The organism is Paenibacillus ferrarius, from assembly GCF_002027705.1.
GTDB classification, from domain to species: domain Bacteria; phylum Bacillota; class Bacilli; order Paenibacillales; family NBRC-103111; genus Paenibacillus_E; species Paenibacillus_E ferrarius.
Genome location: NZ_MBTG01000012.1, coordinates 114,555 through 172,225, shown reverse-complemented (window position 1 = coordinate 172,225; position 57,671 = coordinate 114,555). Strand labels below are relative to the sequence as shown.

50 protein-coding genes (2 of these 50 cut by a window edge) are annotated in these 57,671 nt (G+C 45.1%); 4 read left to right on the top strand and 46 right to left on the bottom strand.

What is annotated here, in order from left to right; genetic code table 11:
- Positions 1 to 154 carry the 3' end of a GGDEF domain-containing protein gene (locus tag BC351_RS14085; protein ID WP_079413013.1) on the top strand. 998 nt of this gene lie to the left of the window's left edge, so 154 of the gene's 1,152 nt are visible here — the last part of the coding sequence; the start codon falls outside the window, past its left edge; it ends in the stop codon at positions 152 to 154.
- Between the two features lie 78 nt (positions 155 to 232).
- On the opposite strand, the gene rpiA is transcribed toward BC351_RS14085, so the two are convergent.
- Both rpiA and BC351_RS14075 read right to left on the bottom strand, forming a co-directional pair.
- Positions 233 to 904 (bottom strand): ribose-5-phosphate isomerase RpiA, encoded by a 672-nt coding sequence (gene rpiA, locus BC351_RS14080; protein WP_079413011.1) that lies wholly within the window; start codon positions 902 to 904, stop codon positions 233 to 235.
- 57 nt (positions 905 to 961) lie between these two features.
- Positions 962 to 1,411: a RidA family protein gene (locus BC351_RS14075; RefSeq protein WP_079413009.1), complete on the bottom strand. Its 450-nt coding sequence runs from the start codon at positions 1,409 to 1,411 to the stop codon at positions 962 to 964.
- A gap of 122 nt (positions 1,412 to 1,533) precedes the next feature.
- Between BC351_RS14075 and pdxR the strand changes: the two genes are divergently transcribed.
- Complete coding sequence (pdxR, locus tag BC351_RS14070; protein ID WP_079413007.1) at positions 1,534 to 2,976, top strand: MocR-like pyridoxine biosynthesis transcription factor PdxR; 1,443 nt, start codon at positions 1,534 to 1,536, stop codon at positions 2,974 to 2,976.
- 65 nt (positions 2,977 to 3,041) lie between these two features.
- Here pdxR and BC351_RS14065 read toward each other — a convergent pair whose 3' ends face one another.
- The 27 genes from BC351_RS14065 to BC351_RS13935 form a co-directional block, all read right to left on the bottom strand.
- The gene (locus tag BC351_RS14065) at positions 3,042 to 4,133 is read right to left on the bottom strand and encodes a toxic anion resistance protein (protein WP_079413005.1); all 1,092 of its coding nucleotides are present in this window, start codon (positions 4,131 to 4,133) and stop codon (positions 3,042 to 3,044) included.
- A gap of 14 nt (positions 4,134 to 4,147) precedes the next feature.
- Complete coding sequence (locus BC351_RS14060) at positions 4,148 to 4,810, bottom strand: hypothetical protein (RefSeq protein WP_079413003.1); 663 nt, start codon at positions 4,808 to 4,810, stop codon at positions 4,148 to 4,150.
- Positions 4,811 to 5,392: 582 nt separating this feature from the next.
- Positions 5,393 to 8,029, bottom strand: a complete 2,637-nt coding sequence (locus tag BC351_RS14050) for a discoidin domain-containing protein (RefSeq protein ID WP_079412999.1) — start codon at positions 8,027 to 8,029, stop codon at positions 5,393 to 5,395.
- Positions 8,030 to 8,067: 38 nt separating this feature from the next.
- Positions 8,068 to 9,570, bottom strand: a complete 1,503-nt coding sequence (locus tag BC351_RS14045; protein WP_158082085.1) for a glycosyl hydrolase — start codon at positions 9,568 to 9,570, stop codon at positions 8,068 to 8,070.
- A gap of 219 nt (positions 9,571 to 9,789) precedes the next feature.
- Positions 9,790 to 11,160 (bottom strand): sugar phosphate nucleotidyltransferase, encoded by a 1,371-nt coding sequence (locus BC351_RS14040; protein ID WP_079412997.1) that lies wholly within the window; start codon positions 11,158 to 11,160, stop codon positions 9,790 to 9,792.
- A 53-nt stretch (positions 11,161 to 11,213) separates the two neighbouring features.
- Entirely contained in the window at positions 11,214 to 12,542 is a 1,329-nt protein-coding gene (locus tag BC351_RS14035) for a UDP-glucose dehydrogenase family protein (RefSeq protein WP_079412995.1), read from the bottom strand.
- 4 nt (positions 12,543 to 12,546) lie between these two features.
- Positions 12,547 to 13,647 carry a glycosyltransferase gene (locus BC351_RS14030; RefSeq protein WP_079412993.1) on the bottom strand — a complete coding sequence of 367 codons (1,101 nt, stop codon included), beginning with the start codon at positions 13,645 to 13,647 and terminating at the stop codon, positions 12,547 to 12,549.
- A gap of 31 nt (positions 13,648 to 13,678) precedes the next feature.
- Positions 13,679 to 14,830 (bottom strand): glycosyltransferase, encoded by a 1,152-nt coding sequence (locus BC351_RS14025; protein WP_079412991.1) that lies wholly within the window; start codon positions 14,828 to 14,830, stop codon positions 13,679 to 13,681.
- A complete protein-coding gene (locus BC351_RS14020) occupies positions 14,796 to 16,067 on the bottom strand; it encodes a glycosyltransferase family 4 protein (RefSeq protein ID WP_079412989.1) in 1,272 nt (423 codons plus the stop codon). The genes BC351_RS14025 and BC351_RS14020 overlap by 35 nt, the downstream gene beginning before the upstream one ends.
- On the bottom strand, positions 16,051 to 16,887 hold the full coding sequence (locus tag BC351_RS14015; protein WP_079412987.1) for a glycosyltransferase family 2 protein: 837 nt from the start codon (positions 16,885 to 16,887) through the stop codon (positions 16,051 to 16,053). Before BC351_RS14015 ends, BC351_RS14020 begins: the two co-directional genes overlap by 17 nt.
- A gap of 24 nt (positions 16,888 to 16,911) precedes the next feature.
- On the bottom strand, positions 16,912 to 18,288 hold the full coding sequence (locus BC351_RS14010; RefSeq protein ID WP_079412985.1) for a lipopolysaccharide biosynthesis protein: 1,377 nt from the start codon (positions 18,286 to 18,288) through the stop codon (positions 16,912 to 16,914).
- Positions 18,251 to 19,735: an O-antigen ligase family protein gene (locus tag BC351_RS41575; protein ID WP_158082084.1), complete on the bottom strand. Its 1,485-nt coding sequence runs from the start codon at positions 19,733 to 19,735 to the stop codon at positions 18,251 to 18,253. Before BC351_RS41575 ends, BC351_RS14010 begins: the two co-directional genes overlap by 38 nt.
- 63 nt (positions 19,736 to 19,798) lie before the next feature.
- A complete protein-coding gene (locus BC351_RS14005) occupies positions 19,799 to 20,602 on the bottom strand; it encodes a WecB/TagA/CpsF family glycosyltransferase (protein WP_079412983.1) in 804 nt (267 codons plus the stop codon).
- Entirely contained in the window at positions 20,599 to 21,939 is a 1,341-nt protein-coding gene (locus BC351_RS14000) for an O-antigen ligase family protein (RefSeq protein ID WP_079412981.1), read from the bottom strand. The genes BC351_RS14005 and BC351_RS14000 overlap by 4 nt, the downstream gene beginning before the upstream one ends.
- Positions 21,940 to 21,947: 8 nt before the next feature.
- Complete coding sequence (locus BC351_RS13995; RefSeq protein WP_079412979.1) at positions 21,948 to 22,883, bottom strand: glycosyltransferase; 936 nt, start codon at positions 22,881 to 22,883, stop codon at positions 21,948 to 21,950.
- A 29-nt stretch (positions 22,884 to 22,912) separates the two neighbouring features.
- Positions 22,913 to 23,611 (bottom strand): sugar transferase, encoded by a 699-nt coding sequence (locus BC351_RS13990; protein WP_079412977.1) that lies wholly within the window; start codon positions 23,609 to 23,611, stop codon positions 22,913 to 22,915.
- Positions 23,580 to 24,518 (bottom strand): UTP--glucose-1-phosphate uridylyltransferase GalU, encoded by a 939-nt coding sequence (galU, locus tag BC351_RS13985; protein ID WP_079412975.1) that lies wholly within the window; start codon positions 24,516 to 24,518, stop codon positions 23,580 to 23,582. Before galU ends, BC351_RS13990 begins: the two co-directional genes overlap by 32 nt.
- 43 nt (positions 24,519 to 24,561) lie before the next feature.
- A complete protein-coding gene (locus BC351_RS13980; protein WP_079412973.1) occupies positions 24,562 to 25,197 on the bottom strand; it encodes a CpsD/CapB family tyrosine-protein kinase in 636 nt (211 codons plus the stop codon).
- Positions 25,181 to 25,924, bottom strand: coding sequence for a YveK family protein (locus BC351_RS13975; protein ID WP_079412971.1), 744 nt, complete (start codon positions 25,922 to 25,924; stop codon positions 25,181 to 25,183). Before BC351_RS13975 ends, BC351_RS13980 begins: the two co-directional genes overlap by 17 nt.
- Positions 25,925 to 26,308: 384 nt before the next feature.
- Positions 26,309 to 26,929, bottom strand: a complete 621-nt coding sequence (locus tag BC351_RS13970; protein WP_079412969.1) for a response regulator — start codon at positions 26,927 to 26,929, stop codon at positions 26,309 to 26,311.
- Positions 26,930 to 26,968: 39 nt separating this feature from the next.
- A complete protein-coding gene (locus tag BC351_RS13965) occupies positions 26,969 to 28,630 on the bottom strand; it encodes a sensor histidine kinase (protein WP_158082083.1) in 1,662 nt (553 codons plus the stop codon).
- Between the two features lie 592 nt (positions 28,631 to 29,222).
- Positions 29,223 to 30,095 carry a GNAT family N-acetyltransferase gene (locus BC351_RS44110; RefSeq protein ID WP_341865990.1) on the bottom strand — a complete coding sequence of 291 codons (873 nt, stop codon included), beginning with the start codon at positions 30,093 to 30,095 and terminating at the stop codon, positions 29,223 to 29,225.
- A gap of 14 nt (positions 30,096 to 30,109) precedes the next feature.
- Positions 30,110 to 30,448 carry a winged helix-turn-helix transcriptional regulator gene (locus BC351_RS13955; protein WP_079412965.1) on the bottom strand — a complete coding sequence of 113 codons (339 nt, stop codon included), beginning with the start codon at positions 30,446 to 30,448 and terminating at the stop codon, positions 30,110 to 30,112.
- A gap of 148 nt (positions 30,449 to 30,596) precedes the next feature.
- Positions 30,597 to 31,136, bottom strand: a complete 540-nt coding sequence (locus BC351_RS13950; RefSeq protein WP_079412963.1) for a DinB family protein — start codon at positions 31,134 to 31,136, stop codon at positions 30,597 to 30,599.
- A gap of 66 nt (positions 31,137 to 31,202) precedes the next feature.
- The gene (locus tag BC351_RS13945; protein ID WP_079412961.1) at positions 31,203 to 32,150 is read right to left on the bottom strand and encodes a helix-turn-helix transcriptional regulator; all 948 of its coding nucleotides are present in this window, start codon (positions 32,148 to 32,150) and stop codon (positions 31,203 to 31,205) included.
- Between the two features lie 24 nt (positions 32,151 to 32,174).
- Positions 32,175 to 32,825 carry a pyridoxamine 5'-phosphate oxidase family protein gene (locus BC351_RS13940; protein ID WP_079412959.1) on the bottom strand — a complete coding sequence of 217 codons (651 nt, stop codon included), beginning with the start codon at positions 32,823 to 32,825 and terminating at the stop codon, positions 32,175 to 32,177.
- A gap of 92 nt (positions 32,826 to 32,917) precedes the next feature.
- Entirely contained in the window at positions 32,918 to 34,030 is a 1,113-nt protein-coding gene (locus tag BC351_RS13935; RefSeq protein ID WP_079412957.1) for an S-layer homology domain-containing protein, read from the bottom strand.
- Between the two features lie 119 nt (positions 34,031 to 34,149).
- On the opposite strand from BC351_RS13935, the gene BC351_RS13930 reads away from it, so the two are divergent.
- Positions 34,150 to 35,094, top strand: a complete 945-nt coding sequence (locus BC351_RS13930) for an alpha/beta hydrolase (RefSeq protein ID WP_079412955.1) — start codon at positions 34,150 to 34,152, stop codon at positions 35,092 to 35,094.
- Between the two features lie 353 nt (positions 35,095 to 35,447).
- On the opposite strand, the gene BC351_RS13925 is transcribed toward BC351_RS13930, so the two are convergent.
- The 13 genes from BC351_RS13925 to BC351_RS13880 all read right to left on the bottom strand — a co-directional run bounded on the left by BC351_RS13925 (position 35,448) and on the right by BC351_RS13880 (position 52,570).
- Entirely contained in the window at positions 35,448 to 35,846 is a 399-nt protein-coding gene (locus BC351_RS13925; protein WP_425270924.1) for a GNAT family N-acetyltransferase, read from the bottom strand.
- Positions 35,847 to 35,885: 39 nt separating this feature from the next.
- Positions 35,886 to 37,571, bottom strand: a complete 1,686-nt coding sequence (ilvD, locus tag BC351_RS13920; protein ID WP_079412951.1) for a dihydroxy-acid dehydratase — start codon at positions 37,569 to 37,571, stop codon at positions 35,886 to 35,888.
- Positions 37,572 to 38,016: 445 nt separating this feature from the next.
- Complete coding sequence (locus BC351_RS13915; protein WP_244208993.1) at positions 38,017 to 38,283, bottom strand: helicase-associated domain-containing protein; 267 nt, start codon at positions 38,281 to 38,283, stop codon at positions 38,017 to 38,019.
- Positions 38,284 to 38,332: 49 nt separating this feature from the next.
- The gene (locus tag BC351_RS42245) at positions 38,333 to 38,503 is read right to left on the bottom strand and encodes a hypothetical protein (RefSeq protein ID WP_158082082.1); all 171 of its coding nucleotides are present in this window, start codon (positions 38,501 to 38,503) and stop codon (positions 38,333 to 38,335) included.
- Between the two features lie 11 nt (positions 38,504 to 38,514).
- Positions 38,515 to 40,017 carry an MDR family MFS transporter gene (locus BC351_RS13910; protein ID WP_079412947.1) on the bottom strand — a complete coding sequence of 501 codons (1,503 nt, stop codon included), beginning with the start codon at positions 40,015 to 40,017 and terminating at the stop codon, positions 38,515 to 38,517.
- A gap of 116 nt (positions 40,018 to 40,133) precedes the next feature.
- Positions 40,134 to 41,324, bottom strand: coding sequence for an MFS transporter (locus BC351_RS13905; protein ID WP_079412945.1), 1,191 nt, complete (start codon positions 41,322 to 41,324; stop codon positions 40,134 to 40,136).
- A gap of 243 nt (positions 41,325 to 41,567) precedes the next feature.
- A complete protein-coding gene (locus tag BC351_RS43900) occupies positions 41,568 to 47,969 on the bottom strand; it encodes a rhamnogalacturonan lyase family protein (RefSeq protein WP_279628339.1) in 6,402 nt (2,133 codons plus the stop codon).
- A 565-nt stretch (positions 47,970 to 48,534) separates the two neighbouring features.
- A complete protein-coding gene (locus tag BC351_RS42240; RefSeq protein WP_158082081.1) occupies positions 48,535 to 48,702 on the bottom strand; it encodes a hypothetical protein in 168 nt (55 codons plus the stop codon).
- A gap of 644 nt (positions 48,703 to 49,346) precedes the next feature.
- Positions 49,347 to 50,174 carry an MBL fold metallo-hydrolase gene (locus tag BC351_RS13895; protein WP_079412943.1) on the bottom strand — a complete coding sequence of 276 codons (828 nt, stop codon included), beginning with the start codon at positions 50,172 to 50,174 and terminating at the stop codon, positions 49,347 to 49,349.
- Between the two features lie 17 nt (positions 50,175 to 50,191).
- Positions 50,192 to 50,476 carry a hypothetical protein gene (locus BC351_RS13890; protein ID WP_079412942.1) on the bottom strand — a complete coding sequence of 95 codons (285 nt, stop codon included), beginning with the start codon at positions 50,474 to 50,476 and terminating at the stop codon, positions 50,192 to 50,194.
- Between the two features lie 356 nt (positions 50,477 to 50,832).
- Positions 50,833 to 51,156 (bottom strand): aminoglycoside 6-adenylyltransferase, encoded by a 324-nt coding sequence (locus tag BC351_RS13885; protein ID WP_144028388.1) that lies wholly within the window; start codon positions 51,154 to 51,156, stop codon positions 50,833 to 50,835.
- A 199-nt stretch (positions 51,157 to 51,355) separates the two neighbouring features.
- Positions 51,356 to 51,529, bottom strand: coding sequence for a hypothetical protein (locus tag BC351_RS42730; protein WP_167388023.1), 174 nt, complete (start codon positions 51,527 to 51,529; stop codon positions 51,356 to 51,358).
- Between the two features lie 132 nt (positions 51,530 to 51,661).
- Positions 51,662 to 52,570: an S-layer homology domain-containing protein gene (locus tag BC351_RS13880; RefSeq protein ID WP_079412938.1), complete on the bottom strand. Its 909-nt coding sequence runs from the start codon at positions 52,568 to 52,570 to the stop codon at positions 51,662 to 51,664.
- A gap of 365 nt (positions 52,571 to 52,935) precedes the next feature.
- Here BC351_RS13880 and BC351_RS13875 point away from each other — a divergent pair, with 365 nt between their 5' ends.
- Positions 52,936 to 53,631 (top strand): C40 family peptidase, encoded by a 696-nt coding sequence (locus BC351_RS13875; protein ID WP_079412936.1) that lies wholly within the window; start codon positions 52,936 to 52,938, stop codon positions 53,629 to 53,631.
- Positions 53,632 to 53,729: 98 nt separating this feature from the next.
- Here the strand turns inward: BC351_RS13875 and BC351_RS13870 are convergent, their stop codons facing one another.
- The 4 genes from BC351_RS13870 to BC351_RS13855 all read right to left on the bottom strand — a co-directional run.
- Entirely contained in the window at positions 53,730 to 54,281 is a 552-nt protein-coding gene (locus BC351_RS13870) for a hypothetical protein (RefSeq protein ID WP_079412934.1), read from the bottom strand.
- A gap of 36 nt (positions 54,282 to 54,317) precedes the next feature.
- Complete coding sequence (locus BC351_RS13865) at positions 54,318 to 55,853, bottom strand: hypothetical protein (protein WP_079412932.1); 1,536 nt, start codon at positions 55,851 to 55,853, stop codon at positions 54,318 to 54,320.
- A 129-nt stretch (positions 55,854 to 55,982) separates the two neighbouring features.
- Positions 55,983 to 56,657, bottom strand: a complete 675-nt coding sequence (locus tag BC351_RS13860; RefSeq protein WP_079412930.1) for a hypothetical protein — start codon at positions 56,655 to 56,657, stop codon at positions 55,983 to 55,985.
- Positions 56,658 to 56,687: 30 nt separating this feature from the next.
- Positions 56,688 to 57,671: the 3' portion of an arsenic transporter gene (locus tag BC351_RS13855; RefSeq protein WP_079412928.1), read on the bottom strand. It continues 354 nt past the right edge of the window; the window shows 984 of its 1,338 coding nt (coding positions 355–1,338); the start codon falls outside the window, past its right edge; the stop codon is at positions 56,688 to 56,690.

Below are 57,671 nucleotides of genomic sequence, written 5' to 3'. Positions count from 1 at the left end.
CATCGGGGACATTGCGGTCCGCTATTCCATAAGCATAGGTGTAGTTACGGTTATTCCTGATTCCAATACCCAATTGGAGACTCTTTACACAACCTGTGATAAAGCACTTTACGGTGCAAAAAACAACGGAAGAAACGGTGTCATTCGTCTCTAACTTCAAAGAAACACAGCCTTCATGCCAATTCGAAGGCTGTGTTTCTTTGATATACCTCTGAAAGGTCGTCAACCGTATTCACATTGATTTCTTCTTCGTATAGACGCCTTCATTGCTCCCCACAATAATCGTATTGGCCATGTTTACAAAGAGGCCATTTTCCACAACGCCAATCGTCAGATTTAAATGTTCATTCAATTCTTCCGGATTGTGAATCGTGTCGAAATGGCAATCTAAAATATAGTTCCCGTTATCGGTAATGAACGGCCCTTTAGCGGTGGTCCGCAGCACCGGCTTGCACCCAAACCTACTAAGCTTTCTGCTCGTTAGTTCCCATCCGAAAGGGACGACTTCGACAGGCAGTGGAAATTTGCCTAAGGTAGTCACAACCTTGGAATCGTCAACGACAATAAGAAGACGGCGGGAAATGGAAGCTATCATTTTCTCTCTGAATAATGCTCCTCCTCCGCCTTTGATCAGCTCCAAATTGGCGCTTACCTCATCGGCTCCATCTATGGTTAAATCAATCTCGTGGACATCAGCGAGTTGCAATAATGGAATTCCAAGCTTCAACGCCAGTGCTTCGGTTTCCTGCGACGTAGGAACTCCCTTGATGTTGAGCCCTTCCTTGACAAGTTCCCCTAACTTCTGAATCATCCAGTATACGGTTGATCCTGTTCCCAATCCAAGCACCATGCCTTCTTCGATAGAAGCAACCGCATGTTCTGCCGCAAGTTTCTTTTTATCCATCTTCCTTCCAGCCCCTTCAAATCAGCTATAACACTTAATATCATAGTAACATAAAGCCTAAATTTCAAAAATCGACTCAATAATAACTGGCAAATTCCCGCGCAGCGAGTTGGCTCCCATAACCGAACGGCTGTGAACACCTTGCTCACCGAACACTTCACACAGAAGATCTGAACAACCATTGAGCACAAGATGATGCTCCTCGTACAAATCGGTTGCGTTAACAAAACCCTGTATTTTCACAACCCGCTTCACCTGGTCCAAACGCCCCATAGCCTCTTTGATAACCGCTAATATCTCTATTCCTGCAGACCGCGCAAAGTGATAACCTGCCTCCGTTGAATAGTCCTGCCCAAGTTTCCCTCTGGGGCTGCCAGAAGGACCTTTACCAGAAACGAAGAGGTAAGAATGGCTCTTCACATAATTCGAATAATTAGCCGCTGGCTCACTTCTTGACGGCAAAACGATGCCAAGCCTCTCTAATCTTTGCTCCACATGATCTATCATATATGATACATGCCTCCTCAGTTATCAATTGATCCCTTGTCAGCATTAGCTTATACTGAATGTGACCATTTTTATATAGACAGATTCTAGTTAAATAAAAAGGTCAGATGAGGTGAGTAATCATGTTTGATATCGTGCTTCCTGACAATGAAGCTGGTCCCTTATATATGCAGCTGTATCGAACAATACGCGATTACATCCAATGCGGTGCAGTTGCCGATGGAACTAAGCTGCCGTCTGTTCGTTCTTTAAGCATGACATTGCAGATTAGCAAAACACCGATTGAGGCAGCCTATCACCTGCTCATGGAGGAAGGCTATGCTGTGAGCAAACCACGTTCCGGTCTATTTGTAGTCACTCCGGCATCGGCCCATGCCCCTTCGTTTGCAGGACACGAGCCTGCGACCCATGTGGCAAACAAGATGAGCGTGCAACGACAGCTGTCTTCAAGGCAAGACCAAGAGATGATCGACTTCAATTTGTTATCGGTCGACACCGAATCGCTTCCTATTCGAGCTTGGAAGTCAGCTTGGATGGACGCCATGTCCATGCATGGAAATTCTCTTCATCAGTACGGTGATTCTCAAGGAGAATATGGACTGCGTGCCAGCTTAGTCCACTATTTGAAAACCTCACGCGGAGTATCGTGTATACCCGAACAGATCATCATAGGAACAGGTATCTCAAGCAGCATTCGCATTCTATCCCAGCTGCTGGGTGCAGCCAAAGTGATTGCTTTCGAAGAAGGCGGCATCGCGCAGGTTAGAACTATTTTTGCACAAAATGAATTTATAATTCGGGACGTTCCCCTCGCCAGTCCAGAAACCATGAATGTTGCTTTGGACCAAAGCAATGTTCATGGCATTTACTTGACGCCTTCTCACCAGCCAAATGGCACTCCGCTCCTGTACAGCAAGCGAATGCAGCTTCTGCAATGGGCTTATGACCATGAGCGATATATCATCGAAGATGATTATGATGGCGAATTCCGCCATGGCGGCAAAACAATACCTTCCCTTCAAGGGCTCGACTACAATGGTGTCGTCATCTATTTGGGCACATTCTCCAAAGCCTTTACGCCTGCGCTTCGCATGAATTATATGGTGCTGCCTTTACCATTGGCGCAGAAGCTGAAAAGTAGTCAGCACCTGCTCGCTTGTCCTTCTCGAATTGACCAGTTGGCGATGCAATTGTTCATAGATCGCGGACATTGGTACCAGCAAATTCGTCGAATGCGGATTCTGTATCGCAAAAAAAGAAACCTGCTGGTCGAACTCATTCAGCAGCATTTATCACCACATGTGGAAGTTAGTCCGAACAGCGCGGGGCTGCATTTGGAAGTTACGGTTCTGACAAGCTGCCCAGCCGAAAAGTTACAAGCGTTAGCTGAGCAAGCAGGTGTTATCGTTTATATCTCACAGAGTATGCCGGATGGCAACACTGCCAGAATCTACTTGGGATTTGCCGGAATGAGTCTAAAAGAGATGAAGCAAGGCATTCTTTTGCTGAAAAAAGCATGGTTTGGAGAACCTGAGCCTGCTAGTTCCTACTCGACCAAGGACTGAAAAAACCCACATCCATACATTTTCATGTTGGTGTGGGTTTTCGTTCCTGATCTCTGCAAAGTCAACTACTTCAACAACTCGTTCAAGTCCGAACCATTGAGTTCTGCATTCGTTTTGTTCCCCGGCATCAGCCCTAGTCGCTGTGTCATTTGCTCGCTGATGGAACCGAGTCGTTTCGTGTGCTCAGTTGCGGACTGAATGATCGTTCGATTCGACTGTTCAAATAAATCCAGTGCCGCGAAAAGATCGGTCATTCCCCGCTCGATGGATTCCATTTGCACACCTGGTTTGCCAAGCAATTCATTCGTTCTCTGAGTCGTTTCCTTCAGCAGTCGCGAATTTTCCTCAAACATTTTGTTAAGTGTAGAATTAGCTGAATTGACCGCATCAATCGTCTGTACCTGATCTTCGATAGCCATCGAAATCATCGCAGATACCGTCAGCAAATTTTGCGTTTTGTCAATCGTAGCATCAACCGCATCAATTAATTTATCGTTGTTGTCATTGATAATGTCGGTTCCAGCAATCGCTTGCTGATACAGAATAATCATCTCTTGGAAGGATTGAATGCGTGTGACCACCTTGCGCAGTCCTCTTTCCAGATGTGTTTTCCGGCTCTCATTCTCAGGCTTGGCCATCTCTTGTTCAAACAGCTGCCTCAGGTTCTCCCCCATCGCAATCCGCATCTGCAAATTATAGACAGATTCGAGTGAATTTCGCTTCAATGTCTTCATATAAGCCATGTTTTCTTCCAGCGTTTCTTTCCCATTGCGCAGCGATTGAACAATCGCATTGACATTCGTTTTGACGGATTGATATTTGTAAATGTAATTTTTGAGCGGTGTCTTTTTCATCATTTTCTCAAAAAAGCCCAACTGCTTGCTCTTGCTTAAAGAATCAATTTCCCCGCGAAGCTTCAAAATATTATTTTGCACATCAGACCGTTTGCCAGACATCAATTCATTCACAGGTCTCTCCAGCATCGCTAAAGATTGACCTGCTTGCTCCATCGTTTTGGAACCCATTCGCCCAATCGAATCCATGAGCGTTTCAAGCTCCATTGTGTCTGTTGTCGATACTTTCTGAAGCAGTTGCTTCGCTTCTTGCTCTACTTTGACCAGATCAGCTTCTTTTAATTGCACCAATTGCGTTGACATTTCTTGCTCCTCCTTTAGTCGGCTGACCGATATCGTTGTTGAATCAGATCCATTCGCGTCTGCAATTCGATTAAATCCTTCTGTTCAATCGTTTCCACGTAGGTGGAAAGTTTGGAATTAATGTCTCTGAGGCCATTCAGCAGAAGCCGGCGATTGAGCCGCTTCGCTTCTCCCCCAAGCTTGAGGAAGGGGTTGATGGCGCCATTGAGATCCTTAAAAATAAGTCGTTGGATGTTATGATTCATGTTTCCATCATTAAGCTCTTTTAACTGGGGAATGATTCGGCTAACCCTGGAAAGTAAGCTAAGTGTCTTCTCGACAATCTCATCATCCAGCGTGTTCTTCTGACTTTCAGATATGACCATCTCTTCAATGACATGGATATATTCCATGACAGGTCCCCAGAACGTATCCTGCTCCACTTTTGCTTCTGGCTCTACTGCGGAGCTGCTGTTAGCAGCAGGAACTTCTGGTGGCCGCGTTTGATTGTTCAACCGTTCGGTGCTCCGCGGCTCGTCCAACGTATAAGAACTCCGACTAAGCACGAATATGCTGCCTAGCGAAAAGGCTGTTGGCACTAATAAATTAACACCTCCAGGCAGAAGTCCGGATGTAAACAGACTGATGAGATAGCCTAAAATGGCGAAACCTGCTGCTACTTTATATTTTTTTGGCATAAGTATGTTATACCTCCATTCCCTATTAACATTCCTTTAAAATGTAAGAAGATCAGGTACCTATGATATCATTCATTATCTTGATGATAGCTCCGATAGAGAGTCTAGTCAATTTATTGGGACAAATAAAGAGGAGCTATCCCCTAAGTAGATAGACCTGCTTAAGGCAGCTACGACGATCTGGGGTACAGAAACTGCACCTTTGAGCTCGGCGGTCCTTGGGAATCAGCGAAAACTGGAAAAGCCTGCAATTGTGCATCCTTTGCGGCTCGAGAATGAACAAATCCGGGAAAAGCCTACGATTGTGCATCCTTTTCACACGATTTTGCGATTCCAGGATGAAAATGCCGAAAAAGCCTGCATTTTCGCAGGCTTTCTCTGTTTTCACACGATTTGATCGAAAAATCCTGCACTTTCGCAGGTTTTCCGCAGGTTTTCCAGTTTGGCTGAGCCGCTTACAGGCGTGCGATGCTTTTGCTTTCCCAGCGTTGGCATGTCCTGGTGTGGATTATAGCTCCTGCGAGCAGCAGCGTTCAATCCTGCACTAGCTTGGGTCAGCCTCCACTCGCTGGTTCAATCGCTTCAATTCATTTTCTTTCCAAACACTTGCAAATTATAAATAGACCAGTAATTCCCTGCCTTTGCTGTCTGCACGATCTTCACGAATCTTGCATTTTGTGTTTCAAAAGCTATCGTCATGGTGGATGATCCGGTCCCCGACGCAATCGCTGAGGTCCAATTCACCCCATCCATAGAGGTGAATACCTCATATTTCCTCGGGTAATCGTTCGGAGAGCCTTCACTTTGAAGCTCAATCCGACTGATTTGGTAGGGTGCTTTCAGATCTACTTGATAATACTGTCCTGGTGCTTGCGCTTTTCCTGTATCCCAGCGGCTGTAAGGATTGCTGTCAATCGCGTTCTGCGGTTTCCCTGAGCTGCTGCTTACAACCCAATCTGAACGGTTCAACGGTGCTTGGTCGGAAGCTTCGGCCAGAGCTTTTGGTGATGCTTCCTGCCTGCCAGAAACTCGAATCTGATAGGTGTAGGCATGCCCGAGCACAATATCCTTATCAATGTAATGGGTCACAGGTACATCTTTGGCGATTAATATGTAATTCGCGGCTCCGCTCTCTTGCCGCCAAACTTCATAGGTCTGCGCCCCCTCAGACTCCGTCCAATTCAGCTCCATCGTTTGATTGGGCAGAATTCCAGCCTGTACCCAGCTGGGTGCTTTCAACTTAATGTCTTTAGATCGTGTCAGAATATATTGGACAGCTTCACCGGGACCAAGCGTTTCAGTGAATTCCAGCTCAGGTGCTGCATCCAATGCGGGTACATAGGTACGGGCGCTTTCATACGTATCTCCCGCTCCCACTCTTTCTCCCTCGTAACGTACGGCTTCCGGCATGGTCACTTTGGCATGGATCGTTTGGGTACTATTTTCAAAATTCACAAAATTCACGAGCAGCTTGTCCGATTTGCCGCCAGATCCTGCTAATGGCGCCAAAGTTGAGGTATCCACCGCACGAACATAAACAAGTTTATCGTAGTTGTCTGCCTCATTCATTATCGTATAAGGCAATGGTTTGCCATGTGTCGCATAAGCTAAATTCAGTCTTCTCGTAATACCGACACGGGAATCCGCATCAGGCGCATTTTTGTGGATGACCATCCGCGCTGGATTCTGAACGTTTAAATCAATACCCGACTCGAACAAAGAGTAATTCGGATAAAACGCGGCATGCTGCATAAACATATCGGCAAATCCAATATGAGCCCGCATGATCCGATCAAAAACGGCTGATTTCGGCTGCTTCGCACCATACAACTTGTTATCTGTATGGCTGTCTGACGTGCCATATTCAGTATTCAGCATTCGCTTTGGCAAGCCATCTTCGGCACCGTCAAATGTGCGCAGATTCTCCAAGAAGCTGCCGCCTTTATTGTCCGCATAAGAGGAGCCATACGCATGTCCATTGGTTAAATCCGTGACCGCTTCAAGCTCCAAGCGCTGCTCCGGGTCACCTTCCCAGCCATCCGGCTCACCACAAGCCAGCTTCCCTGATGCATCTTGATTGCGGCAAGCTCTTAACGCATAGGAAGGTGCATAAGCCCAGCCAGGAGCAACGGTTTTCAGATGTGGAGCCAACTCAGGGATATGGCCTTTCAACCAATTGGCAATCGCCAGATTAACTCCTTTGGCCCGATTAAAAAGCCCAGGTTCATTATCAATCTCGTAATATTGGAACATCGAGCCATAGGTTTTCACATAGTCCAGCAGCTTTTTCTGCGCATCTGCCGGTAAGGAGCCGTCTGGCTGCAGCTTCACATTCCCCGTATGCAGATGCAGCGCAACAGCTTGTGTGTTGTAATCTCGCAAGGTTTCATAGTATGGCTTGATCGCTGAGCAGCCCTGCTTCACATCCGTCGCACAATCTACCCTCATGATGTTGCCGCTATAGGCAATACCCAGCCATTTCAAGACATAAGGCAGATGTCGAACTGCCCCCTCATCATAATAGAAAGATAAATTGCTGACTTTCGTCCCGGATTCAATATATTTGCCATGAATCGGTTCGAGCGCAGGCTCAGACAACGCATCCAGCTCAATGAAATCCCATTTCCACCACAGATATTTATTCTCATCCTCGTTGCAATATAGACAACCAACAACGGATAGCTTCAACTCATTCTCGCCTAGCAGCAGCTGCTCCTTAGGAATGTAAAGCTCATATGTCTTTTTATAAGGATAAGCGCTGGTTGTTCCACCGACGCCGGCAATTTGAATCAGCCCCGATAATAACCGATTCGAAAATACCGCCAGCTGCGGCACAGCTTTATGAGCATCCAATATCCGTACTTTTAACAGCACACCATGCTCTGGCATTGTCCCTAAAGCAAAATGTACACGAAGGCTTGGATTCACCGATTTGTTGAGTCCTTGCGGAATCGCTCGCCAATCTGGATTCGCTTCGGTTGCCGCGGATATCGTGTAGTCCTGTATCTGGCTGTTCTCCTTGCCGAATTCCTCATACGAATCATTGGCGTTTCCAAGTCTCCAGATCTGTTCACCCGTATAGGCAGACAATGGCGTCACCTCGCTCAAGAAAGGTTTTTTTTTCGCTGCGACGCCATGGCTGTTGGATGCCGATGTTACAATCAGTAAAATCATAAAGGTAACGGGTACAATCCAATATCTGATGCTTTTCTTGTTCATCCTGTTCTCTCCATTTCCTGCAGGATGCTGTCTATTCGTTAGGGAAGAAACAGGACATTGTCAGGAATTATTTGTTTCGGTTGGGATGGACTCTCCCAGCTAACCTTAGCCACAGCTCCATTCGTATTGTCATAATACTCAACTTTGAAATCAACTGGAGTGTCCGCAGTAAGAGCAATGCTTCCTGTCCGCTCCACCCAGCTTTGATTAAACCAACTGTCAATCACCAGAACACCATTCACCCAGACTCGAATTCCGTCATCCGACAGTGTGGAAATTTTGTAAGTCTCTGTATACTTTGGCTTCAGCTTCCCTGTCCACCTGACAGAGAAGGTGTCGGCCTCCATGGATGGAAATGGCGCTGAATTGGACCAATTGAAGTCGATCTTGGCATCTTCCCTTACTTCCTTCAGAGCGGTGAAATCTTTGTTATCATAATACTCTCCTCGCAAACCATTGCGGGAAGCAACAGGTGTCGACGGTACAACGATCGGATTCTCCAAGTCACCCTGGAACATTTCCCTCGAAAGCAATCGTGGATTCGCATAGAAGCTGGCAATTTCAGCATGTGCATTGTTCTCAGACAACATCTTCCCCCAAGTCATGAGATAGGCCCATTTGGTTTGGTTCGCAAGAATGGAACTGCTGGGCAATTCCCCATTTTCGCCAACGGCAACCGGTTTGCCGTTAGCAAGCTCCACAATTTTATTATAATAATCCGAATTATAGTCATTATCATAAATATCGACAGCGAGTACATCTACTTTGTTGATCCCCGGAAACGTCAAATCATAAGCATCTGAGGAAGCATTGGGAGCATTGGGGCTCCATACCCATAAGAGATTGTTCAGCTGATGGACTTGAACGAAACGGTCATACATCAAATTCCAGAGCGCGGAGAAATTCGTTTTCTTCCCCCACCAGAACCAGTTGCCGTTCATTTCGTGATAAGGGCGCCATAATACCGGTACACCGGCATCCTTCAGCTTGCCTAGATAGACAGCCGTTTTATCCAAATCTGCAATCAACTGTTTGTACTGCGGCGTACCCGGAGTTACATATTTATCAAAGTCTGCTTGGCTCATTTCTTTCTTCACATTGGACCAGCAGAGACAGGTGCCGGGAATATTTTCATGATAGGAAATGGTGACTAGACCACCGGCCTTATGCCAAGCAATGGCACTGTTAACGACATTCTGCCGTTGAGCAGCCTGCTCGCTGTCCGTCTGATTCATAATCGCTCCCAATTCATAGCCGTGAATACCTGGATATTTACCCGTTATTCCCTTCACTCGGTTCGTCCATTCATCTGGACTTTCCAGGTAATCGTGCTGTCCGCTGATGGTCTTAACTCCTGAAATCATATACAGCTGCTGCAAGACAACTTTCGCTTCAACCGTCGCCTGTGTGTTAATCGGCACGGACGCAGCATGCGAAATATCGGGGTGAAACAAAAGCTGTGGTGATAATAATGAGAGTAGAAATAGCAAAGAAGTCACCTTAACTCGCGCACCCGCCTTTCCGTATTTCATAAACATCATCTAACCTCCAGTAAGATAAATTAACACCGTACACTGTACGCAGCTATATTGCCTGCATGCAGCTCGTGTTAGTTCTATCCTACAGATCAAGTATTAAGCTAATATCAGCTAAGTTTAAGGTAATTGCAAGTTTTTACCAAACGTACGTTTCTTGCGAAATAAATAATCGCCCTCCATTCTTATCCGAATAGAAGGCGGTTCATTATTGGAAGGCTGACCTTAAATAAACTGGTGCAGTGGAATGTCCTTCCATTCCAAACAAATTCGGATATTATCCTCTTCAACGAGTTCAGATCCACTCTGAACTTCAATGAATTCGACATCGGTTATCGCTCTTATGCTGTGTCTTGTTCCATCAGGAATTCTGACAACATCCCCCGGCTTAACCTGATATAGCTTGTCGTTAATAACAATATCCGCAACACCGCTCACAATGGTCCAGACCTCACTGCGTTTGTAATGCAATTGATAACTAATATTTTTACCGGCACGCACAAGAATACGCTTCGTCAGAACTTCATTGTCCTCCGTATATTTCACATAATCAATAACACGGTAGCGCCCCCATCTGCGTTCTTCATACATAGGACGCTGCTCAATTGTATTCATTACCTCCTTGATGCGCGGGCTTTCGGCTTTGGAGGTGACAAGAATTCCGTCAGGGCTTACTGCCACGACAGCATCGTTAATTCCAATGACCGTAACAGGAATGTCAAGCTCATTGATCAGATGGGTATTGACGGAATCTTCGGTGACGATGCCTGTCCCAATTTGTGAACGGCTCATTTCTTCCGTGAGTGTATTCCAAGTCCCCAAATCTTTCCAGTAGCCATCATAAGGGACCACAACAATACTCGTTTCTTTTTCCACAATTTCATAATCAAAGCTAATCTTCGTCAGCTTCTTATAATTTTTGAGCAATTCCTCATACTTAAGCGGAATCCCCTTTTCTACCATCAATTCGATGATATAACCCAAACGGAAAGCAAAGACTCCGCAATTCCATAAAGCTTTCTGCTCCATGAGAACAGCAGCCTGATCGCGATTAGGCTTCTCAACAAAATGATTAACTTTCAGCCCTTCGGTGCCAGCATAGCGCTGTTCGGAAGGAACGATGTACCCGTACTTCTCCGAAGGAACCGTCGGAACAACCCCCATTAACGCAAGGTTGGATTCTGTAGCATGAAGTACTTGCTCCAGTTCCTTAATTTTATGAAAAAAAGCTTCATCAACGTAAGGATCGACCGGCATAACGGTAATGACTGTATCTAGCGGCAGACTCTCCACATCATACATATAGGCAGCTGCCAGAGCGATGGCAGGGAAGGTATCTCTACGCTCAGGCTCAACGATGAGAGGCGCATCGCTGCCCAGTTGACTCATCAGCATTTCTACTTGGGAGCGATTGGTTGCCAGATAAGCGGAATTCCCAAGTCCAGCAGCTTGAAGCTGTCTCCAGACGCGCTGAACCATGGATTCACTTCTGCCATCCTTGTCTTCTAATACCTTGAGAAACTGTTTGGATCTAGAATCATTAGACAATGGCCACAAACGTTTACCTGATCCGCCGGAAAGAAGAACTATTTTCATGAAAACCACACTCCATTCGGTTTTATAAGAATTCGTTGCTAGATTCCGTTACGCTAAACGACAGCTTTATGACGCGTAGGATGCTTCTGGTCGGGTCTGCCGACCGAGTAATAGTGAATGCCCGTACCTTCAATCTGTTCACGGCTATACACATTGCGTCCATCAATAAGGATTGGTTGTTCCATGATGAAAACAAGCTGGGACAGCGGCGCTGTTTTGAACTCATCCCAGTCGGTCAAAAGACAGAGCGCATCTGCGCCGGTGGCTGCTTCCAAAGCCGACTCGCACCACTGAATGGCCGGATGATCGATATGCTCTCTGAATTTCTCCATCGCAATTGGATCGTAAAGCTTCAAGCGCGCGCCTGCCTTCAGCAGCGTTTCGACAATTTCAATAGAAGGGGCATAACGAATGTCATCTGTATTCGGCTTAAAGGATAATCCCCATATTCCGATGATTTTGCCAGATAATCGGCCAAGCGATCCTTCCAACTTAGTAATCACTTTGTACCTTTGAGACTTATTCACTTCAACGACCGACTTCAGCAGTTGAAACTCATAATCCACATTGCCGGCAATTTGGATGAGGGCATCCGTATCTTTGGGGAAACAGGAACCTCCATACCCGATCCCTGCATTCAGGAAGGAAGCGCCAATTCGGCGATCCTGGCCCATTCCTTTGGCAACCTCGGTGACATCAGCTCCCACCTTTTCACAGATATTGGAAATTTCATTGATGAAGGAGATTTTGGTTGCCAGAAAGGCATTCGAAGCGTATTTGATCATTTCTGCGCTTCGAATACTGGTAACGAAGATTTGATCGGTGAACGCACGATGAAGCTCCGTCAAAGTCTCCGTTAAATCCAAATTATCCAAACCAATCACGATGCGGTCAGGATGCAGCGTATCCTGGATAGCAGATCCTTCTCTGAGAAACTCTGGGATCGAAACAACATCAAAGGTTTCCATCGTATTCATCGCTAGAATCATCTGAATATGCTCATTAGTACCTACGGGTACGGTACTTTTGGTGGCAACAATCTTGTGCCCGTTCATGGCTTGGCCAATTTGCATAACGGCTTGCTCGATATATTGTAGATCCGCTTCCCCATTGGGTAAGGAGGGTGTGCCAACCGCGATAATAATGAGCTCTGATTGCTGTATGGCTTGCGTTAGATCAGAAGTAAATGCTAGACGGCCTGCTTTGAGATTGCGATCCATCAGTTCCTCGATACCAGGCTCGAAAATAGGTGAAATCCGATTTTGCAATTTCTCAACTTTCTGCTTGTCCTGATCGACACAGATCACATGATTGCCTTTTTCAGCAAAACAAACCCCGGATACTAACCCCACATACCCTGTTCCGATGACTGCGATTTTCATACGATCAATGCCCCTCTCTGAATTGTTGGTAGGATGTGCTCATATACGTTTTCAACTTCGTCATAAACGTCTTTTCATCAAACTGCTTCGCATGGTTCATAATTTGATTAATATCCCACGCATGGCTTTCTACGTCATGAATGGCGCCAAGCAGATCATCCACTTCCTGCCGTTTGAAAAACACGCCGTTTACATGAGGAACGATCGTGTCCAGCGCACCTCCAGCCTGATAAGCAACAACAGGCCTTCCGGCCGCATTCGCCTCCAACGGGGTAATGCCAAAATCCTCTTCTCCTGGAAAAATAAGCGCCCGGCACTCCGCCATCATTTTGGTAACTACAGCATCATCCAATCTTCCCAAGAAACGAACATTTCCCTTAGCCATGCTCTTCAAGCGCGCTGAATCGGGTCCCTCCCCAACAATATATAAAGGCAGTCCATTCTGGTTAAAAGCCTCAACAGCCAAATCAATTCGCTTGTAAGAGACAAGTCTGGAAACGATGAGATAATAATTTTCTATCGAATGCGCTCTTTGGAAGCGAGACGTATTAATTGGAGGAAAAATAACGTCGGCATCGCGCTGGTAATAATTGCGAATACGATTTTTCACAACGGAAGAATTTGCAATAAATTGATTCACATTCGCAGATGTTTTCTGATCCCAGCGCTTCAATCTATCAATATAAACCTTCAATAACCGCTTCATTACGCTGGAGTTCGTCTGTCTCTCCATATACGTATCGTAATCCCAAGCAAAACGCATCGGCGTATGACAATAACAGAGATGAAATGTCTCTTTGGGAACCTCAATGCTCTTCATAAAAGCACTGCTCGAGCTAAGAACAATATCGAATTCACGGAAGTCGAAATCCTTAATTGCAAATGGATAAAGAGGCAGCATTTCTTTGAAATGGCTCTTTCCCCCAGGCATCTTCTGCAGCCATGAAGCTCGAATATCAGCATCTCGAAGCTCATCGAGCAGTCGGTGACTGCTGAACATCGTTGTATAGATGGGGGCATTCGGAAACATTTGGTGAAAGACTTCTACGACTCTTTCAGCGCCGCCCATTTGAACCAAATAATCATGCGCGATTGCTATTTTCATTTGATCCATCCTTTATTTACTATGAGATTAGTTACGCATTGGCAATTAATCCCGCATAGTAATGAGTGATTTGGGTAACGGTTTTCTCGATGACAAAATGCTGCTCCACTCGCTTCATGCCATTCTCGCTCATGCGGATTCTTTCTTCCGGATTCTCCAAAAGGTAGCGAATCGACTCTGCAAGCAGCTTGGGATCTCCTGGCGTTATAAGGAGTCCGGTTTCACCAGGAACAACAGTCTCTTTAGGTCCTCCCTCATTGGAGGCAATGACCGGCAATCCTGCGGCCATCCCCTCTACGATCACTTGACCGAAGGGCTCAGGCGTGATGGATGTATGTACGAGAATATCTGCTTTCTGCATCAAGGCTTGGATATCATCCACATGTCCGAGTAATTTAACATTGTACAAATGATGATCGGCCATTTGTTTCAGAAGCTGTTGTTTATACGCATCTTCTCCGAAGAGCGCGTCTCCAGCCAGCCAGAACTCGACCTGCGTATCAGGCAGGAACGATTTCGCAGCTTCCAGTAGAATGTGCTGGCCCTTCCATTCCGCTAACCGACCCACTAAAAGAATGATGTACGACTTCCTCTGCTTTTTCATCGGAAGGACATTGCTGGGTGTGTTGAGCTTTTTGGCAAAAGCGGAGTAGACAACTAATGTCTTTTTGGATTTCGGCAATTGCAGCGCATCCAGTGTTGAGTTGGAGTTGGCAATAACACCATTAGGCAGCATTCGGGACATGAATCGGATTGCACTAGCAACGATAGGCTTCAAATAAGGAGCTCCGATATGATCGCGAATGTGCCAGATTAGCGGAACACCTGCCAACTTGGCTGCTACAGCACCATAAAACGCTGATTTCAGTGAATTCGTATGCACACAAGCGACCTGCTCTTTTTTCAGCAGCTTCGAAATCCGTTTCCCATACGTAAACAGTTCGAAAGCACCGAGCAATGCATCGAAGCTCACGGCATTGCGGTTTCGATTCCTCACCTTGTCACTGAGAGGAACAACACGGACATCAATTCCTTTGGCACGCAGTCGTTCGACTAATGCGCCTTCCTCTGCCACAATGACTAGCGGACTCACTTCGCTGCCCATGTTCGTAATCAGGTTATATAACGCAACCTCGCCTCCGCTCCATCTAGCGGTATGATCCAAATACGCTACTCTCAACATCCTTCTCATGACCTCCTTTTCGTTCAGCCAGAACGCGTGGATTCCGATTGCGACCGTAAGCGATGAGATGATTATCAATGACCGAACGGAATATGCCTTCAACTTGCCTGGATACCCGTGCCCATGTGTAATGCTCTAGTACATGAATTCTACATTGTTCAGCGGTTGGCCAGCTTTCCTTCTGACGCAAGCTGCGAATGAGGCCATCTGCTATATCAGCACTGCTTTTTCCAGCAAACAGCAGGTCAGGACGGAATTTCTGAAGAATTTCCCGATTCCCGCCGACAGGCGTCGCCATGACAGGAACTCCCGCTGCCATTGCTTCCACCGTGATCAGTCCGAAGCCTTCCAGTGCTTGCGAGGGAACAACGAACAGATCGGCGGCCTGATAGTAATCAGCAAGCTCGTGATCCGGCACATAGCCTAACATACGAACACGTGACTGCAGGTCATATTCCTTAATTTTACTTTCCAGCTCTTCCTTGAGCGGCCCCTTGCCGCCTAATAAAAGAACCGTATTCGGTATTTCTTTGGCTACCTCCCTCCAAGCATCAATGAGTTGAAGGAGTCCCATCCGATTGACTAGTCTTCTTAACGTCAATACAGCTGTTGTTCCTTCAGGTATATGAAGTCTTTCTCGTATTGCTGCACGTTGGGCGGAAGGCTTGAAGCGGTCGATATCCGCTGCCCCCGGTACAATATGGATCTTGGATAGCGGTACTTGATACTGCTCGTGAAGGATACTCCGGAAGGTTTCACTAAGAACAATGAATGCATCGGCATATCGATAGGCCTTCATTTCCATATTTTTAGCAATGATCGTTTTGATCCAATGCTTAAGTCCACTGCCTTCGAGTTTAATTTCCTCACTCCAAGGACCATGGAACGTCATCACGACAGGAATATTGCGCTCCTTCGCTTCTAACGCGACACCAACGCTGTAAGGAGCAAAGTGGGAATAAACAACATCCACTTCTTGATTGTCCATGAGCCAAGCGGCGTGCTGGCGAAAGGCTTCGCGCCTTTTACTCAGCTTCAACTGCGTTTTGGCAACATTCGTCACCTGCAGGCCTTCTTTGACAACTGGCTTCTCAGCACTGCTTACCAATGCTTGCAGATTGTGGTCTTCAGCTAAAGCTTCATTAATATGCTTAAAATAGGTGTTCAAACCACCTGGCTGGGCGGAAGGCCAGCCCATGCCAGTTGATAAGATCCGCAAGCTATTGTTGAATTGCATAAGCACTTCCCTCCTTCAGGGGCTCGCCCTCAATTTTCTTCGTCTTTTTTTGGATTAACAGCAGCTCATACTGCTTTATGCAAACCAGAAATTCGTACATTCCCCAGAAGAGGGAAACGGCCAAGCCAGGAATACCTTTTTTGTATAAGCCTTGAAAAATGTATTTTTGGACAATCCGCAACGGCGGACGAACCATCATTCGTACAATATTGAATCGTTTGCCCTGCGCAACAGCACCCTCTGCTTCCAGATCGGTATATTTGTTAAAGCGCTGGATATGATCATGAATGCTGCGGAACCCATAATGCCATAGGATGCCTGGCAAGTAAGCAACCTTATCCTGCGAGACATCAGGCGTTTCATGAACAAGACTGTCTCTGTACTGAATCTCAGTGCGGTTGTACAGACGAACCAATTGTTCTCCTTTTCCCATCCAACGTCCCAAAAAGTCACCGATGCGCAAGACGGAGTAGGCTCTGCTTGTATCTGACAAATCCAACTTCAGCTCTCTTATTGCAGCAGCCAATGGTTCGCTGACAACCTCATCGGTGTCGATGACAAAAATCCAATCATACGTCGCCCGATCACTGCCATATATGCGCTGTTTCGCATAACCTGGCCAAGCATTGGTGAATACCTTGCACCCTAATTGTTCGGATACTCGGACAGTTGCATCCTTGCTTCCCCCGTCAATGACTACAATTTCGTCTGCAAAAGACTTGCAGGAACTAATTGCACTTCCTATTCTCGACTCATCATTCTGAGCGATGATGACAACAGATAGGCCGTGCTTTCCCACAGTGTCACGGTGGTGACTCATTTGATTCGCCCCTCTCCCCCAATTTCAATCCGATTGTTTAACTTTATAGGCAGATACAGCTCGAAGTAACCAGCGGATATCCTCTTTGTTAATGAATAATTTCGGCAGCTTCGTCTTCAACGTGAATTTCACATTGATTAGAATGAATAAAAATCGCAATATCCCCGAGGATAAGATCGCCATTCCGGCGCCTAGCAAGCCGAATTTCGGAATAAGCACCATTAATAGCGGAATGACAATTAAGAGTCCAAGACCTTGGAGGATCGTGACAATTTTCGGCTTGCCTAACGCCATGAACGCTTGCGCCAACACCATGGTCCCACCGGATAACGATACTTCCAGCAGCAGCATTCGGAATACGCTAATGGCTTCCTTGAAATCAGGCCCATATAAAAGCGGCATCACGAATGGCGCAACGAGCATGATGATCATGGAGCATAAGAGCGCGATGCAAGTGCTTAACCGATAGACACGGAAGGTCATATCGACTACTTGGTCCTTCGGTAGCCCCGAAGCCTTCGGGAACAAGACGACGATGATCGAAGTCGAGAAGATATTGACCACCCTTGACAAACTCACCGCAACAGCGTACAAACCGAGCTCAGATGGGTTCAATAGTCCCACAATGACAATTTGATCAATATAATAAGATACATTTCCCATTAAATCGTTCCCATAGGAGCCAATCCCATACCGAATCAAAGTTCGGAAGGATTGAAATGCACCTTTTAACTCCAGGCGATACTGCGTGAGCAGGCGTATGGTTGTCCATATATAAAAGGGAATCGCAGGAGCCAGATACGCAACAGCCGATGTGAAAGGACTCATTGTTTTGGTTACAATCAGTAAACCTAATCCCACGAGCGTACTTAACGGAATCAGAAAGCGGAGTAGATTGAACAGCTTATATTCGCCTCTGACTTGCATCATTGCGTTATTGATTTGCGATAGCACAATTAAAGGAACGAGCACCATTGACCACTGTGAGAACAAAACCACGCTATCAGAATAAGTCCGAAGCCAATAAGGCAATATGAATACCCCAATGACCAGGGCAAGCACACCTGCGGTTAACCCCATCATGACGGCTGTCGTGTAAAGCTTGGCGGAATCCTTTATATTCTTTTTCACGTTGTAAATAATCGCAGAAGGAATACCGAAGGTGAAGCTGAAGGCAAGGAACTGTGACCAAAGCACCATTGCGGCTTGTTCCCCTCTGCCCGAAGGTCCAAGAAAACGCGCCGTCAAGATTCCCGTCAACATATTGATCAAAAGAATGAGTACACTGAAAAACATCGTTTTGACCGAGCTCGCCATATTGCTTTTGCTTGTGTAGAACGATTTGATCATCGTAAATAGAGGTTTAGAGCGGATTATTTTTAAATTGACTGGCTGCTGCATCCGTTCTTGGCCTCCTTTCTTGGGTGCTCTTTCGATGTGCCATGATGCCTATTCCTACAACCAACCATAGGAGAAAGCCCTTCAATCCCGTATAGCCATTCTCGAAAACAAGACAAACGATACTCCCTTCCAATGCGGACAGGGCGAGTCTGGTGTACGGAGTTAAGCCTCCTTGTTGCTTTCTTTGGGATATCAGGTATTTAATGACGAGCCATAATCCCCAGAAGAACAAGATACCGCCGATAATACCGAAAGTGAGAAAAATAGCAACAAACCCATTATCGAAAATGCCATATTCCCCAAGAGCCCCATCATTGCTTAACTTGGTTCCTACCCCAATACTGCCTAGCCCGAGCCCTTGCGGTTTGGCAAACAACATCGGGAATACGGTGTGGAAGAAATCCAAACGTTCATTGTATGAATGATCATCTTGAATCGCCGTCATCGTATCCAGCCGTGCTAACAAGCCTTGCGCACCTGGCAGCTTAGGTATAATGAAGTACATTGCAGCGATAACCGCTGTTAATTGAGCGATCAGCTTCCACTTCTGCTTCCCTGCAGAAACTGCCGTGTATATCGCAATATCAATGAAAAGCATGACCCAAGCGGATCGAACGAGTGTGATTAACAAGCCTACTGTCACTAATATGACGCCTAACCATCCGAGAGGACCCCGCCATCTCTTTTCCAAAATCATAGGAGCCAAGGCTGTCCCCATGTACATCCCGGCAGGACCAGGCGAATTCAGGAAGGAAAACACCCGAATTTCCAGTGGGTACGGATGGCCGATTGACGTCATTTCCACATGATTCATCCAAAATGCGTCCCAAGGCGGTACCATCACATATTGAATGATGCCATACACAGCAATCAGGATTGCTGTATTCGAGAAGGCAACAAGCAAGCGATCAAGATCCTTGCTTTCATAGTTCGATAATGCCGCATAGGGGATTAGCAGCATCGGGATGAGATAATTAGCCAAGTCATAGAAGGTGCCCATGCCATTCTTCGTGAAACCGATGAGGCTTCCATACAATAAAGCAATGGAGAAATAGATGAGCATGCGATAAAGCGTCGATTCAAGTTGATGTATTTTCGATAGGACCGGAATGATCAGTACAGCACTTGTCAGAAGCGGTGCAATACTTAGCAACGATACCGAATGATACGTCCCTTCCACCCAATCTTCAAATCTTCGTATTTCTGGACAAACGACCCAAACGACCAGGATGTAAGGAATTAACTTGCGCGAGTCCAGCAAAGCCAGCATAAATGCCGGAAAGAGCAGCATCGCCAATATCGCAATCTGCGATTTATTCTCATGGCCTAATGTCGCGCTCCCATAGCCGATAACCAAGGAGGCAGCCAACGCAGCGAACAACCATACCAGAGCAGCTCTTCCTTCAAACATGGATACAAAAGGATACCGCGCTTTTAACGTCCTCATACCGGATAACTCCTTACTGGCTTCCCATATAGGGTTCGTGAGCAACATACCGCTACCTGCAGCTTACTCATTTTGCTTAGATAGTCCATTGTTAACCCCCGTCCCCTCCCTTTTCAGCTTGAATTGCTTCACCCATTCCAAACCAAGCATGACGATAAACAACGAATCATGAATCAAATATCGTTTCCACAATCTTCGCGGTTCCTGCGCCAGGCGCCAGAACCACTCGAAGCCTGTTTTCTGCATGATATTCGGTGCTCGCTTCACAGAACCGGAGATGAAATCGAAGGTAGCTCCTACACCAATTGAAATCGGAACTTCATATTTCAAATAATGATCATAGATCCACTTCTCTTGCTTCGGGGCACCTACCCCTACGAAAACAATATCAGGCTGCGCTTCAATCAGCATTCGCACAATCTGCTCATTTTCTTCCTCTTTCTTCTCAAAACCGAAGGAGGGTGAATAGTGACCAACAATATTAAGCTTGGGGAAGATCATCTTCAAATTCTTGATCGCCAGCTCCGGGATTCCTTCCGCAGATCCAAGGAAGAACAATTTGTACTGCCGACTCGCGAACGCTTCGCCCAGCTTGGCAAACAAATCGGAACCGGATACTTTCTGTTTCAACGGCTTTCTTAACATCTTGGATGCCCAGATGATTGGCATGCCATCAGCAACTATGGCTCCTGCATCGGAATAGACCTTCTGAAACACAACATCCTTTCTGAGCTTGATCAAATGATCGACATTGCAAGTCAAAATGTAAGAATGGCTTCTCTGGCGAATTCTCTCGTCCATGAAGGCAAGCAGATCCAGAAAATCATAATTATCAAAATTAACATCGAACATAGTCACTCTACTCATCTAATCACTTCTTCTTTATTCGGATTTGTCGTTGATTGAATATACAAACCATTCAAGTACCAACAGAAAGGAATGATAAATTGCACCGTGGATAACGTGTTATCCGAGAAGGAATATAGAAAAAACGCCAAGATGAATGCTGCGTAGTAAATTTTAATTCTCGGTGGCACGACTCTGTAAATCATTACAAACACGATAAATAATGAAAAGAAAAGCGCTATGCAGCCGATATAGCCAGCATCATAATAGAAGCGAATATATTCATTGTGCGGAACCACAAAGCCTTCGTATAAGCTTCCGTCATTCGCTACGGTAACGGCTCCCAAGCCTCTTCCTGCCAAGGGGGAATCTTGGACACCTTTCAGAAAGTAGGTCCAGGCTTCGGTTCTTCCGGATAAATCAATACCGGTTCCTGTCTCCCGCTCGAATGAGCGTTTCGTCATATTATCCCACTGCACGTAAACGGCTCCGCTGATCAATGCCAGTGAGCAAACGAGCGGAATAATCAAAATTAATTTGCCTTTGATGTACGCTTTGACCATGTCATAGAAGTAGTAGACGACCATAGCCAACATCGCTAAGATCGGTCCTCTTGTGCCTGTTGCGATGAGAATCGCAAAATTAGACGCGAGTGTACAATAATAAAACTTGGCTCGCTCAGGCTCGCGCTTGGATTCCATCAGTGCGATCGTAATGCCTAGAAATGCCAGCATCGCTAAGTGCGGAGCAATATTCGCCCCTTGTACTCTGACAGCTCCTGTGAATTCAACATTAAGGAAAGAGTAGACATGTGCGAGCTGCAGTACGATTCCCGTTGCTACACTGATCAGTGGTAGTAAACAAAGAATTTGGATGTGCCGTTTCGCAGTCTCTCTTTTCCACTTGATCATAAGAAAGAAAAATGGAAGCGTTAATCCTATGAAAGCTTTGAATGTAAGCGACGTTGTCATTTTGGGATGCCAATCCGAGAAGAAAATAGTCAGAAATAACATGATCGTAAAAGCGGCAATGGGGTAAACGAATTTCAGTCGCAACCCATTTTGCAGCATACAGGGAATAAGAAGAATCAATATGCCCAGCTTATAAAGAGAGATAATTTCGATCCCGCCAACATTCGCCGTTATAATGTAATTAATCGAAATCGCCGTGGAGATCAACACAGGATAACTGACAATCTCCGGGTTATGAACGGATAAAGCTAACAAGAGGAGTACAACCATCCCCATTAGACTGATTATGGGCTGATAAACGGCTGCTACCCCCATAAGAATAGCTATGATGAGAAAGACGATACCGTAATATACTGGTTTTTTCACATGTATAGGAAGTTCCGTCATATGCGCCCTCACCTAGTCAATTGCATCTTTCTGCGTTTCCGCAGCGTATCAAGTGTGCCACGAATACTCTCCATGCGGCATGTGACAAGCAGCTTGCTCCCAACAGTCCGGGCAAATAAGGCCTCTACTGCAATATAAAGCACCTTAGCGGCAACCTTGCCAAGTAAAACCAACTTTGCGAAATACCCCTTATGCATAGAGCCATTCGTGACCCCTTGATAGTAATACCGTTTCTTGATCCACTCTTCGGTTAACCGACTGTCTGGGATGAAATGATCGACGATGAGCGAAGGATGATACAGGATGCCTTTGCCTGCCTTCTTCATTTCACCAAACAGCCAAGATTCCTCACCGGATAACAACAGGGACCCGATTCTGCCCAAGTGAGTTGGAAATAAGTGATTTACCAGAAACGATTTCCGGATCGCCATATTCGCACCAAATGGGTGGAGAGTAGTCGGATACGTTCTGACATTCTCTCCTAAATCAACGATCGTGTAGGGCAGTTCCAAGCCTGGAATCAGCCATGCAGGACGTTTGCTTTCGAAAATGGGGCGAATTCTGCCTCCCAAGGCATCGATATCACTCCGTGAATCAAAGGTAGTCAACATGGTACGAATCCATCCCTTGCAAGGAATGGCGTCATCATCGAGAAATGCCACGATCTCGCCTTGAGCCGTCTCAATGCCGTTATTGCGCGCAGCAGACAGCCCTTGCTTCGCTTCGAAAACGTAGTGAACGTTCAAGATGCCCACATGACGATGGATAAATGAGTTTGCAATATCCAAGGTGTGATCTGTGGAATTATTGTCCACGATCAGAATCTCCGCCTGTGCCATATCCTCAAGTTGAGTTAAGGATTCTAACGTGATGTGCAATAAGTCCGCTCGATTATACGTACAGATGACGATGGATACCCTAGGTTTGGATGGGTTGCGTACCATGGCGATCCTCCCTTCACTACTCCTTTTTCTTAAAAGGCGTCTTTGGAACCAAGCAGCACAACGACCGTTTTTAAGACGATTTTAATGTCAAACAGCAAGCTGCGTTTTCTAATATAAGTCAAATCCAATTCGACCATTTGCTGAAAGCTGACATTGCTTCTTCCACTTACTTGCCATAACCCTGTGCAGCCCGGCGTTACCGCCAGACGCTGTTTTTCATAGGGCGTGTATTCTTCAACTTCATTGGGCAAAGCAGGTCTAGGTCCCACTAAGCTCATATTACCTATGAACACATTCCACAATTGCGGCAATTCATCAATGCTTGTTTTCCGAATCAATCGACCTACACGTGTAACACGTGGGTCGTTTTTCATTTTGAACATCGCGCCTTCGACTTCATTTTGATCCATTAATTGCTTCTTCAGCTCTTCCGCGTTCGATACCATGGAGCGGAACTTGTACATAGCGAACAAAGTTTCACCTTTCCCGACCCGATTCTGCTTGAAGAAGACAGATCCTTTGGGATCCTCGACTTTAATCCAGATACCAATGAAGAGAAATAGAGGTGTTAAGAACAACATTCCGAGGAATGAGAGAATGATATCAAGTGTGCGCTTCACGAACAAATAGGATGACAGGCTCTTCCCGCGAGGGACTCTCGAAGCTTGGTAATAGCTTTGCTGCGGGCCCAAATACTCATAATCCTCCTGCAGTTCGCGCAAACTCATTATCGCCACCTCCCATAATCTCTAACAGCGGTGCATAGTTTTCTTTGATCAGAATCGCAGCCATTGCTTCCATGACATCAAAGCGCAAATCTTTGCTCTCTAAAGCAAAAGCCATCGTCGTAAGAATATAGCCAAGGCGTTCACCCACATCATAGCGAGTCCCATCGAACTGATAAGCCAGAACGCGTTCTATTTGATTAAGCTTCTGAATAGCATCGGTCAGTTGGATTTCTCCACCTGCGCCTTTCTCTTGAAGCTCCAAGAATTCGAAAATTTTAGGGGAGAAAACATATCTGCCCATGATGGCAAGATTGGATGGAGCTGTACCCAGCTTAGGTTTTTCTACAAAATCATTAACTTGATATAAGCGGTTATTCTGTACGCCCGGATCAATGATACCGTAGCGATTGGTTAATTCAGGCGGCACGGACTGTACGCCAATAACTGAATTTTCTGATAATTCATATTGCTGAATGAGCTGTTTCAGGCATGGCACCTTAGCTGTAACAATATCATCCCCCAGCAGCACAGCGAATGGCTCGTTGCCGATAAACCGTCTTGCACACCAGACGGCATGCCCCAAGCCTTTGGGTTCCTTCTGGCGAATGTAGTGAATCTCTACCTTAGCGGAGCGCTGAACTTCCTTAAGAAGCTCAAGCTTCCCCGTCTCCAACAATTTGTTTTCTAATTCAAAAGCGTTGTCAAAGTGATCCTCAATCGCACGCTTCCCTTTTCCGGTCACGATAATAATATCTTCAATACCCGATTCAATGGCTTCTTCCACGATGTATTGGATAGTGGGTTTGTTGATGATAGGGAGCATCTCTTTGGGCATCGCTTTCGTGGCAGGCAGGAATCTTGTCCCTAATCCCGCAGCCGGAATAATTGCTTTTTTCACCGTTTTCATCTAATCTCATCCTCCTATCGATTATGGAAAGTCTAGCCTCAACCTATTGACTGAACACGATGCCAAGCATTCTGGCTCCCGATTGTTCTAGCTGACTTCTGGCTTGCTTCGCCCATTCACGCTTGGTCTTGCCGTTCTTCGCTACCAAGACAACGCCATCGCTGTACTCGGTCAATAAACTAGCATCTGTATAGTCTAACGTTGATGGGGAATCCAAGAGGATCACATCATATTGCAGCTTCAACTGACTGAGCAGCTCTGACATGCCTCTTGAACCTAGAAGCTCTGACGGATTCGTAGGTTGACCGCCTGCCGCAATTAGATCAAGACCTCTGATTCCCGTTGGTGTTATCATCTCTGCCAAGCTTAATCCTTTGTTTAAGCCGTGGAGCAGACCTTTACTGCCTTTCACACCGAACAATTCATGGATGGCTGGCTGGCGTAAATTGCCGTCTATCATAACAACGGATTTGCCTTCTTGCGCATACGTGATCGCCAGATTGGCTGCTGTCGTTGTTTTGCCCTCCTGCGATTTGGGCGAGGCAATCAAGAGCACGATGCCCTTATCCGCAGGTACGATCTTCTTGTGTCTGATTGCAGTACGCAAAGCGCGAAACGCTTCTGATACCGGTGACACCGGATCAAGCTCCGTGACAAGCACGTTACTTAACTGTGGCATAGGTTTGTTCGCCTACCTCTCTACTCGCTGCTTTAGCCGGTTTACTCGTACCGTTCTTCTTTATCGTTCCAATGGAACTGAGAACCGGTAAACCAATAACATGTTCGGCTTCTTTTTCCGAGCGAATGGTATCATTGATATTTTCTAGGAAGAAGAAGACACCAATGGCTGCCATAGCGGAGAGAATGAAGCTCACGGCCAGGTTGATAACCATACTTGAATTTACAGGGAGCGGCTTCACCTTCGGATCGGAAGAAGAAAGGATTTTGACATTGTTCATGTTCATTAGTCCTGGAATTTCGGTTATGAACGTGTCAGCAAGCGCGTTGGTGATCAGCACCGCTTTGTCATAGCTCTTGTCTTCCAACTCAATTTTGATAATTTGAGTCTTATCGGTTGAGCTCACTTTGAGATTCTTCAGCAGCAGCTTCTGCGTCAGATTGAATTCAGGGTGATTCTGCAGCAGCAAGTTAATCGTGTGATCCGATTTAATAATTTCCTTGTAGCTCTCGATCAAGTTTATGTTCTTTGTTACCTCGTTTAGATCCATCGCCTCTTCACTCTTGATCATACTGCTTACCAGAACTTGCGTATTAGCCTTATACACCGGATCCACGAAAGTTTTGCTGACGTAGAAGGTTGTCAGGCAGGAGAGAAGAACGAACAAGCCAATCATCCACAGCTTTTTGCGAATGAGCATAAAGTAATCCAGAAGCGATTTCTCCATGACACCCTCCCGAAAAAAAGATTTTAAATCCCAATAAACATCATTGATTTTACAACTATTCTAAGCTATTATTACTGTAATGAAAGCGTTTCATTTGATTTACCCCCACGATCGAACAGACATTCAATCACTCCTTTATCCAGAGCATTCTTCAATCTCTTTCGACAGTATTAGCAGGTTAACATCCCAGAATTCGTATGGTGTCAGAAGGAAGAAAGAATGCCGCTTTTTGTCATTTATTTGGTTGTATATCAAGCTTATATGAATTCTCAGAATTATGATATTACTCAATATTGTGATTTTTGGGTCTATTTGGTATATGCACTATTGGCTATATGTAAGAAAGCAATGGTATACTTTCGGACCAGACGAGCTTCGGTTTGGTTATTGAAAACTACTGACCAATCCCTTGGATTGTGCTAATAAAGCCGCTTGGGTACGGTCATTTACACTTAATTTATTAAGAATTTGACTGACATGCTTCTTCACAGTAAACTCCGTAACCATCAACTTCTTGGCCATCCCTTGATTCGACAATCCTTCCCCGAGCCCGATCAATACTTCCCGTTCTTTGGGGGTCAGCTTGCTGAAGCTGTCTTCATCCTCTTTCTTGAACAACATCTCCATTAGACCTGGGTCATAATATTTCTTGCCTTTGAAAATCAACTTAATGGCTAACAGCAGCTCTTCCGGCAATGCTTCTTTCAACACATACCCGTCCGCTCCAGCAGCTTCCGCTTTCCTGACATCCTGCTCCATAGTCGATGAAGTCAGAATTATACTGCGACAGGACGACTCGCGAATCTGTTCCACCACTTCGATCCCGGAACGATTGCCTAGTTTGAGATCCACGATGGCTAAATCGGGCTTTGTTTTATGAATTAACTCCATGGCTTGCTCAACCGTCTCTGCTTCGCCTGTCACTTCCACATCCGCTTCAAGCTTTAATACGGCCGATAAACCTTTACGCACTAAAGGGTGATCATCTACGATTATGACTTTCACAGTAACACCTGCTTTCGTTAGAATGGGGGTTTACTTTGTCTAGCCCATCGCCTGAAGTTCATCCGGTACTTTCTGTTCTTGCTGTTGAATGGGTAGTGCCACTTGGATATGTGTGCCCTTCCCTTCATTGCTGGTGATGTCAATCGTTCCACCCAATGAATGGACGAGCAGCTTCATGTTATTGACACCGAGTCCGGATGACATCGGATCTGATAACCGTTCGGTTACAGAGAATCCACGTCCATTATCCAAAACAGATAAATGGATCTCACTGATTTTAATACTCAATTCCACAAAGATTTGCGTACTGCTGCCATGACGAATGGCGTTTCCTGTTGCTTCCGAAATGATACGGAACAAAGCCTTTTGATAATTAAGAGGTAAACCATGATCGTCACCGGTAACTTTAAAATTCACTTTGACTGCATGCAGCTTGGACAAGCTGTCCAAGTGGGATTTGACGGTCGTAATCCAGAAATCACCGCCATTTTTCCGTGAGCTTAGACTATAGATCGTTGAGCGGAGCTCTTGCGAAGCGGCCACCGACGATTCTTGAATCACTTGCAATTGTTCCTTAATCTGATCTGTCGAAATATCATCCCATTTGCGATTCAGAGAGTGCACAGCATAGACGATGCCGAACATGTACTGAGAGACGCTGTCATGCATCTCATCTGCAATCCGATTCTGTTCCTCAATAATCATTAATTGGTTCTCAATTCGCTCCAACTGATGCCTTTCCAAAATCACCGCACAAAGCTCTGACAGAAAATACAGCTGCTTAACGAACCAATGCCTTCCTTCTTCATAACTTGAACGCTCAATCTTCACCCCCATGACGCCCCAGAATCGAGTTGACGACTTGATCGGAATAACCAGGAACTCGCCTTGCTCAGGCAGTGTCATCACCATGCAGCTATCCAGTTGTCTTAACTCTGTGACATTGCTTTCGATGGCTGCACTGAGCGACGCTTCAACGCCTGCTTGGGTCACACCTTGCGTAATAATCCGCTCATCCCGCTCATGTCCATTCACATCCCAGAAAAATGACATTCTCAGCCGTGTTAGTTTAAGCGCAAATTCAGCAAAAATAATTTTCAGGTTCTCCGATTCGCTGTGCGTAGCAGCTTCCACAATTTGGTATAGTGATTTCATGTGCTCCATCGTTTCCGTTGTACGCGTATTTGCAATTTCTAGTCTGGTTTTCACACCGACCAATAATTGGATGGATAAGGTCATAAACAATAGGACGAGATAGAAATGGTTATCACTAATCAACATATGACCTAATGCCTGATGATTCGGATTGACGAAGATGAAGGAAAAGGCGGTGACGAATAAGAAATAACTGATCATCATAAACCAGCAATATACGGAGGAAAGATAACTGGCTGCCATCCAAGCAGGATTGAAAACACACCACAGGAATGGACTTTCCATTCCGCCGCTGAGAAGATGCAGAATCATCATACCTGCCATTTCCAAGCCAACCGTGATTTTAATAACCCTAGAAGCTTGTCCACTCTTGGTATACATGTCTGTTATCCATTTGGCAAATAAAAATAAAGAGAGGATAATACACATCTTCAGCCCTATTGGGGGCCCCCGATCTTCAATCGCATAAACTAGCGAGGTAACAGCTAAAGAAATATATCGATACAAGTAAAAGACTTGCCCCTCAGCTGAGAACATTCTTCTCATTCGTATAACCATCCTTACCTGTTATTTAATTTTTTACAGACCAATCCCGTGACTATTTAGATTACTTCTTCAACAATACCCAAGATGACAGCGAACAAAACAGTAAATTTTTTACAATTATGTCCTTGGCTTATTCCTATAGGGTTCGTGTAAAATGTATTTTTCTGTCTCAAAATATGGAAAAATGCAATTATCAGGCATTCTGATCTACATACTTTGATCACATTGGCCTACTTACGCTACAAATCGTTTTTGGGAAAGGAGGTAAGCACCAGATAAGAATTCATTCTTTTGTCTCATAACCTTTTTTTCAAAAAATTAATAAAAATGGCACCAAAAGAACTGAATATGTAATGATTCCTCACACTAAGTACATCAGAGATGCATCAAAAGCGAATATCTACTTCGCTACTTGCCAAATCTTGGTTGCACCTAGAAGGTAGCTTAACCTTACCAAATAGCAAAATTTATATAAATAGGAACCAAGATGGAATTCAAAGTGGTAGCTAAAACCTAAGAACAAAAAGAAGCTGCCTATAGAAGCAGCCCCTTCTCTGTTCATATCTAGTTCTAACTACCTTCGCCGATGCGATTATTGTTCCATGATGGGTAAACGCCAGTCGTTGCAATGCATGAAAGTTCCCGGCGGGTATTCAAACGAACATTCGGACACCAGCTGGAAATGAAGCTTGCGGCATATCGCATTGGAGGCCGGATTATCGACGGAAGGAAAAGCATGAATGGATCTCAGCCTTTGCTCAGCTTTGGCTTGTTTGATGGCTTCAGCGGTTGCCCATGCTGCAATGCCTTTGCCTTGAAACAGAGGAAGTACCCCCCACCCCATCTCGTAAACCGTTTCTCCTTGCCAACTGGTTTCCCAGTAACCTACATTTCCGACGGAAACGCCCTCAGGCATAAGAACTATGCTAAACATTCGTCCTTTACCCGCCGCACTTAGGTCGATATACCGCTTATGTCGTTTGTGCACCTGCTCATCCGTCTCAGGTCCCCCTAGATGATCCAGCATTTCGGGAATATTTAATTGATGCAGAAGGTCAAAGTCCGTCTCAGCCCATGGCACTATCTGAACCGCGGAATCCCAAAAAGTAAAACAACAAAACGCACGCGTGCTAAATGTTTCAAAAACAGTCCGATCAACGTCGTCTGCTTTATAATTTCGATGAACAACCTCTTGGTTATCTTCTTCCCCATAAGAGATTGCCCACAGTTCAATAGCAGCTTCCATTTTCATTATGGACAGCACATAGTCAGTTAGCTGATCTATGCATGTTGCATCGAAACTTCCGCCAAGCCAATAAATATAGTTCTTCTTGATGTACCGATCCAAACCGTAAGGCGGATTTTTGCAAATGGAGACTTGCATACCCTCTAAATCCGCCGCTTTTTCTGCATAATTAACTTCTGGAAGCGGATAGTCAGATGCCACGAATCGAAAAAAACTCATATCACATTTCTCCTTTATAACTGTAAACCAAATCTTTTCAACTCCACGAAAATGCCTTCCAACCGCCTGCCTTTATCCGTTAACGTATACTCCACGCGTGGCGGTACTTCTGGGTACACCTTTCTAACCAATAGGTCGTTGGCTTCCAACTCCTTAAGTCGCAGCGAGAGGGTCTTGGGACTTATGCCATCCATAGATTTCAACAGATCGCTGAAGCGCAGCGTTCCTTCAATTAATAGGTCGCGAACAATTAAAAAAGTCCATTTGGTCCCAATTACATCTAATGTCTTGGCAATTGGGCACAGCACGCCTGGTTCACCTTTGGTCAATATGACCGGCTCATGACTATTCATGTTCTTTTTCTCCTTCTTAAACTAATGATTCCTTAAGGGAAATTATAGGTAATTAGAAGCATTACGGCAACTATTCATTTGTCCATAATCAAAATAAAACCCCTGAGTACCCACTAGCTGTGGGCTCAGAGGCTTACGTCAAGCCATTCTAAATGTTGATTTCTAGCTCATGCTTCAAGCGATCAATCTGCAGGCGATGATGACGGAAATGCATTTCGATCAACTGAAACCACTCCTTCGCCTGAAGCCCGCCGAATCTAGGATGTGCAGCCGTCTGATGAACTGGAGCTGTCTCCAGTTGAGGTTGGATTTCCTTCAGCTTGCTAAGCACAGCTTGCAAACCATTCATGATCTGCTCTTTGTCGAGTGGCTGCGAAGGCGTGTATTGGGGTGACGCGGGAACAGAAATCTTGATCGGCGGAAAGCTTCCTGCTTCAAAAACAGCTTCACCAGCCTGAGTTTTTCCTGCGATTGCGTTTGCGGTCGATTCACTCGGCTGTAAGCATGTTTCGATATTGCGAATTTGCATATTCAGCGACGTTTGGATTAAATGAACATACACTTGTCCTAATGACCATTCCGTTTCACTTGGCTGGCGTGTCAACTGCTCCATGCTGAAATCAGTTAATTCTGCCTCATACAAGTGGATGATCTCTTCAAGCTTCTGTAATGTTTGAGTCGTATTCATAGGTTATAAACAGCTCCTTCTTGATTTATAGCCTTATCATACACCTTAGCTACTGACAGCATCCTGTCAGTAGCTCTTGGACATCAATTCAATTTCTTCGCGAACTCGAATGCGTAATGATTCTGGTTCTATGACTACGATATCCGAGCCCCAACTGAGTACCCATGACAGGATATCTTCAATCTGTCGGACGCGAAACGTCAGTTCCAGCTGCTCATCTTTAACCGCCATTTCTTCCAAGTAGAAATTATTTGATTCTTTGATGCGGTTCGCAATCCCCTGCTTCGCAAGCATGCGTACATGAATATTGCGATCATCAACAGTTTTGTAATTTTGAAGATTGAATTCAGCAGGAAGCAAGAAGGTTTCCGTTGTAACGATCAGATCGCTCATTCGGGACAAGCGGAAATGCCGGATCTCTTGCCGCAGCTCGCAAAATGCAATTAATACCCAAGAACCATTAATAAGAATAAGGCCATAAGGCGCAACTTTACGAACCTGATGGCGATGTGATTCGGTATCAGCCCTAATTTTGGAATATTGAAATTGCACCTTGGTAAGCGTCAAAATGACTTGTCGCAGTATGGCCAGATATTCCTTCTCCTTATAACTGACCTTAGCTAGGTTAGGATCTACAACTTTGGTTGTCTTGCGAATTCGATGTACCTCATCGAGAATACGTTCTGGTAAAATCGTTTCAATTTTGGACTGGGCTGTCTGCGCCTTCGCCCCATAGCTGGAATCGAATTTCTGTACGACAAAATCCGTCCCAATCAGCAGCGATACCGCTTCTTCAATCGTAAAGCTGAGTGGCGGCAAAAAATAACCTTCCATTAAGGAATAGCCGATTCCTGTCGACCCGACGACTGGCACTCCCGCTTCGCTTAGAGCCTGAATATCACGATAAATCGTTCTGCGACTGGTTTCAAACGTATCTGCCAAATCCTCAGCACGCAGCGTTCCTTTGCTCTGAAGTTCCAAGACGATAGCTAATAACCGATCCGTTTTGTTCATATGAACTGCCACCTATTTCAATTGTTAATATAATCGTTTGGAATATCCTTCTGCCAAACGATCTGCGATAACCTCAGCCGTTACCCCTTCAAGCTTGGCATGATCTGCCAAAATTTTGGCTGCTGATGGCAGCATCTCTCTTTGCAGCCAGGACTCTGGCTCCCACAAGCCTGAACGCTTAAACGCTTTTGCGCAGTGTAGAAAGCACTCTTCCACCTGCACCACGATGCCTAGAAGTGGATCTTTATCATTTGCCCGCATCGCTTGAAGCAGTTGTTTATCCTTCGTAATAAAGGCTCGACCGTTTATTCGCAAAGTCTCGCCGAAACCAGGAATTAGAAAAAGCAAGCCAATTTCGGAGCTGCTGATAATGTTTCGAAAGGTATCTACTCTTTTATTCCCCGGTCGATCTGGAATGATTATTGTTTTCTCATCGACAATGTGGACAAAACCAGCTGCGTCCCCCCTCGGAGAAACATCACATTTGCCATGCGCATCCGCAGTTGAGATGAATACAAACGGCGACTTGGCTATGTAATCACGGCAATGTGCATCAATGTGAGAAATGACCTTCTTGTTCACAAGCTCACTCGGATAGCCAAGTATCGAGCGAAGCTCCTCTTCCGTAGTCACCCATTCGTTCGGATTAATCTTTGACAATGACAACCCTCCCATTTGCATCTATGAAATTATCAGTGTTTGCTTATGATGAGCATAATAACACATTTTTCTCGTAAAAAGGAGCCCTTGCAATGATGCCATCGGCTTTACTTATTGATAATTTTGAAAGTGGGTTTTATCAGCTTAACACTTTGAAACATGGCTTTATAATCAACCATCCCCTTCTCATCGCTAGGATCATATTGAACGTCTGTTGGCGTAAAAAAGAGGAATACCTGATTCCCTTTTTCACCTATTTCCGAGATCGGAATGATTCCTTTTATTTCTTCTTTATTTAAATTCCATTCCTCTTTATCCCATACAGCGAGGGTAAATAAGATACCTGTTCCAGTTGCCTTGTTAATAAAATTAATACTGTGACCATAGGAAACCGCTTCATCAACGATGTCATACTTATCAGCCCAGCTTAAAGGCAGCTGAAGTGAAAAATGATAAGTATCATTTTTATACAACATGGTCGTGATTGGCTGATAGTGTTCCTCTTTGGGCGGATTCGCCTGCAAATGGTCAAACTTTACCTTCATTCGTTCAATAAATGTGACGGCCTCGGTTCTTGTAACAAAGTCACCGCTATGAAACCCGTCTACACTTAGCTCAGTCTTCCCTTCTGCCAATCCAGTATCAAGTACGTATCGAATTGAATCTTCTCTGCTATAATTCTTTCCTGTGGCATTCGCTAGCATTTGAGCGACCATTCCTCTGGACATACTCATATGTGTCGTTGCATGCCCCCCCAAGGAGGATGGAGCAACGGTTTTCCAATTCATGTTGTTTGCGTAGGTTGCATAGGGTGTTGCCCAATTTGAAGATTCTGGACTAGGCACAAAATCTGCAGGGTGATAGGCTCTAATTAGCATCGCAATAAATTCAAATTGATCAACATCCGAATTGGGCTGGAATGTGCCATCTGGATATCCTTCAATGACCTCATTATCAAGTGCCCATTGAATATGCGGATATCCCCAGAAAGAATTGGATATATCTGAAAACGATTCGCTGCCAGCACCTGAAGCTGTTGCACATGTACTAACCATTTGGAGGGAAAGTAAAGTCAAAAGGAATTGTTTTTTATACTTTTCCAAAAAAATCACCTCGTTATTTATATTGTCAAAACGTACATACAAGATCCACTTCATTAGACGTCCTGGAGCATATAAAGTTGTTAAAATAAGGAAATAAACGTCTTTGAACTTCAACATTGAAAAAAGCCGCCTTTCGGCAGCTCAGTTCCTCTTTGATGGGCATCCTACATTCGTAGTTTCATTAGCAAGCTGTTGGTTTAATTAGTAGTAAGCAAGTAATAAAGGAGGATACACCTATGCCCAATAAAGTTCACCTTGAAGCTGCTGCTCAGAAATTTGCCGATGACAATGCAAAAGCCCCTTTCCTCTTTGACCTTGGTCCTGAAAAAGGACGAGAAACAGTCGACAAGGTGCAGTCCGAACCCGTTCATAAGGAACCGGTCGATACAGAAGATTTTACGATAAATGGAGGTCCGATCGGGCCCGTATCTGTGCGAGTTTTACGTCCCAAGAATGCTCCTGACCTGCTCCCCGTCATCCTCTATATCCATGGAGCTGGTTGGGTGTTTGGCAACGAACATACCCATGATAGGCTAATTCGCGAACTGGCTGTTGGGTCCCAATCTGCTGTTGTTTTTCCGAATTACAGCTTATCGCCGGAAGCTAAATACCCAACGGCGCTAGAAGAAATCTATGCCGTATTACAATGGGTTGCCGAGAACAGCGGCGATCAAGGCTTTGATGCCGAGCGCATCACCATTGCAGGCGATAGTGTTGGAGGAAATATGGCTGCTGCGATTACTTTGGTCGCCAAGGAACGCAAAGGTCCGGCCATACAGAAGCAGCTTCTGTTCTATCCGGTAACCGATGCCTCCTTCGAGACGGATTCCTATGAACAGTTTGCGACAGGCTATTTCCTGCGGCGCGATGCGATGCAGTGGTTCTGGGATCAATACACGGCTGATCCCCGCGAACGCGCGGAGATTACGGCTTCGCCGCTGCGCGCAACGCTCGAGCAGCTGAGCAGTCTGCCGCCCGCGCTGATCATCACGGGCGAAGCCGATGTGCTGCGCGATGAAGGCGAAGCCTACGCGAATAAGCTCCGCGAAGCCAGCGTGCCTGTCACCGCCGTGCGCTTCCAAGGCATCATCCACGATTTCGTGATGCTGAATGCCTTGGCCGACACCGCCGCGGCGCGCGGGGCGATCCTGCTCGCGAACGCATGGCTACGCGAGCAATAAAAGCTGCGAAGTTCAGCCAGTTGCTTTGCAAGTTTTCATTGAAACTAAGCTGGTCGATAGATGAGGCTGATTTCCATACGATCATCAAAAAAAGATTGATCTCCCAGGCACTTTGGTGTCACTGCAACTGAAAGCCTGCGAAAGTGCAGGTTTTTCTCTTTGATTTGATCGAAAAAGAGGAAAAGCCTGCAAATGTGCAGGCCTCTTGGCACTTTTCAGACTAAAATCTAAAAAGTACCGCAATAACCTGCACTTTTGCAGGAATTCTAAGAATATGGGTCATTCTGTGCAGAAAAAGATGCACTTTTGCAGGCTTTCCTCATGTACCAGGTTAAACTTTTTATATTCATCAGCTACTGCTTTTCGGCACTTTCCGAGCTGTACACATCCGAATATTTCGTATCTGACTTCTCCCAAACGTCTGCATAGGCCGGATTTTGCTGAAATTCTTCGAGGGCAAAGGAACAAGATGGAATGATTTTGCGGCCTTTCTCTCTCGCTTCTTCAACTACCAAATTCAGCAGCTGACGCCCAAGGTGCCGCCCGCGGAAACGCGGGTCAACGAACGTATGATCAATGACCCACGTATCCACATCAACAAGCTTATAGGTGATTTCCCCTACCGTGCCGGTTATCGTATTTAAGATATAGCTGTTCCCTTGTTTTTGGACAACGACTTCTTCTTCCGCTTCCCGAAATGTTGGATTAATTTGATTCATAAATGATGCACCTCCTGAAGGATAATAACGAATTAGTCATCATTACCCTTTGAGGGTGATCCTGAACCATACCTATAAATCAGTAACGGCTCCCTTGGAGGCCGAAGAGACTAACCGTGCATATTTTGCAAGCACGCCTCTGCTTACTTTTAATGGCGGCTGAATCCAGACTTGCTTGCGCTTTTCTAATTCCTCATCTGTGATCTGGAAGGAAATTTCCTGGGTTTCACTATCAATCGTGATGGCATCGCCATGCTGGAGATACGCAATCGGTCCACCGACTTGCGCTTCAGGGGCCACATGCCCGACAACAAAGCCGTGAGATCCCCCCGAGAATCGGCCATCCGTCATCAACGCGACCTCACCGCCAAGACCTTTTCCTACTATTAAAGCCGTGACAGATAGCATTTCGGGCATACCAGGTCCGCCTTTGGGACCACAGTAGCGAATGACCAGCACATCGCCTTTCTGGATTTCATCTCTGAGGATCGCCTCCGTTGCTGCGACCTCGCTGTCATATACGCGAGCTGGGCCGGTAAAGCGCAGCTTTTTCATGCCAGACATTTTGGCGATGGCTCCTTCCGGCGCCAAGTTTCCTTTTAACACGACAAGAGGACCTGTAGCTTTCAAAGGTTTATCAAAAGGATAAATAATATCCTGATCTGCCTGCAGCGGTGCAGCCTCCGCTAGATTCTCAGCCAACGTTTTCCCTGTAACGGTCAAACAATCACCATGAAGCAGTCCTTGCGCAAGAAGCAGCTTCATGACACCTGGCACACCGCCAATATCATTCAAATCCTGCATCGCATATTTACCACTGGGCTTCAGATCAGCAATGTGCGGGACCTTCAAACGAATCCGTTCAAAATCATCATACGTTAACTCAACTTCTACGGAATGAGCGATGGCGATTAAATGTAAGAAAGCGTTGGTTGATCCGCCTAAAGCCATAACAACTGTAATTGCATTTTCAAAAGCTCGTTTCGTCATAATATCTCTTGGATAGATGCCTTTGTCCAATAAGTCGATGACAGTTTCGCCTGCTTTGGCACATTCTAACGCTTTATTTGCCGAGATGGCAGGCGTAGAAGAGGAACCCGGCAGACTCATTCCTAAAGCTTCTGCAGCTGAAGCCATCGTATTCGCGGTGTACATGCCGCCGCATGCTCCAGCACCAGGGCAAACACTGCATTCCACTTTGTGCAATTCTTCTTCTGTCATGCGCCCATCATGATATTGCCCCACTGCCTCGAACGCGGTGACGATATCCACATCTTTCCCGTCCAGCTTCCCAGGCTGAATTGTTCCGCCATACACATAAACCGCAGGCAAATTCATTCGACCAATGGCCATTAAGCAAGCTGGTGTATTCTTATCACATCCGCCAACTGCGACCAACCCGTCAAAGCGCTCAGCGCCCGTAACGATTTCAATGGAATCGGCAATGGCCTCGCGGCTTGGCAAAGAAAACAACATTCCATCATGCCCCATGGATATGCCATCGGAGACGGTTATTGTGTTGAATATGAGCGGGGCTCCACCGTGTTCCTGAACGCCTTTTTTAGCGTGCAAAGCGAGTTCATTAATATGAATGTTACAAGGCGTAACCTCACTCCAAGTGCTGGCAACACCGATCATCGGCTTCTTGAAATCCTCATCCTTGAAACCTACAGCACGCAACATCGCACGGTTGGGAACGCGGTTCACGCCTTCGCTTATCACTTTACTGCGAATTCTCAAATCTTTCTTCTCGGTCATAGGGATTCATCCTCTCGCATGGATTGTTTAATTGTTATATGCAATATATCGCATACACATATTGAATGCAATCTTTTTTCTTGTAAAAGTGAAAAAACCTCTATCGTGGCCACTCAAGGATGAGTGACCGCGTTTAGAGGTAACAAAACTGAGACTGCCTTTTTCGCAGGCCCAGAAGGCTCTCGGCTACTTTTTGCTGCTGAGACGGCTTTTTCGGCGGGCTCAGCTTGCTTTTTCGGGGGTTGGGGCTTTTTTAGCTCAGGAGACTGCCTTTTTGGCTGGCCCAGAAGGCTTTCGGCTACTTTTTGCTGCTGAGACAACTTTTTTGGCGGGCTCAGCTTGCTTTTTCGGGGGGTGGGGCTTTTTATCTCATGAGACTGCCTTTTTCGCAGGCTCAGGAGGCTCTCGGCTACTTTTTGCTGCTGAGACGGCTTTTCGGGCGGGCTCAGCTTGCTTTTTCGGGGTTGGGCGAGCCCAACTCATTAAGCAGAATAAGAGGCTCATCTTTATCATATAAGCTGAATGTGTTCGCCGGATTCTCCGCAGCATTCTCTTCTTTCGGCAAACCTGCGGCAGCTGCATTCCAGAGTGATAACGGAGAAATTCGGTACGTGTGGAGATGCTCCGGACTTTTGACTATGTCTACAAAGCGAGAAAGCTCACCTCTAACCGCTTCAAAATCCGGGTAATGCGTTTCTGCCAAAACTGTCAAACCGCATGCCACCTCCTTTTCACCTTAGTTTGAAAGGAAAAGGCTTGATTTAAAAATAACCGATCGCAACCAAGACAAGCAGTGAAAGCCCACCAGCTATCGGAAGGAGCCTGAACCTCCTTTTCTCTGCCTTATCGTACCAGTGTGTCCTTCGCGAGCGTCTCTCTATCTCTTTGACCTGCTCCTCGTATCTTTTCTCTATCTCATATAGATTCCACATGGCAACTCCCCCTATTCGTTGGTAGAAACGAATTTTACCATGGTCGAAAGTATTTCCTTTTTCATGAACAAACAAGCAAGAAAGGCTACAATCGCGAAAGCAATGCTGATGGCAAAAATATGTTGGAAAGCTCCAGTGAAAATCAGCTTAATATTCATCAGTAGTTCCGGAGAAATCCCCTTCGGAATGCCGCCATTCATAATCGTTTCACTTGTTCCTTCGGGAAACTGGCCGGATAACCCCGAGATCCCGCTCGAAATATTTCTGGACAGCAAGCTCCCAAAGATGCTGAAACCAAGCGTAGTTCCAATCGCCTGGAACAACTGAACCGTAGCCACCCCTACCCCGCTATGCTCCTTCTGCACAGATTCCTGCACAATCAAGTTATCCGAGCCGAATAGCACGCCGATCCCGAGTCCCAGAATGAAAAAGGCAACGATCACATAGAGAACGGTCGTATCGGCGCCTATGCGGGACAGCAGGATAAAACTAAGCAAAGGAAAAACAAAAGAAACGATGAAAAGATGCTTGTAAGCAATTTTGGTAATCAAATTCCCGCAAACGATACTGGCTGGTATGGCACCTGCCATGAAAGCTAACGATAAGTAACCGGAGGCTGTTGGTGACAAGCCCATCACATTTTGAGCGAAGAAAGGAAATCCCGACATACCGCCCATAATGCCCAGCATTGTAAGAAAAACAATCACAGATAGCACGATAATGGAGCGATTTTTAAATAAGACAAGTGGAATAATCGGTTCCTTCGCTTTCGCTTCAATCCGCACGAAGAGGATAATCAGCGCTGCTGCTGCTATTAATAAGCCAATGATGATGGGTGAACCCCATGAATACCCTTTGACATCAATGAGAACAGGAGCAAGCAGCAGTGACAGCATCGACAATACAAGAGTGAAAGCTCCTGCCCAATCAATCACCTTCTTCTCTGCACCGATAGACTCGCGCATGCCTTTGGAAACAACAAGTGCCGAGGCAATTGCAACAGGAATGTTGATGAGAAAAATCCAATGCCAGCTAATATGACTTACAAAATAGCCGCCAATCGTCGGCCCAAGCAGTTGTGGCAGAATAAGCAGCGGGCCTACCAAGCTTTGTACTTTGGCTCGCTGTTCCAATGGAAACGTATCTCCGATGATGATCATGGCAAGGGGCATAAGCCCACCTGCTCCAATGCCCTGAACACCTCTGCCAACCAAAAGCATCGTCATGGAGTCTGCGAAACCGCAAATGACGGACCCGATCAAGAACAAAGCCACACAGCTTAAGTAAATCTTCTTGCGGCCGTAAATATCAGCCAATTTGCCGAAAATCGGCATAAACATCGTGATGGAGAGCATGTAGATGCCCGCAACCCACCCATATAGCGATAAACCGTGCAAATCTCTAATAATGGTTGGCAAAGCTGTGGATACAATCGTTTGATCCAGCTCCGAGAATATCAGACCTAACAGCAATCCGATTAGAACCAGTTTTTTATTATTTCCTTGCGTTTTCAAAAGGACACCTCATCTTCATCCATATTGGTTGCTTCTTCTTACTTCTCTATAAGCATAAAACCAAAATGAACTTCCTTCATCCGACTTGGGGATTTAAATTGTCTCGGTCTGGAGAACTAGAGTGGTTGCCGCTTTTTTTGGGTGAGTGGGCTTAACAGTACTGCTCCTATGACAAGTAAAACGCCGCTAACGATGTATACCGTGAATAGCGATAGTTCATTTTTCAAAAACCCTGAAATCGACATCCCCATGACCATCATCCCCATAAAAATCGATGTGATCGCTCCGCTAACGCGTCCCATGAATGCACTTTCGGTATTTCTAATTATAAGGGTTTGAATGCCGATTTGAACGCACGGATAAAACAAACCGGCAATGACTTGAAGCACAATGGTCAACACGATGTTGTGTGATGCGCCAACTAGTACCGTACTAACAGCACTAACAAGCAAACCAACAGCAAGCAAAATTTGTGGTTTAATCTTTTTGGCGATCCCCATGATACTAATACCGCCTACCAGCATCGCAGCACCATTTGTCAATAAAAGCCACTGTAGAAATGATTTGTCCAACCCCAGATTCTCAATGACGATAAACAACGACAGCGGTTGAATGATGCCTGATGCCACTCCCGTGACAGCAAAAGTTACGCTTAACGTCCTCAGGGAAGAATTAATCCATAAATAGCGAAGTCCAGACATCATATCTTCTATAAAATGACTTGAGCTTTCGGATTTTGGTTCTTTGTGATCGCTAGGAAGCCGCAGTAAGATGACGCCTGAGCTACAGAACATAACAAGTGTGAGTATTAAAGAAACTTCTATACCGAACTGAAGAAAGATAAAAGTGCCAATAATCGGACCCAAGACCATAAATATCGCAATTAAGGTTTGATTCATCGCCATCACGCCTTGCAATTGTTCCATGGTTACATGCTTCTTGTAAATTTTCATGGCAGAAGGCTGTGAGAATTGAGATAAGCTCGCCGATACTAATGTTCCTAAGAGCAGCGCAATCCATGAACCGTAATGAAAAGCAATAAGAACAATGAATACAGATAATGCAGAAATGAAATCGGCACCGACCATGGTTCGTTTTGGCTGCCAGCGATCAGCGAATAAGCCTCCAATTATAGCAAACACAAAAATGGGCGCATACTCGACAACCGAAATAAGAGATACATAGTGTGGATCATTATTCGTCCACTCTGCGACATACAGCAGAACAGCAAAATTGCGGATCCAAATCCCCAGCTGCAAGAGCACACGGGATACGAAGATGGTTCGTACATAACGATTTGAAAACATGTGAATTCATATCCTTTCTTTAAAATCAAATTTGATGACGTAATAAACAAAATCAATATTCTAACATCAATATATAGACATATTACATTATTGTTTATTTAATTTCAATGATAATCACAAAATATCATAGACAATTTATAATTTTGTCTATATTTTTATCTCATCGCACAATATAATCGGCAGCGTTATCACTGAAACCAAAGAACCCGCGGAAGCCGCGGGTCCAATTTCATTTATCTGTCATTATTTCGTTATCTTAACATTCATCGTATCACTCCAGGTTGCTCCTGCTCCATTAATCAGTTCAGCACGATAGTCATAGCTGCCTTTGGCCTTATTGGTGATCGTTGTTACGGCCGATTGAGCCGATGGTGTTGAACTGGTCAATGTTTGAGTATAGACAAGATCACCATTTTCATACAGATTGTACGTTGTTGCGTTCGTTCCCCACCACATGTTCATGCTGATCTTGAAGTTGCCGTCACCATCCCAATTGTCGTTCGACAGGACGGGTTTCTCCGGATTGGCTTTGGTCACTGCAACAGCATGTGTACTGCTCTTCGTCGTACCGTATGCATTCGTCAGCTCAGCATAGTAGCGATAGGTGCCATTTTTCTTGCCGCTGATGGACGTTGCTGCTGTTTGTGCATTTGGCGAGTTGTCGGTAAGCGTTTGAGTATCAATGAGCACATCATTCTCATAAAGCCTATATACATTGCCGTTATCCCCGTACCACATGTTCATTATTACCTTGTAATCACCATCTTGAAGACCTGAGTCATATCCATTGTCATCCGTAAGAACGGGAGTGCCCGGTTTGTTTGTGCTTTTCGTTGTGATGTTGCTCACCTGAGCCACAGCCGTTCCTTTATTACCCGCAGCATCAACGAATTCAAAGGTAAAACTGCCATTAAAGGAAAAGGCATAGCTGGCTGAACCTTGATTATTCGTGATTGTTACAGGTTCGCTTGGTGTAAGTGAAGCAACAACGGTTCCGGCAGTTGGCGCAGTTTGGCTGTAGGCTACCGTTGCTGCAGGAATTACTTTATCAATATTACTAACAACAAAGCTGCTTACTTTCGATATTTGACCTGAAGCATCAGTTCCTCTTGCAAACAACGACGTATTCTCAGTAATGACAACTGGAGCCGTATACGCTGTCCATGGACCATTTGCACCCAGCCTAAATTCCTTCACATACGCAGTTGATGGATAGCTGATTGTAACTGTAACATCTGTATTCGTCGGTTTACTGATATTTGCGGCAAATACGGCGTTCCCCAGCGGTTGGCCAACCGCAGTAATGCTTGGAGCTTGCGGCATGGTCATGCCATCCCCCAAATAAAAGCTCGGATGAGGCGGCTGATTGTAAGAAATATTTTGCCAAGCGACACTCAATCTATACTCTGGATCGTGCATTAGCGTATAGATGCGATAGTCGGTTATATTTGTAGTCGTATAAATGCGGAGTGCGCTGCTGTCTTCTGTTCTCCACACGGCTTCCTCTCGCCAATCACCGAATAAATCAGCCTGAAGATTGGGTGTTCCCTTGGTTGTATTATTCGAATAAGTCCCTTGCGCCTTCATTATGTTAACGGGCTTGTTATTCATATAGTCCCATTTATCAATTTTGCCGACACCTGCAGCGATCGCGTCATTGTAGTCATGATCCAGAATCTCGCGAAGCAGATCTCCATCCCACCAGATACCGAAGTTGGCACCTGGGATCGTATCGGAGATTTTCACACCTTTGGCTGTATAAATACCTCCCGTAGTTGTGTTCCATTCAGATGAACCAACTGCCCATGTCTCCTCGCCCTTGTAGCGGGGATCAATATCGCCTGACATGCCTCGGCCCACATCATAATTCGTAGGAACTCCCCAAATTAATTCACCTGTGGCCGCATCCCGGAATTCAAGACCGGATGGGTTCGGATAATGCTCATGTACAGCCCATACTTCCATACCGGGACGATCCGGATCTAAGTCGCCCAGATGCATCGCATCCCCATGACCAAGTCCTGTGCTGTATAAGCCTGTGCCATCATCATCCAGCGCCATGGCGCCGTAGATAATTTCATCCTTGCCATCGTTATCGACATCGGCAACACTGATGCCATGATTCCCTTGACCGGCATATGCGGAGTTGCCCGGTTCGCCAGAGTCGAAGGTCCATAGTTTGGAAAGCTGACCCTCTCGATAATTGTAGGCTGCTAGTACGGTTCTCGTGTAGTATCCGCGAGCCATGACTAGGCTTGGTCTTTCGCCATCCAAATAGGCAATAGCCGCATTGAAACGATCCACCCGATTTCCATAGCTATCGCCCCAATCAGCTACGTTGCCCCTTGGCGGTTCGTAACTAGTTGTTACCATTGCTTTGCCAGTCAGCCCATTGAAAACTGTCAGAAATTCTGGTCCGCTTAAAATATAACCGGTAGCATTGCGGTAGTCTGCATTGGCGTCTCCAATGACGGTTCCAGTGCCGTCTATCGTCCCATCAGCTGTTTTGAAAGCAACCTCCGCTTTCCCGTCACCATCCAAGTCATATACCATGAATTGGGTATAATGAGCGCCGGCTCGAATATTTTTGCCTAAGTCTATACGCCATAGCCGCGTACCATCCATTTTATAGGCATCCATGTAGACATTGCCGGTATACCCCGCTTGGGAGTTGTCATGCGCATTCGAAGGATTCCATTTCAAAATAATTTCATACTTGCCATCACCGTCCAAATCACCAACACTGGCATCATTGGCACTGTACGTATAGACTTCTCCAGCAGGAGTGACACCGTCTGCCGGTTTTTGGATTGGAATATCAAAATAAGGCTGATTCCATGGCTGCACGGAGCCATTTGCCGCTTCTTCTACTCCGTCGTTGACAGCCCTAACCTCGTAGTTGGAAGTCACTGTTCCTACCGCATCCTCATAGTTCGTACTGCCGGTAATCGGCTGCGTATTTATTTTCTGTCCATCACGATAAAGATTAAAGCTTATGGAAGCTGGATCTGTCCCCAGCAATCGCCAACCGACATAGATCCCTCTGTCTGTCTTGACTGCCACAAGCGAGCGGTCCAAGTATTCCATTTGTCTGACCAGCTTCGTGGTTCCCGGTGTTGCCAGCACTGCCGACATTTCCGAAATACCGCCCACGCTCACAGCCGCTACACGGTAATAATAGGGAACCGTTGTCAACACCGTCGAATCCGTGAAAGTGTTCGTTTTGGAGCTTCCCACCAGAGCGAAGGGGCCGTTCTCTTTTTTAGCGCGATAAATCGTGTAGGATTTCGCATTGATGACTGGTTGCCAGGACAAGCCGATGTCCTTTTTGTTAACGGATGTATAGATAAGTTCTGTAGGTGCTGCCGGCTTCGGCTTGCTTGGGTCTATTGCAGAAACAGCTAGCGGCAGTGATGTGACCGATTCGCTCCCTGTTTTATCTACAGTAGTCACTGTGTAAGTATATGGAATTCCAACATCGATGGTCTTATCTATAAAAGTGGGTTGAGTCACTTCTGCAACTTTCACAGCATTTGGCGCTTCATCAACCTTCCGATAAAGTCTGTAGGCGACCGCATCTTCTGAAACATGCCAAGAAAAACTCGCCTGTGGTTGGTCCGCTTCCAAATCGAGGCTATCCAGCTTCAAGCCAGTGGGTGCTTGCAAGACTGGTGTAATTTCAAGGCCGTTCACAATAGCTGTGCTGCTGCCGAAGACGAAATTCATTTGACCGTCTCTGACTTGCACTTGGTTAAATACCGCTTCTGAGATCGAATTTTTCGCTGCGGACACGGTGCCGTAGTCTTTGCCTTCAATCACAAACGAAGTTTTGGCTGAGCCGGATAGATCTCCTACATAAGCTTTGACCGAGTAGGTCCCATTCGGCAAATCAACCATGAACTCCCAGCCGACATTGAAATAGCCTAGCCAATCTCGTACCAAATCATTGCCGCCAGCACCGCGATCACGCGTAATCATGCCAACGTTCGACTTGATTCCATAACCAAGCGCAGGTGTATATAGCGTGTTTAAAGTAACACCTGTATAGCCTTCGGCAACCGGGCTTCCAACAGGACCAAAATCATACTTATACACCGCGGATTTGGTCGTAAGTGAAATGGCGTCCGAGGGTACTGATTCTCCCCGGCCATTCACAGCTGTTACCTGCAAATCGTAGGTTAGTCCCTCTTTCATTCCGCCTAAGCTTGTTGTAGGTATGGTTGCTGTTCCAACCAATGTGTAGGCTGAATCCGTGGACAATTTGCGATAAATCTTATAAATCTCGGCTGCTTCTACCGCATCCCACTTTAGCACTGCACCTGCATTGCTAATACTTCCAACTGTAAGCCCTGTTGGCTTCCCAGGTATTGCAGCTGGTAGATTGGCATCTTTGACGAATACTGATATGGGCAATCCTAATTCTTTAATACCTCCAGAAAGCAAGCGTGCGATCTGAATCGCTCCGTACTCTTGGAAATGTGTATTATCTGCCGAACCGTTAGGAAAGGCTTGATAAATACCCGGTTCCAAATGAAGGAACACAGAGAGAGAAGCCGCAGGTCCAATCGAATCATAATAGGCAACGCTGAGTGAACTCAAATCAACTAATTTGACATCCAGCTCTTGGGCGACTTCCTTCATACCTGCCACATATTCGGGGAAGCTTACATTAAATTTGCCGGTATCCGCATTGAAATCCCGACGTCCCATCGGCGTAACCAATACAGGCGTTGCACCACGTTGGCGTGCGCCATTCACATAGGTTTTCAGATAGTTTTTGTAATCTGGTACAGAGGCATATCGTTCTGGGACGCTGATCGTTGCATCATTGTGGCCGAATTGTATGAAGAAGTAATCATTCGGTTTAATGATACGCAAAATTTCGTCCAGACGCCCTTCTACAATAAACGATTTGGAGCTTCGACCACCGATGGAACGATTGGAAAATGTCACATTATCCGTGAAATAACGAGGAATCATTTGCCCCCAGCCCGCCTGAGGCTTCCAATATTCTTCATAGGTTTGTACCGTTGAATCCCCGGCCAAATAAATCGTAGGAATTTCACCGGCTTGACGAGTCTCCTGCTTCGTAATAACTAGCGAATTGATTTTCGGCGCTGTCCCGCTAAACTCCAAGTTTAGCTGGCCGTCAACCAAGGCAATGTCGAAAGAAGTTTCGAGGAATTGCCCCGCCTCCTTCGTCGTTTGAGCGACCTTCTGAATGGATTCGGCTTTGATGGCTACATCTGTCGCAGCGGCTGCATCGCCTGCTAGGATCGCTACCTTGTAATCACCGTGCGGCAAATCAATTTGGAAGGCTGTTCCCGCAGGTGAAACAAAATCCGATTTCAGTGGATCTGCCGTTCCCCGATCGCCTTCACTGACAAGCTGCGTGTTCGCAAATCCATACTTCATCTGCGCCGAATAAGCGGAGGCAGCCGTTACGCGGATATACCCATCTGCTAAGGCTCCGGGCCCGAAGTCGAACTTGAATGGCGAGCCTTCAGGAAGCGGCTGGGCAGGCACATACTTCGTGCTGGAAACTGTACTCGAAGCAGCCGAGACACCTGCACTGTTCGTTGCTTTCACTTGATAATACTGAACTGTTGAGGTGTCCGCCGACGCATCGGTGAAAGTTGTTGTGGTTGATTGCCCAACATTAGCGAACTCGCCATTTAGCGAGCTAGCTCGATAAATCATATAGCCATTCGCACCGGTCGAAGCTGCCCACTGCAAGCTCACCGCTTGCGCTTCCACCTTGCTTACCGTTAGGTTCGTTGGCGCAGCCGGAATTTGCAGCGAAGGCTGTGCAACCTCCGCTATAACAGCTGCGCTTTGAGCTGAGGCAGCCCCTCCTGCATTAACAGCAGCAACTTGGTAAGAATAGCTATAGCCTAAAGTAACACTCGTATCTACATAATCTGGCTCAGTAACTCGAATCAATTGAGCGTTAACCGTATTGCCCACGGTTGTTCGGTATAAATCATAGTACACGGCATCAGTCACGCTGTTCCAATGCAGGGTGACTGATGGCGTAGTGCCAGCAGTTGTAATTTGGGTCACTGCTAGTCCATCAGGAACAGCTGGCGGCACATTTAGAACTGGCGAAATGGTAATTCCGTTAACATAGCCATTATTGCCAAAATCCAGCGTCATTTGACCATCGCTCACCGTCACACGGTAAGTCGCAGAGTTGACTGCTTGACGGGATTGAATAGTCCCCATCAATTGACCTTCAATCGTGACAGATGTCTTCGTCGTCGATGTACCTGTCAGCAAATCACCGGAATAAACCGTCACATCATAGCTTCCATTAGGAACATCCACTTTAAACGTATAAGGATTCGAAGCACCTGGGATAAAAAAGTCCGCTGTCAGATTATCGCCAACCCCTGTTCGATATCTCGAATTCACATTAGCCGTTAAACCATACCCAAGCTCAGGTGTGTATAGGAGTTTATCGTGAACGGCAGTAAAGCCTTCCATGGTTGGACTAGTCGCCGTCCCAAAATCGAACTTCCATGTTTGCTGGGAGCCAGCAGCATGCGCCGGTTGTACCTGAAATGGAATTCCTGCCGCAATGGTATAAATCAACATTATAAAACTAAGGACAATCAAAATCATTCGCTTCATGTGAATCTTCACAGTCATGCCTCCTCTGTTGTATTAATGTCCTTGTACAGAATTAATCCGCCACTTTATGCGGAATTAAACCCATCACTTTGTAAAGAATTAATCACCACTTTATACAGAATTAACCCATCACTTTGTACAGAAATAATCCACCACTTTATGTGGAATTAAACCACCACTTCGTACAGAATTAAACACCACTTTACACAGAATTAAACCACCACTTCGTGCAGAATTAAACACCACTTTACACAGAATTAAACCACCACTTCGTGCAGAATTAACACGCCTGTCGTGTATGCGTTTTCATTACTAAAAAGCATTCTTTCCTAGATAGCCGCTTTACGGCGTATTTCATCATCACCATCCTTCGACATGAACTTCGTACTCGCAGGTTACATAAAGTGCCAACCTCCTAACTTCAAATATAGTTCTGATCATAGTCGCAATTGGCGAATATTCCCATCTAATAAACCGTTGTCTTTGTTTAAAAAACAGAGGGCACTTTTAAACACAAAAAAACGCACATCCCCGTGCGTTTGCGATCGCGCTTATAAGTGGCATACAGCCATAACCTCTATTCCGTAGAAGCACCATCATCTCCACAAGTGGACTGCGCCTTGTCTGAACAAATAAAACAAAGCAAGGTTTGATCTTCTGTATGAACTCCGGTGAGAAAACCTTCCATACAATAAATTTCTTTCTTGCATTCTCGACAAAGACCCACCAGCTCTTGCATCATCATCCCTCCTATTTGTAATATACTCCCTAACCTAAATGTGCCACCTATAAACAATGTCCGCAGCTCACCGATTTGAAAATGCCTGCATAAGTGCAGCCTTTTCCCATTATATCGAGTGAAAACATGAGAAAACCTGCGATTATACAGGCTTTTTAAGCTTTTTCTTCCTAGAACCGAAAAAAGGTCTCCAAAGGATGCATAACCGCAGGCTTTTCACCCTTTTACCTATTCCTAAGACGAAAAGGATGCATATTTGCAGGAATTATCAGAAATATACGGACGGACGTGACCAGCATGGGCACTACTCAAAGTCGCTCCAAACATCCCAATGAAGTATAATAAATTGTTTCCAAAAACATCCATTTTCAGGATGAAGAAGGCTGTCCACAAGTAAATCTACTTGTAGGACAGCCCCTTGTGACGGTGAATTGATAGTTGGTACTTATGCGATGAACCTTACTTTGGCTTGGTCCTTACCTCATCCATTTATGCAGTACGTGTACTACACTGAAGTGTCTGCGGCACATCTCCTCGCTTCTATATGGATTCAACAACAACTTCCCTGGTATTTATCTCGTTGAATGCTCAACGGAACCACACCTCTCTTGTTTCACCGTCATGAAATAGGATGCCCGCTCTGGCCATTCTTATACATGGGAATCTACAAATTCCCTTCGGATCACTTGAACATTTTCCTGATGACATTCTTCTGTAAAGCTCGATGGGAAAGCATGCTCCTGCTTCAGAACTTCTAGCGCCAGCTCATCGTTTTCGATGACTGCCCGGCAGAGACGATCCAAATAATCGGATGCCATCATAAGACGCCTCTGCATTTCAACTGAATCCCCGGTAGCTGCCCCATGGCCAGGAACGAGCAAATTAACGCGATATGTTTCGTATAGATGTTTGACTTTATCCAAAGTTTGACGATAGCCTTTGGCGCTTTGATAAATAAAAGGCAGCTCGAAATCAGATAAATAATCACCCGCAATCAAGATTCCCTGTGGTTCAATGATCGTGATCAATCCATCTGCTGTATGACCTGGAGCCTTATAAAAGGTTAGCGTCGTGCTTCCAAGTTGAAGCTTTTCGCCATCCTTATGGATTACAAAGTCCAGCTCTGGAAAAGATACTGGATAATTCCTCACCACATAATGCTTGGCATCGAACTCGCGGATTAATTGGAGCTTACGTTCCTTCTGCGGATGCTGCTGCAGCCCAGCACTCCCTATCGTTTGGGCATCGGGAAATGCTTGATAACCAATAATATGATCAAAGTCCCCATGCGTGAACAACAAGTAAATATCCCGCTCTCCTTTAATCCTATTGACATATTGCTGAATCTCTTCCACTTCATTAGGCAACCAATTGGGGTCCACAACAAGTATAAGATCTTCGGTTTGCAAAACGGTAGATGTTGTTTGATATAGAACGCTCTGGAACACAGTTACGTGTTCGTTTCGATATTGAATCATAAACAGCACACTCCTTTTTAGTCTTTCTGATTATTCATGTCTTCAATGTCCTTAAGAGATGGCAGATCCTTCACATCAAATTGTTCTTCTGATTGTTCCCTTTGTTTAATAAGTGATTTGAAGCTCTCTGATTCTTTTCTTTTGTTAAATTTATGCAAAATGCCTTTTTGATCATCATATAGAACAATAAGCAAAGTTATAATGAACGAAAAATCTACGATAACCATTCCGTAAATGCTTGTAGAGATGAATAATGCGAGATTCAGAATGATGATTCCAATAAAAATAATGATCCCTCTCAATATATTACCTCCTCTGTCCGTACAAATCATCTAATTTAAGCCTCAACAACGCTTCAACAAATAATAAATCAGCAGCAAGCCTTCCAAGGAACCGTGCGGAAATGCTGTGCCTTCTGCTTTGGTCGGTGAAAAGATTTATTCTTCCTATTGGAATTTGTCCATTGAAATCAACTATCAAAGGTCTAATTGAGAACTTTCACTGGAAATATGCCAATGAAAATCCAATAAAAACCTCAAAAATGTCTGCTTTTTAGAATATGCATTGGAGATTTTCCATTGAAATCTTCCTTCAAACTCTTAAAACTAGCTCGCATTGGAAATAATCCAATGAAACCAGCCTTTCATTTCATCCTTTCTCAAGGGAGGGGGGATGCCCCCAAATATCGCTTAAACCATCTGCCGGCCAGTCCCGTATTCACCTGCCACCCCTCTTGCATGCCAATATACCTGGCTGCAAGGTCGATTAGTGCCTTTCGAACAATCACATCAAACATATATTTGGCATAGGGAAGCTCATCTCTCCATAAACCTTTCCCTGTGTTCGTTGAGCACCATAAAATTTCATTCACAGCTTTTTCGAAATTTTCTTTCGCAGGTTTCTTAGTCACATAAGCAGCATCGCTGTGCATGCCCACTTTTTGAATTTCTTGATCTTCGTCTAATAATTCCTGAATTGGCATTGGCAAAATCCAAAAGCTGCGCCAGATCTGCTTTTTCGTTACGCATATCGAGATCTCTTCCTTTCCCGAAGGTTGTCTCACTGATTTCTATGTAAGATCACTTTCACTTACCTTTTCGGCAACAACCATCAACTCCCTTCTTCCTGCCAACAAAAAAAAGCCTGAGTCAATACCCAGGGCCGTATCTCCAACCATAAACCTATTCTGATTTCTGATGGTTCGCATAGACACCGATAATCGAAAGCACGGCTGCTACCCCATTGGCAATAGCATTCATATTATCGTCTTGAATAAGATCAAGACCAAATGCGTTCAAGATCAGTTTGGCAGCCCCTAATAAACCTAGGCTTAACGTAAAGTAATTGACCTTCATTTCTCTCACCTCTTATTAAAATAGGATGCTGTATCGTATGCGAGAAATTCAGCTTTGGACAGGTCAAATAGCAGGGTGCCATGGCACAAAAAAAGTGCCGCCACCTCCGCAAAGGTAACAGCACTTCATTAATTATTTATTTGCTGCCGCAAGTTCAGCAGTGGCTTTAAATTTGGAAGAAACATAAGTCGTTGCTTTCGCTTCTGTTATCACTGCAGGGTACATCATATCAGGCTTCGGATCATGCAGCGTATACGTAATCACCGCTTGACCATCATCTTTGAACTGAATGCCGGTAATTTCGATTGTGTACCCCGGATTCGGCTTATCGCCTCTGGAAAGGGTAATCTTGTTCACGTCATCATTCACTTTATCAATCTTTACCGCTATTTCTTCAGCAGGTACGGGAGCTTGTGCATGAGCATTCATGACTTTCGTTGCTTGGTACAGCCAGTTAGCCGCCTCGCCTCGCGTCACTTCAGCTTTGGGATTAAACTTGCCATCTTGATCCAGCTTCGTTATTTTATAGAGCAGCAAACGCTGCAATGTACCTTGATAATCGACATTAATTTGGTCTGCATCCTTGATTTCAATGAACATTTTGATCAAGGGGAAGTTCCCTTTTTTCTCAAGTGCGCGAACTAACAGATCTCCGAATTGCTCTCGGGTAATCGTGGCATTCGGGTTGACATCCTTAGCAATTTCCAATCCATTATAGTGAGCAATAATGAAAGCATCCGCATACCAAGCATCATTCGGAATGTTCGTATATGTGTCAGAAGCTAGGGGTTGTTTGATGAAACGAATCGTATCCAAGTTCAAGTTCAACCCTTTGACGATCATTTGCACGGTTTGCGCATAGCTGATTTTACCCTTCGGCACAAAATGCTCACTATCAAATCCGCTTACTACTCCACGTTCTTGCAATGCCTTAACGGCCTCTGCTTGATCAGCCTCCACATCAGAAAAGGCAAATGCAGTACCGAAAGTCAAACTGCTTGCCAATAAAGTGGTTAAAGTTAAAGTTGCTATTTTTTTCATGCGATTTCTCTCCTTTGAGTTGTTTGTAGATCATCCTCGCTTTCGAGTTATCTTCTTAACGCTGCCTGTTTGTATAATGTTGCAAGTATTTTTCATTTTGTATTGTTAAGCTATTGTAAAGTTGTCATAAAGCCATCCACCAGCTTTAACTATGAAAAGGCTTACATTGATAAGTTGCTCTTCATTTGCCTGTCAAGGAAAATTTACTCATCAATTTTTAACTAATTTCTAATAATCGTTGAAAATACTAGATATGCCATGACTTTCCGCTGTCTTCGGTAAATTCTAGGAGTTTTTACTTGTGGTAAAGTGAGGGTAGATGGCGCAAAGCGCCCATCATTTATTCCATAAGGAGGAAGTCTTTCATGCACAAAAAGAAACACTACTTTGGAAAAACAGCAATTTTATCATTAGGTCTTACGCTCTCAATGCTTGGTGGATTTTCAGCCAGTGCGCTAGCTGCTCCCGTTGCAACTGCAACTGTGAATAAAGGGGTTAACTTCCGAGTCGATCAAAGTACCAGTGCCGCGGTTATAGGTTTTATTAATGCCGGGACAACCCTTTCGGTTGAAGCCGCCAATGACTATTGGGTTTTGGTTGATTATCAAGGTAAACAAGGCTATGTTTCCCGGTCTTATGTTACCGTTCACGAGACTAGCAAACCGCCTTCATCTCCCCCTGCTTCTAGTATAGCTACTAAACTCATCGATACGGCTAATTCTTTCAAAGGCAGAGTTACCTATGTTTTCGGTTCCAAAGATCTACAGCGCCTTCGTTTAGATTGCTCATCATTCACGCAATATGTCTTTGCGCTTAACGGTATTGACATCCCGCGTTCTTCCAAAGCACAATCGCAAGCAGGCTCCTATGTGGCCAAAAGCAATCTGAAAGCAGGAGACTTAGTCTTCTTCAGTGTAGGGACGCCAGGCGTAGTCAATCATGTCGGCATCTACATGGGCAATGGTCAGTTCATTAATAATTTGCCTAATCAGGGCATCGTCGTCTCAGACTTCACGAATGCCTATTGGACAAACCACTATATTACAGGTCGTAGAATGTAAAACACTATTTCTTACATAGACGCTCAACCCTTGCTTAGTTACTTCGGGGTTGAGCTTTTTTTAATTCACCATGTGTGTCATTTGCTCGCTTGGTTCGTTCACTCTTTGGAGAAAAGCTTCGTAAAACGGATCGTATTGATCTCATCCATGGACTTTTTCACACGATTGTTCAGCGATTTTTTATCTTTCAAATTAAACAACTCCAGCTCATGCCCTGGATCTATAATCAAAGGTTTAAGACTGATATCTTCTAAAATCTTAAGCGTTTGTTGATAGGCCAAATATCGTTGGTCATCCGGTAAAACCGATTTTAAAGATTGAAGAATGGCAAGTAATCTCTCGGCATACATAAGCTTAACGATACTATCAGCCCCCATAATGTGGCGGGTTACAAAAGTCATTATCCCTGCCAGTAGGCGAGCATCCTGATAATACTTAGCAAGTGCCTCTAGCCCGGCCATCGCCTCCCAATCTCGAATAGATAATTCGCCAGTAAGCTTATCAATTATCTCATGATACCATGTGATTTCTATCTCTCTTTCAATTCCGCCTTTTTTATATGCCTCGAGCACGCCATTTTTGTGCATCTGAATGAAATGACCTCGGTACAACATAAACAATTCTTTTGCTGCAAGTTCCTGTTCGTTCATCGTATCACCACTTCTATGTGTTTTGAACCTTGAATATCAAAGATTTAGTAAAGCAAGTGCTCCTTCATGTATAGAATCATAGGCTAGAGTTCTTTGAGCGAATTCTTTTGACTTTTCGGCCTCATTTAACTCATAATAGCAAATCGCCATTTCATAGAGAATGGACACATCCTCGTAAGTTTTCAATGTTAATAGGTAGTACGGCAAGGCTTCTTGAAACATCTCCATCCCATAAAGAAGCGAAGCACTCTCCAGCGCCAAATGATGCGTAATGTCCAGCGGATAGTACCCTCTCCACATCAAAGCGATGCCTTGTGCGATTCCCCCAAAATCAGCCTCTTCCCCGCTTATCAGCAACTCAGCCAAACGCTTCGAATTTTGTAAAAAGAACTGCGTATCATAGCCGCTCAATCGCCAAAAGGCTAACATTTCCGGGATGTTCAAAACGGGCGCATAAGGATCCAGCCACTCCTTCACCGTAATAAAATCATCAGGTCCGAACTGTTCGATGAATCGGCGATAGGCTAAGCGCGAATGTCCATAGCTCAAAGGTTCTGCCAACATAAGAATACAACCAACGTTCAAGTGGTGGTAAGCGTGTTGAGTGAATAAACTCAAAGCCCCGTTATGCTCAAAATACGTCGAGATCGCGTGATAATTAGCTGTCAATGAAAAGCTTCCATGATGAATCAGCTCAGGTGGCTCATTATATTCCCAGCTTTCTAAGCGATGATCGCCTTTGTCCGCGGTTAGCAGAAGAAAGCCTTCCTGTGAGAACTGGCCAAGTCGTTCCAGACATCGGAGCCCCGCTTCCGGAAAGAGCACGTGCGAGTCTTCGAGTTTAGCTGCGTATAGCTCCATAAGTACTCTGTAGCGATAGGATTGCTGTTCGTATTCAGCCGATTTACGATACTGATACTCGCAAGCAATCTGTTTCAGTTTATCAGAAGCACTCAGCTGCGCGGCATGTTCGGGAAGCTCCATCGCAACCAGACATTCATAGATTTGATTATCTTCTACATAAATTAATTCCTGCGGTATACTATCAAAAAAATAATTAGCAACGATGAACAGCGGCTGCTGCAAATCCCCCTCACGAATTCGAATTCCTGACTGTGTCAAAATAAGCTCTGTATCTTCTACCGCATCAAATACGGCAAAGTCCAATACCCCTTGCTCTACAAACGGAATCAGACCTGGATGCTGCTGCCAGAAGGCCACATTGCCTGTCGCCAAGTCACTCATCACATAACGATAAGGCGGAATGGGAATGCCTGCATATGCGGTTAGCTCCGACAGTTCTTTCATGATATGAAAGGCTAATCGGCCTGATCCGGCACCGAGTTCGAGAATGGTAACTGTTTCTGACGTATCCCCCAACCTCGCACGATCCTGCAGAAAGCCAAAAATCATCTCGGCATACGAAGCAGCCAGCAGCGGATTGCTCGTTATGTAAGACGGAACCTCATCCCCCTGCCATGCGCCAATGCCTTGCTCTTCATAATAAGCCCGCTGCAGCTCCCAGATCGGAGCTTTGCTATAACGATAAACATGTTGTTCGATTTGCGACATCACCTTGAACCTACCCTGCTCCTAGTATGAAAAAAATCACTTTCATCTTACCATAAAGTGTGAGCTGGACAAAAAGAAAGCCAATGACCGATGTAGAGTCGGTAATTGGCTTTTTCAATACACTGCTTGTCACTTCACAAAAGAAATACAGTTTCTAATGTGCTGTACGTTGAAGTGCAGCTTATTTTCATCAGCTGTTACGAGTTCTATGAAAGAATCATTCATTTTCTCAAGCAATCCGATTTGACTCGCATGTAATCCAGCATCCAAGCAAATCATTTCTCCTTCTAACCCTTTCAATACTTGTCCGAATGTAGGAGGAAGTGTGTCTAACGAAGAATCCGCAGTATCTGTTGTCCAATTCTTTTGGTTCATGGAATATGGCGTTTGATGAGATTCATAGGGACTAATCCATTTGATATGAATGATGGGAATATACAGCTTTGGATAAAGTGCCGAATAGAAAACCAAATAATCTTGCGCAATATATTTCACGTATCCGTGTAATGTTTGATGATCAGACAAATAAATTTCTACAAATCTATCAACTGCATTATGCAGTACGCCAACAAAATTGATGTGGCCTGTTTGACTAATCGGATCGGGTGGTGCATCCTGATTCGCATTGTCTTCTGTATTTAGCTCAATATTTTTGATATGTGTGATTGGTAGGTACACATATTTCTTATCCATGTAAATGACGATGATATCCGACCCTGCATCAATTAAATAGCCCATTTTATCGCGATCTCCAAGTAATTCAATATGCACCAATTTGCCAATATACAGATTGAAAATCATCATGATTGAAAACCTCCTTTTTGACCAACCTTTTTAATAGAGCCAGCTAACCCAAAATGCAAGACACACAAGCGTAAAAATCAAAGCAGGAGGAATTGTTATAAACGTAACTTTGCAATATTCCTTCCAGCTCACTTTCACTTTGTTTTCTTTCAGAATATGAAGCCAGATCAGGGAAGCCAGCGTACCAATTGGAAGCAATAATGACCCTAGATCACTACCCACAACGCTTGCCAAATAAGTTACTTTGAGAGTAAGTGGATCTAACGCCATTCCTGTTAAGGTAATAGTACCGATCATCAGAGCTGGATGATTATTAACAAGGGTTGACATTACCGTGACGAGTCCACCCATTAACAAACTGCTATTTAGCATATCGCCGGAAGCCAATGGTTTTAAATAACGGACAAGCATTTCCGCAAGACCGATATTGTTTAACCCATAAATAATGACATACATTCCAAAGGCGAAGATGAGTATGTGCCAAGGCGTCTTCTTTAGCATATCAGCGGGGGATATTCTCAAATACAACCAACGCCACAGCAGTAGAACAGAGGAACCTGAAACCGCTACAATGCTAACCGGTATACCTAAATATGAGGCTGCGAATAGACTCACACGCACCATGAAAACAAATAGTAAGATATTGGTCATGAATCTCGTTCTATTTTTGGCAACGGGGAGAAGATTTGGAGATTTGACATGCAATGGATGTTTGCCAGGACCCATCCTTGGCAGTTTTTTGGGAAGAGTGCGATAGAAGCAGAGGAACAAGAGAAGCAAGAAAAACAGCAAGCCGAGTGTAGACGGGATAAACATCATTAACGTATGCATGTACAAATCCATGCCAACAATTTTGAGTGCGATAAGATTAACAATATTGCTGACGCCGATCGGTGCGCTTGAAGCGGTAGCAATCAGGGCACCTGAGAGTAGATACGGTATTTTTTGATGGTTTTTCAAGCCTAAATTTTGGAGAACGATGATTAGAATCGGTGTTGTTATCATAATACTGCC

Bases quoted from the DNA above. Each gene is read 5' to 3' on its own strand.
- BC351_RS42240 (WP_158082081.1), bottom strand. From the start codon at position 48,702: ATGATGATGCAAGAGCTGGTGGGTCTTTGTCGAGAATGCAAGAAAGAA.
- BC351_RS13935 (WP_079412957.1), bottom strand. From the start codon at position 34,030: ATGTTGAAGTTCAAAGACGTTTATTTCCTTATTTTAACAACTTTATAT.
- BC351_RS14020 (WP_079412989.1), bottom strand. From the start codon at position 16,067: ATGCAATTCAACAATAGCTTGCGGATCTTATCAACTGGCATGGGCTGG.
- BC351_RS13950 (WP_079412963.1), bottom strand. From the start codon at position 31,136: ATGAATACGACTCAAACATTACAGAAGCTTGAAGAGATCATCCACTTG.
- ilvD (WP_079412951.1), bottom strand. From the start codon at position 37,571: ATGACCGAGAAGAAAGATTTGAGAATTCGCAGTAAAGTGATAAGCGAA.
- BC351_RS14040 (WP_079412997.1), bottom strand. From the start codon at position 11,160: ATGAAAATAGTTCTTCTTTCCGGCGGATCAGGTAAACGTTTGTGGCCA.
- BC351_RS14000 (WP_079412981.1), bottom strand. From the start codon at position 21,939: ATGACGGAACTTCCTATACATGTGAAAAAACCAGTATATTACGGTATC.
- BC351_RS13865 (WP_079412932.1), bottom strand. From the start codon at position 55,853: ATGTCGCAAATCGAACAACATGTTTATCGTTATAGCAAAGCTCCGATC.
- BC351_RS13870 (WP_079412934.1), bottom strand. From the start codon at position 54,281: ATGAACGAACAGGAACTTGCAGCAAAAGAATTGTTTATGTTGTACCGA.
- BC351_RS14065 (WP_079413005.1), bottom strand. From the start codon at position 4,133: ATGTCAACGCAATTGGTGCAATTAAAAGAAGCTGATCTGGTCAAAGTA.
- BC351_RS14045 (WP_158082085.1), bottom strand. From the start codon at position 9,570: ATGATGTTTATGAAATACGGAAAGGCGGGTGCGCGAGTTAAGGTGACT.
- BC351_RS14015 (WP_079412987.1), bottom strand. From the start codon at position 16,887: ATGAGTCACCACCGTGACACTGTGGGAAAGCACGGCCTATCTGTTGTC.
- BC351_RS13975 (WP_079412971.1), bottom strand. From the start codon at position 25,924: ATGGAGAAATCGCTTCTGGATTACTTTATGCTCATTCGCAAAAAGCTG.
- BC351_RS42245 (WP_158082082.1), bottom strand. From the start codon at position 38,503: ATGTGGAATCTATATGAGATAGAGAAAAGATACGAGGAGCAGGTCAAA.
- BC351_RS42730 (WP_167388023.1), bottom strand. From the start codon at position 51,529: ATGAAGGTCAATTACTTTACGTTAAGCCTAGGTTTATTAGGGGCTGCC.
- BC351_RS13955 (WP_079412965.1), bottom strand. From the start codon at position 30,448: ATGAATAGTCATGAGCCGGTCATATTGACCAAAGGTGAACCAGGCGTG.
- BC351_RS14035 (WP_079412995.1), bottom strand. From the start codon at position 12,542: ATGAAAATCGCAGTCATCGGAACAGGGTATGTGGGGTTAGTATCCGGG.
- BC351_RS14010 (WP_079412985.1), bottom strand. From the start codon at position 18,288: ATGCAGCAGCCAGTCAATTTAAAAATAATCCGCTCTAAACCTCTATTT.
- galU (WP_079412975.1), bottom strand. From the start codon at position 24,518: ATGAAAACGGTGAAAAAAGCAATTATTCCGGCTGCGGGATTAGGGACA.
- BC351_RS13905 (WP_079412945.1), bottom strand. From the start codon at position 41,324: ATGTTTTCAAATCGTTATGTACGAACCATCTTCGTATCCCGTGTGCTC.
- BC351_RS13885 (WP_144028388.1), bottom strand. From the start codon at position 51,156: ATGCCAATTCAGGAATTATTAGACGAAGATCAAGAAATTCAAAAAGTG.
- BC351_RS13875 (WP_079412936.1), top strand. From the start codon at position 52,936: ATGCACAAAAAGAAACACTACTTTGGAAAAACAGCAATTTTATCATTA.
- BC351_RS44110 (WP_341865990.1), bottom strand. From the start codon at position 30,095: ATGAGTTTTTTTCGATTCGTGGCATCTGACTATCCGCTTCCAGAAGTT.
- rpiA (WP_079413011.1), bottom strand. From the start codon at position 904: ATGGATAAAAAGAAACTTGCGGCAGAACATGCGGTTGCTTCTATCGAA.
- BC351_RS13965 (WP_158082083.1), bottom strand. From the start codon at position 28,630: ATGAGAAGAATGTTCTCAGCTGAGGGGCAAGTCTTTTACTTGTATCGA.
- BC351_RS13860 (WP_079412930.1), bottom strand. From the start codon at position 56,657: ATGATGATTTTCAATCTGTATATTGGCAAATTGGTGCATATTGAATTA.
- BC351_RS14060 (WP_079413003.1), bottom strand. From the start codon at position 4,810: ATGCCAAAAAAATATAAAGTAGCAGCAGGTTTCGCCATTTTAGGCTAT.
- BC351_RS13895 (WP_079412943.1), bottom strand. From the start codon at position 50,174: ATGATTCAATATCGAAACGAACACGTAACTGTGTTCCAGAGCGTTCTA.
- pdxR (WP_079413007.1), top strand. From the start codon at position 1,534: ATGTTTGATATCGTGCTTCCTGACAATGAAGCTGGTCCCTTATATATG.
- BC351_RS13930 (WP_079412955.1), top strand. From the start codon at position 34,150: ATGCCCAATAAAGTTCACCTTGAAGCTGCTGCTCAGAAATTTGCCGAT.
- BC351_RS13980 (WP_079412973.1), bottom strand. From the start codon at position 25,197: ATGCCACAGTTAAGTAACGTGCTTGTCACGGAGCTTGATCCGGTGTCA.
- BC351_RS14025 (WP_079412991.1), bottom strand. From the start codon at position 14,830: ATGTTGAGAGTAGCGTATTTGGATCATACCGCTAGATGGAGCGGAGGC.
- BC351_RS13940 (WP_079412959.1), bottom strand. From the start codon at position 32,825: ATGGGAGGGTTGTCATTGTCAAAGATTAATCCGAACGAATGGGTGACT.
- BC351_RS13995 (WP_079412979.1), bottom strand. From the start codon at position 22,883: ATGGTACGCAACCCATCCAAACCTAGGGTATCCATCGTCATCTGTACG.
- BC351_RS13990 (WP_079412977.1), bottom strand. From the start codon at position 23,611: ATGAGTTTGCGCGAACTGCAGGAGGATTATGAGTATTTGGGCCCGCAG.
- BC351_RS14005 (WP_079412983.1), bottom strand. From the start codon at position 20,602: ATGAGTAGAGTGACTATGTTCGATGTTAATTTTGATAATTATGATTTT.
- BC351_RS13945 (WP_079412961.1), bottom strand. From the start codon at position 32,150: ATGAACAAAACGGATCGGTTATTAGCTATCGTCTTGGAACTTCAGAGC.
- BC351_RS14050 (WP_079412999.1), bottom strand. From the start codon at position 8,029: ATGAACAAGAAAAGCATCAGATATTGGATTGTACCCGTTACCTTTATG.
- BC351_RS13880 (WP_079412938.1), bottom strand. From the start codon at position 52,570: ATGAAAAAAATAGCAACTTTAACTTTAACCACTTTATTGGCAAGCAGT.
- BC351_RS14075 (WP_079413009.1), bottom strand. From the start codon at position 1,411: ATGATAGATCATGTGGAGCAAAGATTAGAGAGGCTTGGCATCGTTTTG.
- BC351_RS14030 (WP_079412993.1), bottom strand. From the start codon at position 13,647: ATGAAAATAGCAATCGCGCATGATTATTTGGTTCAAATGGGCGGCGCT.
- BC351_RS41575 (WP_158082084.1), bottom strand. From the start codon at position 19,735: ATGAGGACGTTAAAAGCGCGGTATCCTTTTGTATCCATGTTTGAAGGA.